We start from the raw sequence: 57,671 nt of genomic DNA, 5'->3' as shown, positions 1-57,671 counted from the left end.
ATATGGAGCTGTTAGTAAAAATCGGCCGCAGAATGTCTTATTTGGTTGATGATTTAATTGATATGAATCAACTGCAGGAAAATCGTTTGCGACTGCAAAAAGAAGAAGTACAGCTGCAAGCAGTAGTGCCCGGTGTTATCCATATGCTGCATTTTTTGACGACAGGCAAGCAGTTGCAAATCAAAATGGATATTTCCACTGTGCTTCCGACTGTTTATGCGGATGAAAAACGTATCGTTCAGGTGCTCTATAACCTCATTCACAATGCGATAAAATATACGGAGCAAGGAACCATTACAGTATATGCAGAGGTAACAAATAAAGAGGTGGTTGTCTCTGTATCGGATACAGGGCCCGGCATGGATGAAGCTACGGTCGAACGAATATTTTCACCTTACGAGCAAGGCGTTACTGAGGTTAGCAAAGGCGGCGGCATCGGCCTTGGCCTAAGCATTTGCAAGCAGCTTATTGAGCTTCATGACAGCCGTATTCTTGTAAAAACCAAGCCCGGCACTGGTTCGACCTTCAGCTTCTCCTTGCCGCAAGCACAGTATGTTTCTGATATTAAATCAATGGCAGCAAGCAGTGGCAGCATCGCTCCGGATTGGCTGGAGCAAACCAAGTCTGCTCTGCACGGCTCAGTCGACACCTGGATCGCACCAGAAACTGCATTGCCTTCGGTTGCGCACGGTCATATTAATATTTTAATTGTGGATGACGATCCTATTAATTTAAAAGTGCTTGTTGATTTGCTTGGCACTGAAAATTATAACGTTACTTCAGCCAGCTCTGCTCAGGAAGCATTAAAGCTGATCGTAGTCGGCCAGTGGGATTTAATTATATTGGACGTTATGATGCCTTATATGTCCGGCTACGAGCTGACTCGTAAAATAAGAGAACAAATTACGATTGCAGAGCTGCCGATATTGCTGCTGACTGCTAGAAACAAACCTGAAGATATTTATGCAGGCTTCGTTGCTGGGGCTAATGATTATATTACAAAACCGGTTGATGCGATTGAGCTCAAATATCGGGTATGGTCGCTGACAACCTTAAAGCAATCTGTCGATGAAAAGCTGAGAATGGAAGCTGCTTATCTGCAAGCCCAAATTCATCCTCATTTTCTATTCAATACGTTAAATTCGATTATGGCACTGAGCACGATTAATACAGAAAAAATGCACCAGTTATGCGACGCATTTACCTCTTATCTAAGAATCAGCTTTGATTTTTTAAATGCGGGCGAGGTTGTATCTTTAGCCCGTGAGCTGAAGCTGGTCCGTGCGTACTTGTACATCGAGAAGGAACGCTTTAATAATCGCATACAGGTTAAATGGGCCGTCAATTCCAATGTAGAGCTGATGATTCCTCCGCTTACAATTCAACCAATTGTAGAAAATGCTGTACGGCACGGTTTACTGAGCAGTCTTAAGGGCGGAACGATTCATATCGCTATTACGCCCGCTTCAAGCGGCACCATGTTTAAAATAAGCGACAATGGCGCCGGTATGGAGCCCGATAAAATAAACCGCTTGCTTGACCCTGCCATGATCGGCAAGGGCGGGATTGGACTATTCAATACAAATCGCAGATTAGTGAAAAGGTACGGTGCGGGACTAACTATCCAGAGCAAAATTAATGAAGGCACCTCGGTTTCCTTCTTTATCCCTCATTCAACGCCATAGCAAACAATCCCCTATGCTCCGGTATTCCGAAGCATAGGGGATTGCTATTTTAACAACCATATGCAAGCGATCAATCAAATAAGTCGCCCAAAACATCAAGCATATTTTTCTTCTTTTTATAAGGTCGGCCATATTTGTCAGTTGCGTATTTTCCTTTGCGGTAATCCTCTCGATACTCTTTTTGCTGATAATAAGTTTGATCATGCTGTACAGGCGGCTCCATATAGTTGGCAGACTGCTGCTCCATACGGTCATAATCTCTTTGCACCTCTTTAACGCCCTGCATCAGCTTCTCCAGCTCTCCGCGATCAAGCCATACTCCCTTGCAGTCTGGACACACATCGATCGCAACTCCGTCTTTAACAACTTCTCGCATTCTGACATCATCACAGATTGGACATTTCATGGCATATGCTCCTCACATTATTTGTTATTGGGTTGTGCGTTCATGTAATGTTTTGCACAGTACTCAAATGCTTCGGTCCTGAGAGGCGTCAATATAGCGGTAGCTTCTGTTCAGCTTAACGACTCGGCGATTGGGTCGGCGCAGGACAACATGGCTGTCATCCCAAGCTACTACGATTCCAATAACATCATTGACTTCCATTTCATCGCGAATCGCGCGCACCGAATTACCGTTTTGGCGAAACACATCTAGTTGTTCATCCGTAATCACGTTGTCAGCCTCCTTCCAAAAGAATAATTAATCGACAGCTTCTATAAACAGCTATACATTGTTGTATTTACAAAAACACCTCAATGAATGCATACGCAAATCATTGAGGCTGGTTTCAAAAAATACAATTATAATTAGCCGACATGTTCTTTAGAATCGTTTGTTTCTGTCTCATACCATTCATCCAGCACTCTTGAAGACATGACTCTGTTGCATATATATGCGCTTTGCTTGATGGTAAAATGATTCTGCCACTCTATTCCAAGCTCATCACACAGCTTCACAATCGTTAAAAGCTCGGACCAGGCTACGTAACGCTTATACCAAAAAAATTGCGGATGCTCAATCATATAAGGATACAAATCGTCAAATTCTGTATGCTTGCAATCGAGAGCGCGCTCAAAATGAATTTTTGCAGCAATAAGCTTTTCGTCCATAAATTCAGCAGACATTGTTCCCATAGTTGTGCCCCCCTTCATTTCTCATGTTTATTATAAGTTATATTTGTAAACGTGGAAAGAGGATTTGATTGGTTGCTAAGTTTTAACTAAGATTAATCTTGTTCAAAGCTGATTACACCATCATGCAGGGAAGCGATTTTAACGAGCGATTCTACACGAATGCCGCTTTCGCGCAATGATTTCCCGCCGGCTTGAAATGACTTTTCCACAACAATGCCAATTCCTACAAGCTCTGCTCCTGAACGCTCAATAATTTTGATCAAGCCTCTAGCGGCGTCGCCATTAGCAATAATATCGTCAATAAATAACACGTTATCATCTTCTGTTAAAAACGGCTTGGAAACCATAATATCGGTTACCATACCTTTAGTAAACGACGGTACACGCTCAGTATATACTTCTGTATCTCCCATCAGCGTTTTTTTGCGTCTGGCAAATACTAATGGAACGCCTAGCGCGACTGCTGTTGCAAAAGCAACGGCAATACCGGAGGATTCAATCGTTATGACCTTTGTAATGTTCTGTTCGCCGAACAATGATGCAAACTGCTGACCCATCTCCAGAGTAAGCTCTGGATCTACTTGATGGTTCAAAAATGCATCCATTCCAAGTACATCATTCGAAATGACAGAGGCTTCTTCCATAATTCTTTGCTTAAGTTTGTTCATTGTTATAACCCCCGCTAAAATCCTTTTTCATAACTTACCATACGTATGCCGGAATGCGCAACTAAAAGTACAAACTTTACTCTAAAAAACGCATCGATGTGTCAGGGCTGCTTTTTCTTACATCAATATATAAATGAATGAGCAACTATGGCTTCATGCGCTAATGTTTTTCAAAATTCACATTTCAACCAAAAGAATCTCCTCTGGACATGGTCCGAGGAGATTCACTCTTTACGAAAAACCTAAATATCGTTATCTGAAATTTACTCCATATTTTTTTCATAAGTCTTCACGGCTAATAAAACCGCCGCATGATTTACGCACCAATAGTTTAGTTTCAAAGTTCTGTACAATAGGTGAATCTTTATGATGATTGATTAAATCGAGCATTATTTCTACACTGGCAGTAGCCATTTCCTCGACAGGCAAATGCATCGTAGTGAGCGGCGGAGTAGTAAATTGTGAAAAGTCGTCGTCATCATGCCCTACAATCTCAATCTCCTCCGGTACGTTAATGCTCTTCTCATTCAAAGCATTAATAACGCCCACAGATATCTGATCGCTCAATATAAACAAGGCTGACGGTTTCTTAGAGGACTCCAATAGTTGCATAGCGGCATTATACCCGCCCTTCTCGCTAAACTCCGAATAAATGATATGCTCATCCGCCACCTTTAAACCAAGCTCCTTAGCCTCTGCCAGAAAACCTTCTTTCCGCAAACGAATTGCTGCTGAAGAAACATCAGGTATAATAATGCCAACGTCCTGATGACCGCGGTTAGCGAATAAACGGGCAACTTCCATTCCGGTATACGAGTTATCGACATTGACGCAGGAATATTTGGTCGAGCTTCGCTGATACAAGACAATGGGAACCATTGGATTTGATTCCTCGAGGTATTGCTCGTCCTCTTCTGTGGGATTGGCAATAATTGCACCGTTGTAGCGCGTACCTGTAATCAAGCTTTTCATACTGCTTAGATCCGATCCGACATACGGTTGAATCAACAGCTCGCATTCTTCACTCGAATAAAAGATTGAATTCTGAATACTTTTCAGAAATCGTCCGATCAAGGAGGTACGGGTATCGATCGTCCAGAACAACGCAATAATAGGTGCAACTGTCTCTCCGCCTGAACGAAGACGCCTCGCAGAAATATTGGGCCTGTAATCAAGAGCCTTGGCAGCGTCCAAAATCCTCTTTTGTGTAGCTGATGAAATTCGATATTGATCGCCTTTTCCATTCAACACAATAGACGCCGTTCCTTGTGCTACTTGAGCAAACTTCGCAATATCTTTAATACTAGTCATTTATTCATACCTCCTTTACTTTTCAAATTTCTTATTAAGATTAGAGTTTAAGCAAAGAGCGAGCCGTAGAACATATTGTTCCGCGGCTCAGCAAAGTTATTATATTAGCTTATCAAGCAGCGTCTGAATTTCAATATACACCGAGTCAGATTAAAAAAGCAATGATTCAGATTGTCTTCATTATAGCTTCAGTAATCGATAGATGATTACTGCCGTTTCTGCCCTAGTGGCGGATTTCAGCGGTTTCAGCGCTTTGCCGTCCCCTACAATAATACCTTCTTTTACAAGCGCAGTAGCACTTTCCCTCGCATATTCGGCTATCATGGAAACATCGCTAAAATGACTGATGTCTTTATACGTACCACTTTCTATTTGCTCTCCAGCCAGAAGGAGCGCTCTATGAACTAATACCATAATATCTTGTCTGGTAATGTTCGCTTTAGGATTGAATCGTGCGCCATCAGTCCCTTTAGCCAAGCCAAGCTCTCTGGCGACCCCTAACGCTTCATAGTAGTAGTCTGTTTTGGCAACATCTTCGAAATTAGAATGGAATTCCGCCTTGAACTCAAAAGCTCTGACAAGCAGAAGGAGGAAATCGGCTCGAGTTATAGACTTCTCCGGACTAAATTTTGTCTCGGACGTGCCAAGGATTACTCCCTGTGCCGTCAACGCTTCAATCGCATCTCGCGCCCATTCATGCTTGCCAAGATCGGTAAATTTCTTTTCAATAGGCGTTTCTGTCTCAGGCTCTGGATCCGTTGTTTTAGGCGGCTCAGTCGGAGGATAAACAACTCCTGCCGCTCTGACAGTTATTTGCGCGTAAGCATTCAGCGACTTTCCGTCCACATTCACAGTTCCTTTTACTTTAAAAGTTCCTGCTGCTTTATATTGCCCCGGATCTATCGCTTCCCAAACAACCGGATATTCGTTTGTCCCTTCTTGAAAAGTCACTTTTACTTTCGCAGGCAGTTTTGGCTCGTACCCCTGAGTCGTAACAACATTTACTTCCTCTATCTCATAAACAAAATCAATAAACTTGGCTATACGAATGTTTTTCATATCGCCTTCATTAATAGCTTGGCTATAGGACACATAAATCGTTCCATCCTTAGCTTGTATGACAGCCGGATAATGAATTTTATCCTCTTTGTCCTCCGTTACCTGAATGGGTCTGGTTGTCCATGTCGCACCCTCATCATCGGAAATCGAGATGCTCAATGAATTTCTGCCGTCCAAGGAATCGGTATGCGGCAAAACCCATTCCCCGGTTTGAAGCTTCACAATATCGAAGCCTGCATTATGTTTTAAATTCGGCTCTACTTGAGTAACTCCCCAAGTGACGCCTCCGTCTGCCGATTCGTTAAACACCATTTCCCCGTTTGGTGAAATATTCCTGAAATAGGATCTTAACGTTCCATCTTTCTTTTGCACCGTTGCCGCTTGAATATTTCCCGCTCCTGCAATAGGATCGCTATAATTCCAAGTCGTCCCGTTGTCGTCAGAATATGCCATGATCGAAGCTCTCAGGCTATCCGAATAGAGCGGCAGCAGCAATCTTGTTTTCCCTCCATACTCAATTTCCATCGCCTTATTTTTTGTTTGCCAGCCTATCACATTATAGATCGGATTCCACTCACGCAGATTATTACCGGCTCCGGTTGCTCTATCGAGGGCCTGCGGAAGCTCTTGGGTCTGCATCCTAGCTACGAAATCATCCGTTTTATCGCCATATGCCCGCGATGCCTGTATGCTATCTGTCGATTCTTTGATGGCATTCCTTAACTTCACAGCAAAGGAATCGATAATATACCTTTTTTCACCCGATGGCTTGCCGATGACTTCGACATAATTGTCTTCGCCTACTTGGCTGATCAGACTGGCATCACTGAAATATCTCATTTCCGATCCTTTAATGCCATGTGTAAAAGAACCATTGCTCCAGGTGCTTTTGCCTGTAAAATCATCACCTGGGTTAACATACATAATTTCTTGCCAATCCCATTTCGGAGCCTCTTTAAAGCCGCTTGCATATTCATAGTTTCCTTTTTCGGCATAAACATATTTAGGCTGGGAGGTTTCAAAGCGATTCGCCAGTATCGGATACCAGAACAGCCACAGTCTTTCATTCTTATCCATGTATAAAGAAGGATTAATATCAGGAAACCCCGGAACATCTACCATTACAAATGGTTCGGTCCATTTGCTTTCACCCTGCGGAAGCCTAGCCCCCATAATTTTAGTGCTGTCCCCATCCTTCTCCCCGCTGCCCTGGAACCAGGCAACCAGTAATTCTCCGTTGCCCAGCTCAACAATTGTCGATCCATGAATATGATTCTCGCCGCAATCGCACATCAGATCAAATACATCGATAAGTTTCGGTTCATTTAACTTACTGGCGGCATTCGCCTTTGGAACAGCTGGAAAAACCAATAAACTGCATGCAACAACCAGGCTTAATGCCACACTCACGATCTTGTTTATATTCACGCCAACACGCTCCCTTCACCTTGATAAGCTCGTTATTTTTGAATATAAATCGTTAATTTAGGCGCTATTTCAGGCAATAAATTCGCAGCAAATCCTTCTGGCAAATTAGCTGTGTCTATTACACCTGGTATATCTTTAATCCAAGAATTCGGCTTGTATTTATTAGCAAGCTCCGTTAAATTCCAGCTGACTCCAAGCTTTACCTCTTGCGTCTTGCCATTCGGAAGCGGATTCAGATAGGTTAAGTATCCATTGACCTCCGTAGGCAAGCTGAGCTTCTCCAGTTCCGTTATGGCGATTTTGCCAGTTGACTGGTCCATATTGGCCTCATCGACGGTAGATCCGTCAATAACCAAATCAAATTTTTCATAGCTGTAAACGACTTGTTCGGAAGCATCTTTCGCATCGCCTTCTTTAATCCAATCTTCATCAATTTTCAAATATTTAATGTTGTTATAGTTGGCTAAAGAATTACCATCCTTATCTACATCGGCGGATGTGTAATCCACTGTATAGGTAATATGGATATTGCCTTCCGCATCGCTGATTACCGCAGGGTAGTGATAATCCCCCCGTTCCGCCCTTCTGTCTGTTTCGATATGGCGTCTATATGACCACGTTTTACCATCATCGTCCGATAACAGCACAGCTAACGAATAGCGGCCATCCTCCACATTGTTATGGACAAACACCCAATTTCCATTTGGAAGAATAGTAAGATCATGACCAACCCCATAGTCGAACAAGTCATTTCGGTCCATGCCTATCGTCCATGTCATTCCATTGTCCTTTGATTCCGAATAAACAACTCGATACGGGGCTTTTCCATTGTCACGAAGATAAGCAACCAATGTACCGTCCTTTTTCTTCACCATCGAAGCTTGAATAATAGCCATGCCTACTATCGGTTCGCTAAAACTCCAAGTTTCTCCGTAGTTATCGGTAATCGCCATAACCGAAAATTCTAAATTATCGGAATATAGCGGCAAGATCATTCTTGTTGCGCCATCAGCCAGCTTAAAGGAATACGGCTTATCCTTCGTTTGGAAGCCCAGTCTTCTTCCTAGCGGATATCCCTCTTTTATCGAATATACTGAACCTTTCGCGAGCCGCATTCTCTCTATGGCAAATTGAGCCCAGTCATTCCTGAATATCTCATTCATCCCTGCACCGCCATCCTGCTGGGGCTTGAATGTATAATTCTCAAATTCCTTCAATTTAGCTTCTAAATTCAGCACAAACGGGTCAGTAGGCTGAACGCCAAATGGATGATCGCCAAGTCTTACATAGATGGCATCTTGCCAGTCCCATTTTGGAGTCTGCTCGTAACCGTTGGCATATTCATAATTTCCTTTTTCGGCATATAAATATTTGGGCTGGGAGGTTTCCCATCTGCCTGCCAGCACGGGATACCAGAACAGCCATAGTCTCTCCCTATCGTCCATATATAGCGCCGGGTTAATATCCGCGATCCGAGGGGTATCAGCAAGTACGAATGGAGTTGTCCATTCTGTCGCTCCCACCGGCAGCCGTGACGCCATAATTCGGGTGGTTGTACCGTCGCGCTCGCCATTGCCTTGGAACCAGGCGGCCATCATTTCGCCATTATGAAGCTTAACGATCGTAGAGCCGTGCGTATGCTCTTTATTAGAGCCGCCATCCAGCACCGGAGCAAAAATATCCTGTGACGGAGCCATTGTAGCAACTGTCTTCTCTGCGTTTGCGACATGACCCTGTCCATCAAGCCCAAAAGTTGATAGTACTAATGCTGTCGCTAAAGTAGTCATCAATACTTTTTTTAACCGCATTTTACATTCTCCTTTTAATATAATGATTAAGCCCACTTCTTAATAAAACGGTCCAGTTTATCATCTGCTGCTGAATCCATAGCGAGACTTGGATGGCTGACCTTTTCCGGACTCAGGCCCATCATGCTAAGCAGTTTTTTGCGTAAAATTAAGGCTCCAAGCCAGCTGTCCCCCACCTTGTTAAACTGATTAATTATACTAAGCTCCTGCTGCAAGTCTTCTGCTCTTTCATGCTCCTTAGCCGCGCAAGCTTCATATAATTGCACCAATAGCTTGGGAAATACATTGCCGAGTGAAGGAACAAGGCCGTCAGCGCCAGCCAATAACGCTCTTGCGGACAAGCTTTCATCCCCAACGAATATTTGAAACACTTGGCTGGACGCTTTTTTAATTCGCAGGCAGGCATGAATATAATCATAATTGCCGCTGCTGTCTTTAATCCCGATAATATTAGGTACATGAGACAGACGTTCAACTACACTTGGGGCAATATTCACGCCTACTGTCGCTGGCATATTGTACATCATGACAGGCAAGTCCGTGCTTGCCGCTATTGCTTCGAAATATTGAAGCTGTTCCCGCTCATCGTTGACTGGATAATAATAGGGCAGCGTACTGACAATAACATCAGCTCCCCAGGAGTGAGCCTTCTTCATATTCCGCAATACCTTGCGCGTCCCCGTATCGCCGACACCTACATATACAGGCACCCTTCCAGCAGCCTGCTCGATCGTAACGCGAGCAACCTGCTCCTTCTGTTCATCATCCATTCGAGCAAATTCTCCTGTCGTGCCCAGCGGGAATAATCCATGTACACCGCCCTTCATCATATGCTCGTTTAACTTTCGCAACGCATCAAGCTGCACCTCTTCGCGCTCATTAAGCGGGGTTACAGTCGGAACAACGATTCCTTGCAGCTTTCTTCCATCGAGTCTCTCCACTCTAAGTCATCCTTTCTATGTGTCATCAGCGGCTAAGCACGACTTCTATATGATTGATCGTTTGACGTTGATTCGTATAAACAATATGAATCTTGCCAGATTGCGCCTGAATCATCGTGGGATATGAAAACTCGCCCTCCGAATCTTCAAGAACAGCAGTCAGCTTCCAATGATTGCCTTCATCGGTGGAATGAGATACAACGAGGCGATGCCGTCCGGTCGCCGTGTCATTATGCACAAGCAGCAAGCCCTCATCGCTGCGAATGAGATCAATCCCCGTATTGTTATTCACTAACGGCAGCGGCTGTGAGGCCGTCCAGCTAAGTCCTTTATTATAAGACCAGGATACGTAAATAAACCCTTTGGAGCTGCGGGAATATGCAAGAACGCGTCCGTCTTCCAGCTCGACAAGCGATGGCTGAATGGTAATGCCGCGTGCCGTAGCATCACCGTACTTCCGCCAGGTTTGCCCGTTGTCCTCTGACCGCAAAATAAGCGAGCACCAGGCGCGTTCATCATAAATCGGCAGCAATATTTCTCCTGTTGTCAACCGTAACGGCGGCGTGCGCAGCATCGTGCCGGCTTCATCCCATAAGAGCTTTTTCGGAGACCAGGTCGCCCCATTATCCATAGAAGATGTGTATGACACTTTCGCCTCGCTCCACCAATCTCCATACAAAATAACAAAATATAAATTCAGCTTTTCCCCGTCATGCCAGAGCACCGGATTGCCCGTTGAAAGCCCCGGCAGTTCCACTAGGACTCTCGGCTTCTCCCATCCACCTTCGGAGCCGGATTTGCTCCAATACAGCACCGTGTCTTTGGAGCCCTCGAACGATCCCGAGTACCAGACACAAGCCAGGCTTCCATCCGGCAGTTCCGCAATCGAGGCTGAATGACAGGCAGGAGGCGTTAAGGTTTCAGTAAATACAGGTTGTTGTTTTTTGATAGTAAAAGTAAGCATGACAGCCCTCCCAAGCTCGCTACCTATCCTTTCACACCGGATGAGGTAATGCCTTGTACGAAATATTTTTGTAAAAACACAAACATAAGCAGTGTAGGCAAGGTCGCCATTACAGAGGCGGCCAAAGTAATGCCGTAAGCAGGAGCAGATCCGCTAGCCCCCGCGGACGCGCTCATAAATTGCGCCATGCCTACCGGCAATGTCTTGCTGGCCTCTGAATTCGTTGCAATGAGCGGCCAAAGAAAGCTATTCCAGCTTGAAACAAAGGTAATGATCGCAACTGCCGCAATGACCGGTTTGGATAACGGCAATATTACCTGCAGCCATATGCGGAAGTCGTTGCAGCCGTCTATTCTTGCCGCATCCTCAATCTCAACCGGTATAGACATAAAGAACTGTCTAAGCAGATAAACACCGGTTACATTGGCCGTCGTTGGCAAGATCAACGCTATAGGATGATCCGCAAGCTTGAATTCCGAGAACATAATGAATAACGGAATAATATCAATTTGCATGGGGATAAGCAGCATGGAAACAATAAGCGCAAACAAAAACTTCTTGCCGCGAAATTCCAAGCGTGCTAGAGCATAGGCCGCCAAAGAGTCAAAAATAACGACAATAATCGTTGAAACTACTGCTACAATTAAACTGTTTCTGAGCCAAATGAAAAACGGAAATCGCTGAAGTACCGATGTATAGTTGTCCGTCGTTGGTGTTTCTGTTACCCAAACAGGCGGATATTGTAAAATATCAAATTCATTCTTGAAGGAAGATGCGATCGTCCATAGAAGCGGTATGCCAAAAAGCGCAACTGCCATCATCATGAAAATAAAAAGGAGCGGTTTGGATAGCTTTCTTTTTTTCAGCATATTAAGCCTCCTTTCTGACTCGCATCGTCTTCATTTGAACGATAGCGAAAAGAACGAGAATCGCAAACAGGGCAAATCCAATCGCAGAACCATAGCCTAGATTAAAGTTGCTGAAGGCTTGGTGATATAAATACTGAACAAGCGTCAGAGTAGCTGTTCCAGGTCCTCCGCCCGTCATTACATACACTTGGTCGAATACCTGGAAGCAGTTAATGACTGTCATCATGACAACAACGAATGTAGTTGGAAGAAGCAATGGCAGGGTTACGCTGGTCAGCCGTCTCCATGCGCCCGCACCGTCAATCTTGGCCGACTCATACAGCTCTTCGGGAATTTCCTGCAACCCTGCCAGAAAAAGCACCATATTATAGCCGACAAGCCACCAAGAGGTCGTAATGGCGATAGATATCATAGCCATGCCGGAGCTGGTCAACCACTCTACTTTTCCAATCCCAACAAAGCTTAACGCATAGTTGAGCAAGCCTATATTGCCGTCATATATCCAGTTCCAAATAATCCCTACAACGGTAGACATGACAACATAAGGAGCGAATATTACCGTGCGCGCAAAAGCCTTTCCTTTAATCGGAGCATTCAATAATATCGCTAGGAAAAGTCCGGCTATGATTAAAGTCGGTGCTGTTATCGCCATAAAATATACAGTATTCAACAGTGCAGTATGGAACATTTTATCCTTCATCAGCATCGTGAAGTTATCAATCCCCACCAGCTCAGGACTGCCAATAATATTCCATTTGGTGAATGAGGTTAACAGCCCCGCAATGCCCGGGCCCAATCGAAACATAATAAACACTAGTAAATAAGGCAGTAAAAATAGTAGCGCTGTATGCCACTGCCTCCTATAAATGCTGTCATATTTCCGTTCAACTTGTAAGGATTCCACTCTGTAGTCTCACTCCTCTCGTTGAGTCAACAATTTAGGGCTGGCTCAAAATAGCATCAATGCCCTTCTTAAGCTCCTTGCTGACTCCGCTCGGCTCTTGGTTATTAAGCAGAATGTCATGACCCGCTGTTAGAATCGGACTAGGAGCTGTAGCAGAAAACACTTGTGCTGTTTTTGGAATATTCGGAAGAACTACCTCATACGGCATCATTTCTGCAAATGCCTCCCGGCCAGGCAAGCTTATAATCTTTCGCTGAACCTCCAATTTAGATGGTATGTTGCCCGACTTTGCCCAATCCTCGGAGTGCTCTGTAATCCACTTCGCCAGCTTCATCGCCGCTTCGCGCTTTTTGGCATCCTTCTCTACCGGGAAAGTCAGAATATGTCCGCTGCCCCATGCAGCCGGCTTATCGAAAACTTGCGGGAATACGCCTGTTGCCCATTTCATAGTCGACTGGCCTTCCAAGCCTGCAAGCTGCCACGGCCCGTCAATGGCCATTGCAGTGAGACCCGCTTTGAAATCATCGAATGGCGCTTTTTGTCCCTTTGGTGCAACCTGATGCTTATAAATCAAATCCTGCAAAAACTGCCACGCTTTGTCTGATTTAGCCATATCGAATACAGTTTCCTTGGCATCCTTGCTTAAAAACGCTTCTCCTTGCTGTGTCATTAGCGCGTACCACAAGTAAAAGGCGTGGTGGTTATTTTGAAGGCCGATGCCCCATTGCTTCACATTGTTTATGTCAAATCCAGCTTCATTCGGATGCTTTCCATTGTTATCGATGGTCAGCTTAGTCGCATATTCGATCAACTCTTCCCCTGTTTTAGGAGATTTAGCGGGATCCAGTCCGGCTGCTTCGAACATCTCTGTGTTCATGTACAAGCCGTGCATATGCATATCGAGCGGAATGCCATACTGCTTGCTATCATAGAACGTATAGTTCCAAGCATTCTCATCGAAATCTTCCTTCTTCACCCCGACCTGATCGGCAACCGGGTCAAGAATCCCCATATTGGCAAACTGCGCCACATCTTGAGGATGCATAGCCATTAAAGAAGGCGGCGCTCCTACTTTAAACTGTGTTACCAACTTCTCAAATAGCGGCGTCCATTGCAGCGTCGTTAGCGTCACTTTTATATCTGGGTTTTCACTGTTGAACCGGTCAACCATCTCCCGCATCACATCGCCGTCAGGCCCAGTCCAGCCTCCCCAATAATCAATGGCGATTACTTCGTTAGATTGTTTTTCCGGGGTGTTCTTCTCATTGTTGGATGGCCCGGACGCAGGCGCCGGTTCATTCTTCGAGCATGCGCTTAAAATTATTGCAAAAGCCAAAATCAAGGTAAGTGAAAACTTGCTCATTGTTTTTAACATTTAAACCCCTCCATCTAATTGGACATAATTTTGTGTCAATTGACCGTCGGGTATTTACACGAAAAAAAAGACATTTGCATAATCAAGCTTTGACGTTTTTAATTAACGCCTAGGCTCTTGGCGAATCACCCCCTTTTTAATAATTTGCTAATACGTTATGCTAATACGTTATGCTAATACGTTTTTTCAACGCGATTTTATTATATTGTAACCGTTCTCATTTTGTCAACAAAAAAAATCCGCTGAAGAAACACTTGGAAAACCAACGTTTCTTTAGCGGACTTATTGTTTGTTTATATGGCATCAAATACTGCTCATTTATCCCAATACGCAAATGATTATGTTCATCTGCAAAAGTAAAGATGATTTTGCGGCTGTCAGAACAAAGGAAAGATGTGGATGGCCAGGATTTCTACAGTAAAATGAACTGGTTATCAACAGGGTTGAATGGAAGCTTTTTGTTACATCTGCTATAATCTAATTAGCAATAAATGTAACCTGCTTCTATGATTCGACCAGTCCTCAGTCATCAATCGCTGTTAATTTATATAAAATGACAAATTTAGAAACTTTCCTGTTCTATAAACGTTAGTATATATATCAGACAATTATAAACGGCTTCGTTGCGATTCTATTTTTAAAGGAGGCTCCATACAGGATGAAAGTTCCAGTTCCATACACGGGTCGGTTTCAAGCACGTACTTCAATCAAGCTCTCCGTCGCAATTGCTGTTATTGCATTATCGCTTACGGCATGCCTGTCGCCGGCACCGCCTGCGCCAACCTATGTGCCTGCTATTGAGCCCGCGGCTACTGCTGGAACAAGCCCTCAAAAAAGCTATTGGGATAAAAAAACAGACCAGTCAGAGCCTCCCCAGACCGAAGACACAGAAAAATCGGCATCCGCTCTTCACGAGCAGCACAATCAAGACGGAGATGCTGTAACCTCAGCGCTATGGCAGCCTGCTTCTCCACTGCTTAAAGGGATTGCTATAGGCGACAGCATAGCAGACATACATCGCATTTACGGCAAAGAAAATAGTACATATCGGCTGACAGAAGATAAAGAAACGATTATCGTGCTGGAATATGACGGATTTTCAATTGGGCTGAATGATAAAAACGCCGTGCACTTTGTAGAAATCTATGGCAAGATGCTGCCCACCGGACTAAGCGGCATTCAAATAGGCGATCATCCTGAAGAAGCCGTACAGGAGCTTGGCAAGCCCGAAAAGCAAACAGACTATTTACTAACGTTTTCAGCCGTCGGGGCGCTGCTCAAGCTGGACATCGACCCGGACCAGAACGAAATTATATCCATTAAATTAATGTCTACCGCTGCCTCTTAGCACATCCTGCGATCCATTGCCGGTTAAATCTGTCATGCTTGTCCCCATTTCATCATAACTATTAGTTATAGGGTAGATGGACAGGGGGACTAGGAGAATGAAAACGCCGCGCTATCAAGCGATCCAAATCGCTTTTACGTATATGGGCACGATTGTAGGAGCCGGTTTTGCAACCGGCCAGGAAATATTGCAGTTTTTTACCAAGTACGGTTATATCGCTACCTACACGATCGCTATTGCTACAATTTTATTTGTATGGCTTGGCTATAAGCTGATGTTGCTTTCCTATTATATTTCTGCCAAATCATACGAAGACTTGAATAAAGCGATTTTGGGAGAACGCTTAGGCAAATGGGTAAGCCATTTCATGCTGATTATATTATTGGGCGTATCGTCGGTTATGCTTGCAGGAGCCGGCACTATCTTTCACGAGCATTGGGACCTGTCCTATCAGCTCGGGCTTATCTTGACAGGAGCCGCCTGTTATTTGCTGCTGCAAAAAGGAATGAATGCTATTCTCGCCGTCAACAGCATCGTTGTTCCTTTTATGCTCCTCTTTACTCTGTTTGTAATTCTAAAAACAAGCCAGCTGCCAACTTCTGCTCAATTTATTAGTTTAGAAACGGGCAAAAGCTTCTGGTCAGCCCTAGCCTCGCCTTTCCTTTATGTTGCCTTTAATCTGGCTCTCGCCCAAGCTGTTCTCGTCCCGCTCGGCTCGCAGGTTGCCGACACGAAAGCAATTCGTCGGGGAGCAATATTAGGCGGTATTGGAATAGGCTTCATGCTCATCGCCGGACACTTCGCCCTATCCGCCAATATGCCTGATATCGCCCAGTATTCCATTCCAATGGGAGGTATCGCCAAGCAATTCGGCTTCATTATCCAAACCGCCTATATCTTCATTATTTTTTCAGAAATTTTCACAACTTTAATTGCAGATATCTATGGGCTTACGCTGCAGCTGCACAGCCGCATTCAATGGAGCAAGCCGTTGCTGCTGTTTGCTGCTCTTGTTGCTTGTTACTTTATCAGTCAAATCGGCTTTCAAATATTGCTTTCGACCTTATACCCGATCTTCGGTTTTATTAGCCTGATTTGGCTTATTCAGCTATTCCGCCAAAAAACAATTTAGGTGCTGAAGTTTTTAGCGATTTGTCGCCCATAAATAACAGAAATCTTCTTCAGGCATGCTTAACCTTGGTGCAAATGATTGTATACCTGCTCAAGCTCCGCTATGACGCGCTGCAAAGAATAAGCTTGCTTCGCCTTTTCCCAAGCAGCATAGCTCAGCTTTGTACGATATTCGCCGTCAAGAATCATTTGCTCAAGGGCACGGGCTAGCTCATCTGGTGAATCTGGCGCTACCAGCAGGCCGTTTACGCCATCTTCAATTTGCTCGGCAATACCGCCCACCTTTGTGCCTACAAGCGCCAGGCGGCATAGCGCAGCCTCTGCAAATACTGAACCGAAAGCTTCCGCGCGCGAAGGCAATACGAAAATATCAAAGAACGGCATAAATTGCTCTGGATGGAGCATATAGCCGTAAAAAATGATATCATCGTATAAGTTAAGCTTGACAGCCAGCTGCTCAAGCTCTTCTCTTATCGGTCCGTCCCCAATTAAATGCAGCACGAAGGAATGACCTTTCTGCTTCAAGCAAGCGCAAGCGTGCAGCAGTACGTCAAGACCTTTCGCTGGCACAAGCCTGCACACCGATATAAGCTGAGCAGTTTCATTATCATGATCGATCGGTCTGAAGCGCTTCTCGTCAAAGCCGTTTGCAATAACTTGAATGGCCTCCGGCTTCTGAATATACGGGGCCAGATATTGCTTGAACGACTGAGAAACCGTCAAGATCAGATCTGCCCTTGCTTCCAGTTCTCCGTACACCGCTGTCAAAAAACGATGCTCTACTCCGCCCTCCTCGATTTTACCGTTAAGAATAAGCTCTCGCTCAAAGCTGGAATGTATGGTGACAACCAGCGGCGTATTCGGAAATAATCGCTTCATGGTAAGTGCTACGATCGGATGATGGGCATGAATAATATCGTAGCTTTTTTGAATGCGCATACGCGACCACCACAAGTAATCGCGATACGTTTGCATATACTTTTCAACTAAAGTATTACCGGTATACTCCGAAACGTCAAATGTATGAAAACGAATATCGTCCTGCCCCTTGCCGCGAACCCGCTTAGGCAAAGAAAACAGCTCCATTTCGGTACCAAGCTCCTTAAAACCTTCCTTAATATACGGAACCATAGAAGATACCCCTCCAGGCTGTTCCGGAGGGAAAAATAATGCTTGTAAAATATTCATCGTTACTCATCTCCCAGACTGCATTGTCAAGCTGCTAAACTTTTCCTATGCCTTTTTTCCTATACATGATACAATAGAACGTATGTTCCGTAAAGCGGAGCGTGATTTCATTGTACAGGTGGTCGTATCGTGTCATTATCTATTTTCAGCTTGCATGCCATGCTATTTGCCAATGGGGCAACAATCGCCGTTATCGTATTAATGCTGTTCATGGCATTTAAGCTATATGAAAGCTATAAGAACAAACAAATTTACCAGCTGTTAATATCTGCTCTGCTCCTGTTCTTCGTTAAGCACAGTTTATTGCTTTCTGATTCCCTTATACCAACAGCATACTCAAGCTGGCTGAATGTGACAGCTATTTTACTGCAAATCATCTCCTTTATCATTATAAACTTTGTTTATTTAAAATTGTATACATACCGTTCCGCACAGCTAAAGGTGGTTCCTTTTGCACTGCTCGCAGCTTTTTCGCTGCTGCTTCCTGTAGCGGAGCACTTTATGCCTCAATGGCCGATGCTTGATTTATACAGCCTGGCAGTCGTGCTTATCGTCATCATTGCCACGAGATCAGCTAATCTGACGCGCAAATATTATGCAAGCCTCATCATATATTTTATATATGAGCTGGCACGCTTGGCAAATCAATACCTATTCGAGACGTATACGCCCTACCTAAAACTAATTATTTACGCTGCACCTATCCTATACTATTGTTTATTGTTTTTATTATTATTTGACTGGGTGATCGACCGGTTGCTCACTACGTATCATGTTTCAATATTAGATGGTCTGACCGGACTGTATAATAGACGTCATTTCCAGTCGAAGGCGGAGCAGATGATACGGCAGTCAACTCCTGTTGCTATTATTTTTTGCGATATTGACAACTTCAAGAAGCTCAATGATACGAAGGGCCATTTGCATGCCGACGTTATTTTAAAGCAAGTAGCCGAAATTATTAAAGAAGAAACAGCCGAAATCGGCATTAGCGGCCGCTACGGCGGCGAAGAACTTCTTGCTTGCATCGCGGTAGCCGCCAACAAAGTGCGCCGCGTTGCTGAATCGATACGCAGCAGAGTGGAGCTAGAGTCCGGTGTAACGGTAAGTGTCGGTTACAGTATAGCCAAGCAGCCTTGCCCGATACACGAGCTCGTCAAGCAAGCGGATGAAGCGATGTACATGTCCAAAACGTCAGGTAAAAATAAGGTATCTGCCTATAAAACTATCCCCGCTGCTCTCAAAAAAAACCAGGCTGTAACCTGAAACTATAAATGAAAAAAAGACTTCCTGTTATCATTAGATGCTCTCTAATAATAATGGGAAGTCTTTTATATCATTTGTATACCGTCTAGCTTTGAAGCGGAATCAGCAGCTCTACCGGCTCTTCCTCAAACAAGGATTCATCAAAGTAAAACAGCTCTAACGATACAGCTTTTTCATCCTTAATCAAGCGCTGCTCCTCAATCCATGAGAATAGCTGTTCATATCCTTCGCCTATTCGTTTATCTGAAACTGCCGCCATCGCATACTGATGCGGCGGAATCGTAAACTGGACCATACCCTGCGGCAAATTGTCCAAATGCCGTTCTACCTCTACACAGGCCCAATAGGTAGCAAACACTTCATTACCGTAGTAAGGACAATATAACACGGATGACTTCTCCGCTCCGTTCAATTCATGCTTGCGTGCCAGAAATTCTGTTTGCAGTCTTATCGCCTCATCTCCAATTGTGGAGAAAGGCCCGCTGTAGCTCATTCCGACTAGATGTAGAGCAGATTTTGAAATGATTGAGCAGTTTTCCATGCTATTCTCTCCTTTTCATCGGTTAGAAATAATAAGCTTGGATCATCATACTACGGTAAGTGTAACATATTTTGCCATTCAAGGTACAGTTTTTTACATGCGCACAACGGTACATGCTTATTCTGCTCCGCTAATTAAAATTCCAATCGCTTCATGAATTCCTCAGCTGCGCTATAGCCCTGCTGCTTCAAATACCAGTTATTCGCTGCTGCTTCAATTAACCCGGCTACATCGCGGCCTGGCTGCAGCTGAATTTCGATATGTGGAATAGATACACCCATATAATCGACAAATTTGGGCTCAAGCTCCAGATCATTGTTCAGCTCGTTATCCTTCCATTTGGTCAGCTCTATATCAAGCACAATTCTTGTTTCATCCTGAAAGGCTTTACGCCCATATAAGCGCACTACATTAACGAGCCCAACGCTGCGAAGCGCAAGGAACTCCTTCGTTGTCTCATTATGGCTGCCGAGCAGTGTCTGATCGCTCAGCTTTCTAAGCACAACAATATCATCGGCAACCAATCTATGGCCTCTGCGAATTAACGTATGCGCTGTTTCGCTCTTGCCCACTCCCGATTTGCCGCGCAGCAATATGCCAATGCCGGATACATTGAGGCATACACCGTGAATCGATATTTCAGGAGCTAGCGACTTAAGCAAATAAGCGTCGAGCGCGCCAATGAAAGGAGTCGTGCGCAGCTTTGTACGCAGCAGCGGAATGCCTTCCTCATCGCAATATTTTTTCAAATATTTGAGGCCCTCTTGTTCAGAGGTTACGATAAAGCAGGGCGGATGGTATTTTACTATATTGCCTATATGGTGATTTCGTTCATCCTCTGTTAAGGCGTGCAAGTAATTAATTTCTTTTTTTCCTAAAATCTGAACATGCTCTTGCGGGAAAAAATCGAAATAACCGACAAACTCCAAGCCAGGACGATGCGCTCTGGCTTTTGTTATAAGACGGTCAAGACAGCTCTCGCCGGCAAGCACCTCCAACGAGAATCGTTCGGCCAATTTTCTCACTGCTACTGATTTCATCAAGGTTCACTCCCTTTCAGCGCCAAAAATCGCTCTTGCATGGTTTGTAAGCCAATTGCGCGAGCGATTTTGTGTAATCTATAGTAGTACTGTTGATTTTAGTCCAAGGTAAGCCATTTGCTCTTAAAACTCAAACACAAAATCTTCATCTGTAAGTGGTTCAACATTAAGCGTACGAATATAGCCGTTTCCTTTTTTGGAGAAAAAGTCATGCTGCTTCGTGTGCGTGCTAATGCCGTTAAATACGATCGGGTTGATTGGCTCCTCTGGAAACACAGGATCATAGCCAAGATTCATCAATGCTTTATTCGCATTATAGCGCACATAAGTCATTACTTCTTCCGCCAGCCCGATATCGCTGTACAGCTGCTCTGTATAAACCTCTTCATTCGCGTGCAGCTCCTCCAGCAGCGCTAAAATCTCGGCGCGCAGCTGCTCCTGTTCTTCTGGCTCAAAGGTTTGCATAAGCTCTTGTGCAAGCACGCCTACATAAAGGCCGTGAATGCTCTCGTCACGCAAAATGAGATTGATAATCTCGCCGCTGTTTGTCATTTTGCCCTGACCAGCCAAATATAGCGGGTAGAAAAAGCCGCTGTAGAACAAGTAGCTTTCGAGGAATACAGATGCTGCCATCGCTTTGTATAGCTCTTTTGGACCTGTAATGCTATTATAGCATGCTGTAATCATTTTTGCCTTCTTTTGCAGCTGCTCATTTGTTTCAATCCATTTAAATATATTATCGATTTCCTCAACCGATGCCAGTGTTGTAAATATGCTGCTGTATGATTTGGCGTGAATTTGCTCCATCATGGACATAAAGCCAAGCACCGCCTTGCGCTGCAGGCCATCTACAAATTCAAGAATTTTGGGCATGCCGACGCCGCCCTGAATCGTATCTAAAAGGGTAAGCCCGCCAAGCACATGCTTATACGTGTGGCGTTCTACCTCTGACATTGCAAGCCAGTCCATCTTGTCATCAGACAGTGGGATTTCTTCATCTGTCCAAAATTGCATAACATTCTGCTGCCAGAATGTGAGCGTAAAGTCATCATCCGGACGGTTCCAGTTTACTGCTTTCATAATTGGCAAGCTCCTTTTTTGCTGCATATGCAACTATATTGATAGATTACACTGCGCAGCTCGTACATTCTTCAACAGATAGAATTCTAGTTCTCGTATAGTAAAGGGATTTCAAGCCTTTTTTGGCTGCATAAACATAGAAACGCGCCAATTCACGAGTAGTAACATTACTATTAACATGCAGTACAGTCGAAATGCCTTGGTCCACATGCTGTCCAATCTCTGCAATCATATCAATCAGCTTGAACTGATCAATATTGTAAGCAGACTTGTAATAGAAGAAGTTATCTTGGGACAAATATGGCATTGGATAGTAGGTCGTTGAGTTCGCATATGTTCTTGTTTCAATATGCTCAACGATCGGCATGACGCTTGACGTAGCATTTTGAATATACGAAATGCTTTGTGTAGGCGCGATAGCAAGACGATACGCATGATAAAGGCCATGCTTTTGCACTTGCTCCTTCAGTGCTGCCCAATCCTCAGGCCCCGGAATGTACATGCCTTCAAACAGTTCCTTCACACGGTCGGATACAGGACGGTAGTCCGTTTCAATATAGCGTGTAAAGTAGGTGCCCTTCGCATATTCAGAGCGGTCAAAATCTTTGAACGTCGCGTTGCGCTCCTTGGCGATCAGCATGCTTTGCTCCAAGGAATAATAGTTCATCATCATAAAGAATACGCCTGCAAATTCTCTGGCTTCCTTGCTCTCATAAGCAATTTTATTTTTGGCTAGATAACCGTTAAGGTTCATCGCGCCCAAGCCGACGGAATGCAGCTCCTCATTAGCTTTGCGCACGCCTGGTGCATTATCGATTTTGGACAAATCGCTGACCGTCGTAAGGGCCTCGATGCCGACGTGAACGGATTCCTTCAGCTTCTTATGCTCCATTACATTAACGATATTAAGAGATGCGAGATTGCAGCTTATGTCGCGGCGGATAATGTCATCTGTGCCGTAGTCATTAATGTCAGAAGTCTCTTGCAGCTGGAATATTTCTGTGCAAAGATTGGACATTTTGATAGAGCCGACATCCTTAAGCGCATGCATGCTGTTGGCGTTTGATTTGTTCATAATATACGGATAACCGGATTCAAGCTGAATGGAAGCGATTTTTGTAAGCATATCGCGAGCGCTCATGACCGTTTTTCTCTTTACTTTGTCATTAGCCAGCAGTTCCTCATACATTTCATCCATATCCATATCATCTAGATGCTTGCCGTATGCACGATATACAGAATGCGGTCCGAATACGACTAATGGTTGATTGCGTTCCGCAAGCTCGTAAAATTTATTAGGAATAATTAAGCCGATAGACAATGTTTTAATGCGCAGCTTCTCATCGGCATTGATTTTTTTACAATCAAGAAACTCGATAATATCCCAGCCAAAAATATTGTAGTATCCAGCGCCTGAGCCTTTGCGCTGTCCCATTTGGTCTGCGTAGGAGAACGCATCCTCCATCAGCTTCAGAACCGGCATAATGCCCTTTGCAGCGCCTTCTACGCCTTTAATCGGTTCGCCGCGGCCGCGAAGCTTGGATAAGTTTACCGCTACGCCCCCGCCGATTTTGGAAAGCTGCATGCAGGTGCCAAGCACATAGTTAATAGAGTTGAGAGAGTCATCCATCTCAAGCAGGAAGCAGGATACCATCTCGCCGCGGCGGCTTTTGCCCGCGTTAAGGAAGGTTGGCGTTGCAGGCTGCAAGCGCTGCTCGATCATCGCTTCTGCTATGCGCATGGCGCGCTCGAAATTGCCTTCGCCCAAATGCAGCGCTACGATTGCGACACGGTCTGAATACTGCTCCAAGTACTGCGTCTTGTCATTCGTTTTCATAGCATAGTCTTTATAAAACTTGGAGGCTGCCATATAAGACTGGAACTGGAAATCATGGCTTGTTGTAAGGTTAAATACGGCCTCTACCTGCTCATATGTATAAGAGTCGAAAACATTATCGTAGTAGTCATTATCAATTAAATAGTCCAGCTTGTGGCGCAATGACTCGAACTTAACGCTTTTTTCATCTACTTCTGCCATAAATGCGACAACAGCTTCCTTATCTTTCTCCAATTGGTAGAAGCCGTCGTCTCCGCGCTGCATCAATTCATTATTCAGCTCAATATGCTTCAATGGTTTGCACCCTTTCGACAAAATGTTTCGTATCCTGTGTCGTGCCGCTAAGCTCAAACTTTAAAATAACAGGTACGTGGTACTTCTCAGAAATCCGGTCAGCGCTTTTTGCAAAGCCTGTCCCCCAATTTCGGTTACCGCTGGCGGATACACCGCGCAAATTTTTGGAATTGCGCTCCAAAAATTGATTCACCTTTTCTGGAACTTGTCCAAAGCCTGTCGTATAGGTTACGAGAACAAAAGGCTCGTTGATTTCACTCTGTTCATCGACCGATACTGCCCTCATATTCAGCTTGTTAATGAAACGCTTGACATTGCCTGTTTTCGATTCATAGACAATTAGCATCACATACTCGCTCCTCTAGTAAATTTCAGCAATCAAAAAGCGCTTCCGACTTAAATTCGCGCCGAATGCGCCTGTACTGACTTACCAGTAATAGACTGCTAAAAAGGTTGTATTCGTCAATATGTAGTTGACGAATAGAATTGTACCTCAATATATAGATATAGTCAATCCATATTTGACGATAAAAATGGTTACTTTACCAGAGTTGAAATATTCATTTGTCAAGCTATTTTTTAAGAGAAGCGAGCTGCAATTTCATATATTTGACAGCAGAAATGTCTCAAATTGCGCACCGGACAAGCGATTATAAAGTGTCAATAGGCTAAAAAATTTTGTTATACAGACGGTAAAAACGAGTCTATTTTACTCCTTTTAAAGTCGGCATTTCAATTTCCTGTAAAACCGGTGACAAATAAAAGTCATAATTTCATAGACGGTGAACGAACGCATTTTTTCAAAAAAAGACGTACTCGACTATTCTATCAGATACAGCTATGATGGGGTAGTGTCATTTTAATGATCATTTTAAATATTTTTGGAGGAAGTTATATGAATAATGATTCTGCAGCACAGTTGCGCGAAAAGATTGCCAAATTATTTTCTGATGCCGGTTATACACTTACTGAACTAATTGACTATATAGAACAGCTAGAGCAAAAAGTTGCAGCGCTAGAAGAAGAGCAAAAAAAATTAAAGGCTGCGGCAAAACGCCAGCAACCTTTAAGTAATATGAATACCCGATTAAAAGACGCGCTAAGAGAATAAAGAGGTTGCAGCCTAATAGCTTGGATAACAAATCTAGAACGGAGCTCGAGAAGCTTTCATTTTGTAACGAATCCTAAAGGCGTTATTTCGCATAAATGCACTTTTTGAAATTCTAACGCATCACAGAGACGCTATCTGTGAACAAATGCTCGTTTAGGCAGTTGTTTATAGCTGATAAGCATGCTACGATTCGTTACAAATTTATAACAAGCTTTTTCGGCATAATAGCGGTGTCAGCATTCGTTAGAGTTTCCAAACGAGTTTCTACTAAAACTCTCTACTTGACAGCAACAAAAAACAAGCGCTCCGATTGTGCGCTGGCTGGCTCGAGCTCGAAATCCGCATAGCTGTCCACTTTAGAAAAGCCGGCGCGCTGAAGCGCCGCCCTCAGCCACTCGGGATCGTAGGCGCGCTGTATATGCATCTCCTCAAATCGCGAGAAGCGCGTGCCCTCATCCTTGGCAAAGATCGTCAAATGATGCTCGATCAAATGCTTGCTTTCTTCAAAATCGCAAGTCCAAATATAAGCGACGTCCCGCTCGTCCAATACGAAAGGCTGCTCTTCTGCATAGCGAACAAACTGCTTGGGCGGATGCACGTCAAATAAAAACGTGCCCCCATCCTTAAGCCCGCGGAAGGTCGCTCTAAAGGCTGCCTCGACATCTGCTTCCTCCGTCAAATAATTCAAGCAATCACAGAACGATATAACGGTGTCCACAGGCTCTTGAAGATGCCACTCCCTCATATCCTGCTGCAGCCACCTGATCGAGCCTGCACGGGGCCTTACAGCCTGCGCAGGGGTTTCGTCCCATTTGCTGCGGGCAACCGTAAGCATGTCCGATGACAAATCGATCCCGTACACATGAAAGCCCGAGCGGGACAATGGAATAGAAAGACTGCCCGTTCCGCAGCCTAAGTCGACAATCGTCTCCGGCATGCCGTACTTGTTCCAGGCGGACCGTGCAAAGCCAAGCCATTCCGCATACGGCATATCCTCCATCAACCGATCATAGACCGCTGCAAAATGGCCGTAATATTGTGTCATTGCTCATCCTGGCCTCCATCTTTGCCGGTATCCTCTGCAGGCTGCACAAGATGAGTCCAGCTTCCTTTTTGCGTCACAACGCCTTCGCGCATCAGCTTTCCTAACGCACGCTTAAATGCACCCTTGCTAATCCCGAAGCGGCTTTTTATAATTTCGGCTTCTGTCTGATCCGAATAAGGCATGCTGCCGCCAGGACGTTCCTTAAGAAATTGCAGCAGGCGATCAGCATCCTGTACTCTTCCTACTTCTTTACGCTCCGTCATCGAAAGATTGACTCTGCCATCCTCGCGAATAAATGTAATTCGCGCACGCACGCGCTCACCCAGTCTAAGCGGCCGCGTACGCTCCGGGCTAGGTATAAGTCCATATACGCCGAAGCCGACTACTCCGCCGTCTAGAATGACGAACGAGCCCATTTGCAGCGTTTTTGTTACCCAGCCTTCCACCCATTGACTTTTCCAGCTGTCAGGAGCCGGAAAAACAAGCTGTGACAATTCTTCCTCAAAGGCAAGCTTCGCTACCAGCCGTCCCATTTTGTCATGCTTCATGATGACGAAAACCTCATCGCCTGGAAGCGGCCGAAAATCGATTTTCTCAGGCAGCTCCGACAACGGAAGAAGCAGCTGCCTGCCCAATCCCATTTCTAGGAAACAGCCCAGGCGCGGATGCACGTCAGCCACCTTCAGCCGGGCCAATTCGCCAAGCTGAAGAAGCGGCTTATGCATCGTTGCCGCAATACGGTCCTCGGAATCATAAAAAATAAATACTTCTACAGCATCATTAACCTTCGGCTTGGAGCCAACCAATTCCGTATACGGCAGCAGCACATCCGAAATTCCGTCCGTGACGAAATAGCCGTAAGGCGACACCTCTCTGGATACGGTAAGCACAATTGTAGTGCCCGCTGTTAAGCTCATGAGAATTCCACAACCTTCGCATCTGACCACAGGCGCTCAATGCTGTAAAATTCGCGTTCCTCGCGATGGAAAATATGAGCAACGACATCACCCATATCTATAAGCACCCAGCGCGCTGTGTCCATGCCTTCAATACCGCGAATGCGAACTCCCTTTTGCTCGGCCTGCTTGCGTATCTCCGAAGCTATAGCTTGAACCTGGGTGTCCGAATTACCGCTGCATATAACAAAGTAATCCGCGACAAGCGAGATTTCTTTTAAATTCAACGCAATCACATCATGAGCTTTCTTATCCTCAGCCGCATTCACAACCAAGGAAAGCAATGCTTCCGCTTTAATTGTCAAATTGTTTCCTCCTTATGCCCTATCTCTCTAAAATTTCTTGCTGTAAGCTATCTCTCGCTTCCAATGTGAGCGGATAAATGTGCTTACCCTTTTCCTTCAAAAAATCAATCGTCCTCATCAAGCCGGACAGAAGCGCCCCATCCAAATCCGTTTCACTGATCGCACGTACCTGCTCGACACCCGGGAAGCTGCGCCCCGGTTCAATATAATCTGCAACCCATACGATCTTCTCCAGCAAAGACATGCCTGCCCTGCCGGAGGTATGATAACGAACAGCATTGAGAACCTCCGAATCAGTGATCCCATAAACATGCTCGGCTACCCATGCTCCAACTGGCGCATGCCACAGCTCCTTCTCATACTGCAAAACTTGTATATCTAAATTATTTTCGCGAATCATTCGTTCCATACGGTCAACTGCCCAGTACTTTGCAGTATCATGCACAATTGCCGCCAGCTCGGCCTTTTCGGGGTCGCCGCCAAAGCGCCGCGCAAGCTCGATCGCCGTTTGCATAACGCCTTCCGTATGCAGCCATCTGCGCTCGGGCATTTCTTGCTTCACCGTATTAATAAGCTGCAACCGATCCATACAAATCGTGCCTCCTTATATAAGCCTCAACCTCAGCAGGAATCTCGTACCTAACGGATCGGCCTGCAGAAAGCTTATCTCGCAGCGCTGTTGAAGACAAGCCGATAGCAGGCATCTGCACCATCTGCAGCCTTTCTTTCAACCGGGGAGACAGCTGCTCAAGACGAGGCGCGTCGGACGGACGCTCTAATCCAATAAAGGAAACGATAGCTGCAAGCTCCTCTACCCGATGCCATTGGGGCAAATCATTAATCCGATCCGAGCCGATAATATAAGAGAAGCTATAGGCGGGATACTGGCGCAACAGCTCCGCTGCCGTATCAATCGAGTAGCTGGTCCCCCCTCTGGCAAGCTCCATATCAATCGCTCTGAAGGCGGAGTTGCCGGATATGGCCGCTTCAACCATCGCTAATCGATGTTGCCCTTCTGCTCCAGGACGATTCGCCTTAAGCGGAGAGCCGAACGTCGGAATGAACCAAACCTCATCCAGCTTGCAAGCCTCGCGAGCACTTTCTGCTGCGATCAAATGGCCAATATGGATTGGGTCAAACGCGCCCCCCATAATGCCGATTGCTTTCATAGCGAGCGCTCCTTACCTTGGCAGTTCGATTTTTTTATGATCAGTCGATTCCTTATACAGAACGATTGTTTTCCCAATTACCTGCACAAGCTCAGCGCCTGCGGCATCCGCTACCTCAACTGCAATTTCCTTCGGATCGTCCATGCAATTGTTGAGCACCGATATCTTTATTAACTCCCTAACCTCAAGCGCCTCTGAAATATGCCGCACAAGATGATCATTCGTGCCTCCTTTTCCTACTTGGAAAATGGGCTGCAGATGATGAGCCATCGAGCGCAAATATCGCTTTTGTTTACCTGTTAGCATGCTGCTATTCCTTCTTTCATCACAGTTATCTCTATATTATTGCGTTTCTATACTACGCGTTAGGCTTCAAGTGAGGCCAGCACGATCTCGCGCATAGCAGCTACAGGGGCCGGCTTGCCTGTCCAATATTCAAATGCGTAAGCGCCTTGGTTAATAAACATGCCTAATCCGCCGTGTGTGATGCAGCCGCGCTGCTTCGCATCGAGCAAAAACTTCGTTTGCAGCGGATTATAAATAAGATCGCTCGCCACTGCCCCCGGCTGCAGCCAGGAAGCATCGAGCGGGGAAGCATCAACATTCGGAAACATGCCTACAGAGGTTGTATTAATAACAAGCTCCGCTTCGCCGCACAGCGCCTGCAGCGAATCTGTCGAGCGAGCGTCAAGCACGGCAGCCCCGTTCTTGGCGTAGACTCCAAGTGCAGCAGCGAGCTGCTCAGCCTTGTCGACAGTGCGATTGACAACCGTTATTTGAGCAGGCTGCTCTTGCAGCAGCGCGTAGATAATGCCGCGGGCAGCGCCGCCCGCTCCAATAACGACGATCCGCTTGCCGGTCAGACTCGCAATCGCTTCTTCCTTAAGCGAACGCACATAGCCTATCCCATCTGTGTTATAACCCGTTAAAATTCCGTTGTCATTCACAATCGTGTTGACAGCTCCTATTGCTGCGGCTCCTTCATCGATATGATCCAGCAGCCCCATAACCTGCAGCTTGTGCGGAATCGTCACATTGACGCCGCGAATATTCATCGCTCTGACTCCAGCGATAAACGCGGGGAGCGTCTGATCAGTAATATGAAACGCAGTATATACACCATTAACGCCTGTTTCGCAAAAAGCGCGATTCATCATAACAGGCGATTTGGAATGGCGTATAGGATCGCCAATAACACCAAATAAAGTGGTGTGACTATCAATGACATGCTGAAAACTCTCTCTTGCCACAATTTTTCCCCCTTCATGCAAGCAGCAAGCTGAGATTGTCGATTCATGGTATATACGAATTTTTACCGCAATAAAACGCCAGTCTCGAGCTGTCGCTTAAATCATAGCATTTCGAAGCATGACCTTTATTCCTTTTGGCGCATAAACATCCAGCAATGCCCCTTCGGTGCTGTTAATATGAATCCAGCCAAGCCCTGCAATAAATACGTCCTGCTTGGCTCCGCGCGCAACGCGCAATGAATGCCTTGTCCATGGCGGTATTTCTGCAAGCTCCTCTAATGAAGGAGTGCCGAGCAGTTCTCCGCGATGCTCCTCATACAGCTGATCCGCGCGTTCCAGCTTTGTACGGTGAACATTCAAGCTGTTGGAAATATAAAGGGTAAAGGATTGGCGTTCTCCTTCTACAAAATCAAAACGAACGATGCTGCCGATAAATAACGTTTGTTTTTCATTCAGCTGATAGACGAGCGGCTTGATCGGCTTATCCGGCAGCAATGAGCCAAGGAAGCTGCGCGGCACAGCCTCTGTCAGCCGGCTGGAATAAACAATACCAGGCGTATCGATAATAAATCTTCCATCATCCAGCGGAATTTTAATGGCATCAAGCGTTGTGCCCGGATAACGCGAGGTCGTAAGCTCATTATCCAAATCGCTGTAATCGCGGATAATGCGATTAATTAATGTAGATTTGCCCACATTTGTCGCACCGACGATATATACATCCCGTCCCTCGCGATGCTTCTCAAGAGCAGTGAGCACATGCTCCATGCCCATATTGCGCTTAGCGCTGCACAGCACAACGTCAACCGTACGAATTCCTTGCAGCTTGGCCTGCTGCTGCACCCAATTGCGAATCCGGTTGGCATTGATTGATTTGGGCAGCAAATCGATCTTGTTGACGACAAGCAAAACAGGATTGTTGCCGACAAAGCGCTGCAATCCCGAAATAAGACTTCCTTCAAAATCGTATAAGTCTACGATATGTACGACAAGGCTGTCCGTTTCGCCGATTTTTCCTAACAGGCGCAAAAAATCATCCTGGTCTATGGCAACGGTTGATGCTTCATTATAATGTTTAATTCTAAAGCAGCGCTGGCATATAACCGGCTCCCGCTGCATTGCATTTTGCGGCAAATAGCCTGGCAGCTCGCTGCGCTCTGTTTGCAGCTTGACGCCGCATCCAGAGCAGGACAGAGCCTCCATATTTGCTTGATCCTTACTCACTTTTGTTCCTCCTCATGCCATAGGCCCCGCTTGCGCAGCCTAACGAGCGCAATCCGTTCAATTTTTCGGTTAACACGGGTCATTACTCCTTCATCTGCAGGCGAAATAGGAGCAACCAGAACGGTGTACAATCCCATACGATTGCCGCCAAGCACGTCAGTGAGCATCTGGTCGCCTATCATAACCGTCTGCTCAGGCTTTAAGCGGAGCAGATCAAGCGCCTGCTTGAACGCACGCCTAGACGGCTTGCGCGCGGAATAGACAAACGGCAGGCTGAGCGGGGTTGAGAAGCCGCCTACCCGATCCGCATTGTTATTGGAAACAATAACGACTCGAATGCCTTTCTCCTCAACCGTCTTCAGCCAAGCTGCAAGCTCTGGCGTTGCAAGAGCAACCTTGGCGCCTACAAGTGTATTATCTAAATCGGTAATGATCCCCCTAATTCCTTGCGCATACAACTTTTCCAAATCGATATCATATACCGAATTGACACGCAGCTTCGGTACTAATCTTTCGAGCATAGCCGTAATCCCTCTTCTTTCTCCCTGCTATCTTACGAAACTATACCACACAAACCAAATTCGTTGCAAACAAGGATAAACGGCTTCGCCGACCTTTGAAAAGGCATGTTTACTGACGAATTATAAGAACAAGTTTGTAGAAAAAACTTATAGCTTCTTATAATGACAAATAACCTTTATCCTTTATCTTTTTTGGCCTCGGCAATGATATGCTTTACTTCCTCCGCGCAGCGCTGCACAACCTGCAGCTGCTCAGCGCTAGCCTGCTTGCCGCTGTATCTCGCTTGTTCAAATAAATCCAGCAATTGCAGGAGCGGCTGTTTGGCGGAATTATACTTCCCTTCATCCAGCCAGCGCAGCACAGCCTCGCGCATCGTCTCATGCTCTGACCTTAGCAGTCCTTGTCTCGCGCATTGGCGAAGCAGCTTATTGGCTTCCATTATAATTCTTTCATTATTACCGATGGACTTATAACGATAAGCCGTCCACCAGCCTATTAGCTTTTTGCGATAAAGCAGAGCGAACAGCAGCCCTATAACCGGCACTATAATTAATAGAAGCAACGGGATGAGAGAAGCTGTTTTTTCAGTCGTATTCTCACTCATTTCTGGAGCAGCAGGCTCATCCTTCTCCTCCGGCACTTCAGGCTGTTGTATGTCCGTCTCCTCTTGAAGCGGCATGGCGTAAGGAAAAGAGAAACCGGCGGTCGGCTCAAATGCAATCCAGCCATAGCCGTCAAAATAGATTTCCAGCCAGGAATGCGCATCACTGTTGCGAACGGTATAGGCGCCGGCTCCTGCCGGATCTGTGACTACAGCTTCAGAATCCATCCAGCCATTGGCTGACGCAGAGGCTGGCAAATAGCCTGGTGCAAATCCTTTTACCCATCTGGCAGGCATGTCAAGCGTGCGGGCCATGACTACCATTGCTGTCGAAAAGTAATCGCAATAGCCTTCATACAGCTCAAATAAAAATTGATCGACGAAATCTGTGGATTGACCGGTCAGCTTGCTGCTGTCAGGTGTACTGGAGTACGTGTAATGAAGCCGTAAATATTGCTCCAGCATCCGGGCTTTATCATAGTCATTAGCCGCTTCTGCCGTAATTTCCTCGGCCAACTGCTTTACTCTTTCCGGCAAATCATCCGGAAGCTGCAAATAAATATCGTTTAGATCTTCCTCTTGAATGTGCGCGTCCACCGTTCTCAAAGCTTCCTCGTCCAATACGATCTCTTCGGAAACTACGGTATAAGTCGAAGGAAAGGATTGCGGCGTCTGATCATTCCAGCGCAGCTCCCAAAGACCTGGCGACCAACTTAAATGTTCATACAGCTCCGCATCATCCGCTCCAATCGAAATAACCTTTGTAACTGGCGCAGCTGCAAACAATACAGGATAATCTACATCTCTGGCCATCGATACAGTTTGCACAATTTCATTCGTTTGCGCATGGGGGCGCGGACGCTGCTCGTCTATTTCGCCATTGCTGCCGACAGCTTTCGTCCGGCTCAGCAAACGTTTGTAATCAGCAGAATCCTCAATCATCCAGCCTTTGCCGTCATAGAAGCTTTTCGTTTCTCCCCTCCAATAGCTTTTCCTATTAGTAGTAACCGTCATGACAGGAGAATAATCATACTGAAAGCCGCCGCCAAGACTGCTATCATCCCGGCTATAGCCTGAGCTCGCTGACAAATTTGACTTCAATCCGTTATTTGCAGCATTATTTTTTTCTCCCAGATTAATATTTACTCGCTCGCCCTTGGCATGCTTCCACATTGTATATGGGTCCTTCAAGAGAGGCGCCGTTGCCGGCATGCTGATACCTGTCAGCATAATAATACTCAATACAAGCAGCATGGGCAGCACGACATAAAGCGGATATTCCAGCAGCACCTTCCAGCTGTGAGGATGCTCCTTCTGCAAGGTATGAAGATGATAGGCAGCCAGCCAAATCAGGCTAAGCAGCACAACAACCGCTACATTATCCCATAACCAGTAAGGAGTAAAGGAATCTACGATTGTTAAAATAATTAGGCTGGTGCCGATTGTTCCAAAAATTCGAATTCTAGTCGTCGACCAATACAAAAGCATTTGATAAATAACTAGAACAGCAAGGCTTATCCAAATAAAAGGATAGAGCTTAACAAGCTCGTTCATCAGCATTTCGAACGTAACCGCCCAGCTTTCCTGCTTGCTCCAGTGAAGCACTTCCGGCACTTTAACGACAGTTACAGCTGCTGCGGCAAGCCACTGCAAAAAAAGCTTCGTCTTCAGCCAACGCCATGGCAGCACCAACTGGATTACAAGTGCGGTACCGACAGTAAAATAGGCAATCGAGAACGTTTCTTCCCACCAATAGGCTTCAAATATTGATAAAGTGCTCATTATTATACAAGCTATCAAGACAGAGACCAGCTTTTCATACCACGCATTTCGTTTGCTATTCATCGCCTGCCTCCCCCTTCCAGCACCGCGGGCAGCTCATGAAGCTCATGAATCGAATAGATCGGCCACTTAATAGATTGCTCGCGGCGGAATTCGATTCCAGGCTCTGCAGCGCCAGTCCGTATCAAATGCGGATGCAGCTCGCGACGCTGCAGCCAGTCAAGCACGGGCAACAGCTTCACTAACGGGCTTGCCGAAACAACAATGACAACTCCGCCCTTGTCAAGCAAAGCCTCGGAATGCTTAACTGCTTCCAGCAACGTCTGCAAACCGCTCGGTTCAGCAAAAGTCAAATGCTTCAGCACCGCAGCCTTCTGCCAGGCGTCGGCACGCGGATTAAACCAAGCGGTCTCATGCCCGGTCGTAAGCAAACCCATGGCCGTATTGGAACGCAGGCCGCTTTCGAGCAAAGAGGCTGCGGCAGATACGGCAAGCTCAAAGTCGTCGCCGCTGCTCGAGTAGCTTTCCTTGCTGCAATCCAATATGACGATCATGCGGGGCAGCGATTCCTTTTCAAAAGCTTTGGATTTCCATTCGCCTGTTTTGGCAGTCGCATTCCAATGCACGCGTGATAAGCGGTCGCCCGGCAAATACTCACGGATGCCGTTAAGCTGCGTCGTCTCCTTCGCGGAGCGCGAGGCGGCTGCGTGTGCATACAGCCCTTGCTGCGACTTAAACAAGCTGTCCCAGCTTCTTAAATATACCGTTTGCGGTTGTACCGCTATCTCAGTTCCGCTTTCAAACGATCCTTTATGCTCAAACAATCCAAACACATCGTAAGTCAGACATTCTGTCTTTTGGAAAGTATAGCCGCCTCTTTTTAGCTGCGGGCTTTTGTAGGCAATCCGTCCCCCTTTTCGCCAGGTTGGCAAAAAGGAATCCTCGAACATAAGCAGCTGCCCATCGTGCCTCTTCAAGTAATCGCGTACGATAACATAAGTAAGCGGGTAATAGCCCGGAATTGTAATGTGCAGCTCAAGCTCCAGCTGGGTGCCTGCACGAATATACGGCTCCCTGACCTCGTCCCCTTCCACTTTAACCGTTCGCTTGCCATGCACTCTATAAATACCGCTAAAGTGGCCGAGCAATAAGTATAAAAGCAGCAAATTCAATATAATAAATAGCATAAACGCTGTTTTCCCGCCTTGAAACATTACATACAGCAGGCTGATTCCATAAATAGCCGCCATATACATCCATCTCAGCTTCGCATTGATTGATTTAACCATCATTTAATTCTCCAGTCTTACTGGAACTTTTGTCGATTGCAAAATATCGTCCACAACGCGCTGCGCATTGATCCCCCTCATCTTCGCTTCCATCTGAAGCAGCAGGCGGTGCGCAATAACGTACGGCGCCAATTCCTTTACATCATCAGGCGTTACATAGTCGCGCTCATGCAGAAACGCTCTCGCTCTGGCAGCTTTAGCAAGTGCAATCGTCGCTCTAGGGCTTGCCCCGAGCACCACATTTTCATGCTCTCTCGTAGCACTTATAATAGAAAGAATATAAGTGGCAACAGCGCTATCGATATGAATCTGTTGAGCCTGCTCCTGAATATACAGCATATCCTCGATATCGATAACCGCTTGAATATGCTCGGATGGAGCCTTGCTCGAGGCTACAATCATCTGATGCTCATCCTCCTTGCTTGGATAACCGAGCGTCAGCCGCATCATAAATCGGTCAAGCTGAGCTTCAGGCAAAGAATAGGTGCCTTCAAACTCAATCGGATTTTGCGTTGCCAGCAGCACGAAAGGCTGCGGCAAATGATAGGTTTCGCCGTCAACAGTAACATGCGCCTCCTCCATCGCCTCCAGCAAGGCTGACTGCGTCTTCGTTGTAGCTCTATTAATTTCATCCGCTAATAATATATTCGTCATAATCGGACCCGGGCGAAATTGAAACTGTTCATGACGAGGATGATAGATGGACACACCTGTTATATCTGTCGGCAGCAAATCGGGATTGCACTGAACCCTGCGGAATTGCCCGCCGATTGTTTTGGCCAACGCTTTGACAAGCTGTGTTTTTCCCGTTCCCGGGACATCCTCTATCAGAACATGTCCGCCTGCAATAACAGCGATTAATAATCTTTCTATTTGCTCTCGTTTTCCGAGAATACAAGCTTCCAAATTATGAAGCATCATCGAGCATACATGGCGATCAACAGTACGAATTTCCATTCCATTCCCTCCCGAAAAATACTAGAGTTTGCTAGATTATAGCATCATTATAACAGCAATATTAACATTTCTGCTCATTCCAAAAAAAATTGGAGAATCCCACAGGATTCTCCAGCTTTTTTAAAAATATTTGATTAAACGTTTTTAGCCTTTCGGTCTTACAAATAATGCTGCAAGAAAAGCAAATATTACAGCTGCCGATATGCCTGAGCTCGTTATTTTAAATATGCCGGACAAAACGCCAATCCAGCCAACGCTCTCAAGCTCTGATAATGCGCCGTGTACAAGCGCGTTGCCGAAGCTTGTAATCGGCACCGTAGCTCCGGCTCCGGCAAACTCGACTAGCGGCTCATACAAATACAGTCCGTCGACTATGGCGCCAAGCACGACCAGCGTTGCCATCGTATGCGCCGGCGTAAGCTTCAGCACATCGAACATGAGCTGTCCAAGCACACAAATACCACCACCGACAACAAATGCCCAAAAATAAATCATAGCTTATTCTCCTCCTGCTGAAATAGCGACCGCATGCGCAATACATGGGATCGTTTCACCTTGCTGAAAAGATAAAGGCGACAGCAAGGCTCCTGTAGCAACAACTAAAATGCGCTTGTACTGCCCTTTGGCCATTTTTTTAAGCAAATGGCCAAAGGTAACGACCGCGGAGCAAGCGCAGCCGCTTCCTCCTGCTTGCACCTTCTGCTTTTCAACATCATACACAATTAAGCCGCAGTCATTGAATTCCGTCTCATTCATCGGCACATTAGACTTAAGCAGCAAATCTCTTGCAATCGGCAATCCTACGCCCGCCAAATCGCCTGTTACTATCAAATCATAATTTTTGGGCGATCTTCCTGTATCGTTGAAATGCGCTTTAATCGTATCGACCGCTGCAGGTGCCATCGCTGCTCCCATATTGAACGGGTCGGTGATGCCTAAATCCACGATTTTACCGATTGTCGCGCATTCAATGACAGGCCCTTTCCCTTCCGCGGCCAAGACAGCTGCGCCTGCTCCGGTTACCGTGTACTGTGCTGTCGGCGGCTTTTGTGAGCCATACTCAGTCGGATAACGGAATTGCTTCTCGGCGGTGCAATTATGGCTGCACGTTCCTGCCATTACATACTGCGCTGCGCCGCTGTCGATAAGTAGTGATGCCAGGGCGAGCGATTCCATCGATGTGGAGCAGGCGCCAAAAACACCTAAATAAGGCGTTCCCAGCGATCTAGTGGCAAAAGTAGTGCTCGTGATCTGATTCATCAAATCTCCGCCGACATAATACTCAAGCTGCTCGGCTTGAATATTGGCATTTTGAATTGCAAATTGGGATGCCTGCTCCATAAGCATACGCTCAGCCTTTTCCCAGCTTTTTTGACCCATATCCAAATCCGGATGAACCAAATCAAAATCTTCTGCGATCGGGCCTTCTCCCTCATCGGGTCCAACGACCGTCGCTACGCCGATAATGACCGGTTTTTTTTTGAAAAACCAGGTTTGATTTCCCTTGTTCATTTAATGGTGACCTCCTAAGCCGAATATCATGTACACAATACCGACGAAGAAAGCTGCTACTGTACCAAAAACAATAACTGAGCCCGCTAATTTAAACATATTCGCGCCTACGCCAAGCACAAGCCCTTCACTGCGGTGCTCCAGCGCCGCAGAACACATCGAATTGGCAAAGCCGGTTACGGGGACGGCCGAGCCAGCACCGGCAAATTGGGCCAGCTTGTCATAAACGCCTAAGCTTGTCAATATAACGGATATCAGTATTAACACTGCAACTGTTGGATTGCTTGCCGTTTCGCGGTCCATGCCGAAAAAATACATAAACATTTCCTGAATCGCCTGACCCACCATACATATAGCTCCGCCGATTAGAAATGCCTTTAAGCAATTGGCAAAGATTGATCTTGGCGGCTCTTTTGTTTTTGCAAACTGCTTATATTCCTTTGGCGACATCGACATATCTTTAAATCTGTTGCCGTTGCTTGATTTTACACTCACACTTATTACTCCTTTCGTACAGTCCAAAATTATGCTTGCTTTGCTCCCTTCATTATTTGTTAAAATGAGATGCATTATGCCAATAAAAGAAAGAAGCTGAAAGAAAATCACATGGAATGATTTTCTTTCAGCTTCTTCATTTATTATTAAATCCCAGCTTTGGCAAAAACGCGGTCAAAGGCTGCTTTGGAACGCTGCGCAAGCTGTTCCGGACTGTCCTTAGGCTGCTCTGCGGTTAGTACTTCCTGTGTAATGAAGCCATCATAACCAATTTTCACAAGCGCCTGCAAAAAGCATGCCAAATCGATTACCCCTTCACCAGGATACAACCTCCCATTATCAAGCACCTCGTCAATGGGAAGAGCAGGAGCATCATTGATATGCACATGAACGATTTGATCAGCACGCAGCGCCTCGATATCAGCAGCTGACAACTCATTCGTATACCAATGATAAGCATCGAGCAGCAGCCCTACATTCGGCTCGCCAATGGCACCAATCCAATCCAGAGTCTCCTCCATCGTCCAAATAAACGGGTTCGCCCATAAACTACGCAAATGATGCGGTCCGACAAATTCCAACCCTAAACGAATGCCATATGCCCCTAGCAGCTGCGCGCACAGCTTCAGTCTTCTTGTGGCAAGCGCCATGAAATGAGCCGCCTTGTAATCAGTAGCTGGCAATATATACGTGCAGCATCTCGTGCAGCCTAGAGCCGCTGCTGCAGCCGCATGCTCCGCCAGCTTCGTCAACCCTTGCTGAAACTTTTCCTCCGTTTGGCGCCACTCCACAGGAAGCCCGATGGAGCCAATAACAAGCTTATGCTCCGTCAACAGCTTTCTCGCTTCTTCCACGCCCAGCTCTTGTACAAATGCAAAGGCATCCAAATCTACGGATTGAAATCCGTTTGCAGCTGCCAGCTCAACAAGCTGCCGGCTGTTTTTCAATGCGCCCAGTCCAGCGCTCGATAGCCCTCTTAACATGTTTCCCTCTCCTCCCTTCATTAAATATCTAAATTAAGTTTCACTTCATGCCCCGTGCGTGATGACTCATAAATCGCATCTAGCACAAGATTATTTATATAGCCTGACAATGCCGAAGTAATCGGCTGCTTTCCTTCCCGGATACAGGTTAGGAAATGACGGCTTAGACGGGCCCGCTCGCCTTCATCCTGCTCAGGCGCCTGCAGCAGCGTCTCAATCGGCCGGTCGAATTTCTCAGTGAGCAGCTTGCCGGATGAGCCGCTATAGCTTGCCCCTCCGTCCGTTCCCATCAAGTGAATAAAAGGCTTGTTATCTGTATCCATATGAACAGCCCAGCTTACCTCCAGCGTCAAGCTGCTGCCATCCTCCATTTTAATAAGCGCAGTTGCCAAATCTTCAACATCATACTTGCCGTTCCAATCCGGCTTGCCCCAAGTGCCGATTCCTTTGCGCTTAGGACCAAATTGTGCGTAAGTGGAGCCGAAAACAGTAACAGGCTTCGGATTGCCCATCAAATATAACGCAAGATCGAGCATATGTACGCCGATATCGATAAGCGGGCCGCCTCCAGACTGATCCGAGCGCGTAAACCATGTTCCCCAGCCCGGAATGCCCTTTCTGCGGAACCAGCCAGCCTTTGCTGTATATATTTGTCCAAGCTCGCCTCGCTCTGCTTGTTCCTTAATTTGCATCGGCACCGCTTCCCAGCGCATCTGGTGTCCGACCATAACGACCCGGTCTGACTGATTGCTCGCTCTCAAAATATCTCGCGCTGCCTCGCTGTTGATCCCCATCGGCTTTTCAAGCAATACATGCTTGCCGGCTTGAAGCGCCTTTATCGCAAGCGGAGCATGAAATTGATTGGGAACGCCAATGATGACTGCATCAACATCGCTTCGCTCAATTAATTGCTCTGGAGACTCGGCTACGCCCGCAATGCCATACTGTACAGCTCTTTGCTGGGCCAGAGGAAGAAACGCATCTGTTATAGCCGTTATTTCACACAAATCAGAAAGCTTCGAAAATTCATTCGCGTGAACGCTGCCAATATTGCCAGCGCCAATAATGCCGATTTTCACCTTAGATTCGTTAGCCACGAACATTCCTCCATTCAAATGTTTATTGTTTGTCGCATTGCTAGTGCCGCTGCTCTTTATGGTAAAATAAAAGTAAAATAAATACGCTTTCTATTTTCGAAAAATATCTCAAAATTTCGGAGGAGCCAAATGACTTATTTTCCGGACTATCTAAAATCCTATCCCAATATGGACAGCACTTGTCCGCTTCATATTAGCCTCAATCAGCTTGAACACGGATACAGAGCTCATCGGCATGATTTTCTGGAATTTTCGTATGTAATCGAAGGCGAGGGCGTGGAAACGATCAATGGTGTGCCGCACAAAATGACTGCCGGTACATTTACCTTTGTGCTGCCCTATCAAATACATGAAATTTTTACGGAACCCGGGAGCAAGCTTGTCCTGTATAATTGCAATTTCAGCATGAATTTGCTGATGAATCCTCATAAAGACGGAGGGTTAATGGCGCTCATGGACATGTCGCCTCTCCCTTCTCACCTTCAGCTGGAAGAGAATCAACACTACAAAATGCTGCAGCTAGTTCAAGAATTGCATGAGGAATATATTAGCGAAAAGCCATGGAAGCTTAGTCTGATGCAAGCGCAACTAACCGGAATATTAATCAGCTTTGACCGTATAAGGCAAAAAAAAGAAACCCGCGCAGTCGCCGCACCTTCCGCGCAGCTGCACAAAGCTTCTGTATGGCCAATTATTTATTACATCCATCAGCATTATCAGGAACCGCTTGCTTTATCTGATCTTGCTGTAAAATTTGCAATGAGCCTATCGAGAATTAGCGAGGTCATCAAGGAAACTACCGGGCAAAGCTTTGTCCATTTTTTACATGACCTTAGAATGAGACATGCCTGCAGCTTGCTTGCTTCCACAGAAATGAGCGTAGCTGAAATTGCGCTTGAAGTCGGCTACGGCTCCTATCCAACCTTCGCTCGCGTCTTCAAAGCAACAAAAGGCATCGTTCCAAAAGAATACCGTAAGCTTATGCAAAAAAATGTCATATAAGGCGGCTCCATAGCTGCAAGTACCGCTTCAGATCCATACATAAGCTTATGCAAGCAATGACCAATTAATATGGCACCATACTTTAAGCTCATGCAAGCAAATTCTTATAATTACGGCTCCATAGCTGCTCGTGCCGCTCTAGCTTCAAGCGTTATCGGTTGTAAATAATGCTGGCAATCATCACGATTATAAACAACACATAACATACATATGAAATAATTAACATCCTTCGTCTATTCATATGCTTCCCCTCCCATACAGCTATTGCTACATCCTATGCAGCAACAGCCAAAAGAGTCATAGACAAGCTCCTCATTTATTGATGCATGAGTATATACGTCGAGAGAGGAGCCCGGAGAAGCGCTGCGTGTTCTTGGTGCCAGTTTTAGAATACTGGGACGGTTGTGAGGGGCTTTATTTAGCAAAAAACGGGAGTTTCGAATATATAGCGGTTGTGAGAAGCGTTTATGTATGAACTTTGGTGTATTTATGCTGGGATTTTGACTAATAAGGCTTACTACAACCTGCTTAGTTGCGAATAGTAGCGAATAGTTGCTCACAATGAATTTCATGGTCACTCGTTCCGTTATTTGCCCTAAAACCGTCATTTTTTTTATTTCTCGGACACACATTCCGCTATTCAGCTCTAAACGGGGGCTTTATCCACGATTTATGCATCAATAGCGGAACGTCTGTCACTTTACCACCTCAAAACTACGATTTTAGACGAAATAGCGGAACGACTGACCGGCTAGAGAGTCTGTCGATTCTTGCGAAAAAAATATCTTAACTCGATCAAATTCTAACGGAGTAGAGAAGCGCTATTTCTCTGAATACAGCCAAATTGAATTTTTAAGGAATCTGACAAACGTTATCTGTGAACAAACGATCATTCGAAGCACCTTTTCCCCTAAATAAAGCCGCTCAGCTTCGTTAGATTTTCAAATTTGGCTTTTTTGGCATAATCAGGCCGTCAAGCTTCGTTAGATTTTATATAGTTGTTTTCTCACCGTTCCGTATCGTTTGTTTTTAGCTTAATTGGCAAACACGGCCTCATGCATCACATCGGCTATGCTGTCACGAATGGTATAGCGCGCCAAATGATCATATGAGGTAGCGGTTTTATTAATAAGCAAAAGCTTATCTCCGCGATAATATTGCACGAGGCCTGCAGCCGGCTGAACTGTCAGCGACGTACCTGCAACGATGAGCACATCCGCTTGTTCAATCGTAGCAATCGCGCCATTGACGATGTCCATGTCAAGCCCTTCCTCGTAAAGCACGACGTCTGGCCTGACGATACCTCCGCATACGCAATAAGGAATGAGGGAAGCTGACTGCATAACCTCCGCAAGACTGTGCGATTGTCCGCACTTCATGCAATAGTTGCGATGAACAGTGCCATGCAGCTCATAAACCTTGCTGCTGCCCGCCATTTGATGCAAGCCGTCAATATTTTGCGTCACAATCGCGTGCAGTACACCGCGCTTTTCAAGCTCGGCAAGCGCCAAATGCGCTCGATTCGGCTTAGCTGCTGCATGAATCATTTTCTGCTTATAAAAAGTGTAAAACTCTTGCGGATGATCCATAAAAAAAGAATGGCTGAGCAGCTGCTCTGGCGAATACTTTTGCTTTTGCTCTGCGTATAGCCCGGTGCTGGAACGAAAATCGGGAATACCGCTCTCCGTCGAGGTACCTGCTCCTCCAAAAAATACAATGCGTTTGCCTTCTCTAATGATTTCAGCAGCCTTTTCTCTATTCATTCCACTGCCTCCCTTAAACTTTCTCTTCATTATAAATGAGCATAATACATTAGAGTAGCGACTACAAGCTGTAACGCTATCGTCTTAATTCCCTTGTGAGCGCCTTGATTAACTGTAGGTGGAGAAAAATAGAAACGGATATCACTGCGATCAGATTTGGACTATTTGTTATCAAAAACAGCAGCCCCCGACCATTAACGTCAGGCAGCTGCTGTTTTTTACGATTTGTAGCTATGCAAAAATGAATTAGAAGATACGATTCTTCCAACCATTAAGCTTCGCAATGGCTTCGACAAAGAAGTAATCGCCATAAATAAGTGATACGTCTACGTTCTGATCTGCCGGCTTATGCCCTGTGGCATGCAGCAATATCGCTTCATGCTCCGGCATGTTCCAGGTCGCATAATTGCGATGAAGCGACAAAAGAATTCGCTCAGCTGTTCTTCTATATATAGCACCCTCTACCTCTGGCAGCAAATCAGCTAAATCCAGCATGCCCGAAGCGGCGCAAGCGCCTGCTGATGTGTCGCGCGGCTCCTCGCTAAGATCCGCTGCTGCGCGGAAATCCCAATGCGGAACGGAATCCTCAGGCAAATTTGCTATAAAATAGTGCGCAACCCGCTGTGCGGCTCGTAAGTATTTGATTTCGTTCGTAATCCGGTATGCGCTGGCCATGCCATATAGCGCCCATGCAGCGCCTCTGCTCCAGCCGGAATCCGGACCCGCTCCTTGGCCTCCCAGCGAGCCGATATGCTCGCCAGTTTGCGGATCAAAGCTGACGATATGATTAACTGACCCATCCTCGCGAATAAAACGTTCCACTACAGTATCGGCATGCGCCTTGGCGATATGAGTAAACCTTGGATCGCCTGTCTGCTCCGCGGCCCAGAACAAAATCGATAAATTCATAGATGAATCCACAATTGACCAGCCAAGCTTCTCCTGATTCCAGGCTCTTAGGAAGCGTCCGGCTATATTATATCTGCCTGCCAAAAAATTAGCTGCAAATAAACCGCGGCGCAGCGCATCCTCATCTCCTGTCAGCTTATGCTTTATAACCGCAGTCGGCATGAACTGGAATCCAACATCATGATGGAAGTTATTTGGCTGCATCATCTTTTGCTCTAGCAGCTCGTCCCAGCGCCATGCCGCTGTCTTATAGGCCTCATTGCCCGTCATTTCATGCATAATCCATAAAATTCCCGGCCAAAAGCCTGATGTCCACCAATCGAGCCGCATATCGTCATACTTTCCATCCGCTCCAGCTACATGCGGCGATTTGTCGCCTATTAGCTGCATCATTTGCTGAACCTTCTGATCCAGCATACGGAACGGCTCTTTAAAATCAGCTTTTAAATTCGTCATATGCATTCCCTCCAACTAAGGCATCTAATGGTTGACCACAAAGAATCGACACTCTCCTGATAATGGTAATCTACTACTACTATACAATGAAACTGGTTACAGCTGCTCTTTTATCGTTACAAAAGCCGTTTCCATACCTTCACATGCGGCGCTCACGATTGTAGTCAGATGCTGTTTTCTCGTATTCTGCTCTCTAGCAGTTAAAGCAGGTCCGCCTGCAGTAAAAAAGTGCTCGACCGGAATGTACGCGCCGGGCGCACCCCCGGGCTCGACTGCGATGCTTGCGCGGCCGCTTGCCAGCTGCACTAGACGCGAGCCGCCGACAGTGCCCAGATTATCAATCAGCTTGCCGTCACCCGCTGCGCTAAATCGGATAAAGTTGGCTGCATCCGGGCAGAATACGCCATGCTCATCATAAGCCTTCACATAAACGACATGGCGATCCGCTGATACCCGCTCGATTTCCAGCTGCAGCTGTACCGGCTTGCCCCAGCTCTCCGTCTGATATTCAAACGAGAGCTCATCGCTAACTATTTCGCCATCCCGTTCTGCAACGGCCTTCAATACGTTCTCTCCCGGCTGGAATTTAACTTCCCAGCGCAAGCCGGCAGCAGGGAAATTTTCGCTATTGCGATTTCTTTTGCCTAAGCTTACACCATTGCAAAACAGCTCAACAGCAGCTGCATTGGAATATACTTTAACCGTCCTCGCCTGCCCTTCCTGACCGTAACGAACGGGCATGGAATGACCATAAATTCGGGCCATCAAGCGCTTAGACCAATACGATTGGAAAACATAATAGGCTTCCTTTTTGGTCAAATCGCGCTCCACTACGCCTTTCATATTTAAATATGGAATAGGAGAATCCGGCCTTACTGGCGTCGCAAAATCTTTGAAAGCCCACTGCGCCGCACCTGTCATCCAGTCCATACGCTGCTGTGCGCTCAAATACCAGTCAATCATGTCGCAGAAGTATGTTTCCGACCAGTCGCCATCACGCGATACGCGCGGCTCTCCGCCAGTCAGCAAATAATCGCCATCTCTTTCGTCGGTCGAGCCGCCGCCACTGTCAATCATTTGAAAACCCGTATACGGCTCCTCGACATGGCGTCTTGCTACATTATCTGCGCCCCATTCCGCATGGAAGAAGGAGTCGACCTCGTCTGCTGCCTGCTTGCAGCTGTTCTCGTAATCAGTGTATATCCCTCTATACCAGCCCGCCCATATAGAAGGCGAGTATACATCTACAATATCTTTGCAGAAATCACAGCGCCGTATTGCCGTTTTTCTTGTCGGATCGATTTCATGAGACAGATCATGCAGCCTCTTCATAAATCGGCGAATGTCTTCCTGGTCGAAGTAATCAAAGTCGCATTCCCAATCGTTCTCGTTGCCAAGGCCCCATAAAATTACGGACGGGTGATTGCGATGCTGCGTAATCATGGCGCGCAGCATATCTATGCATTGCTGGCGATAGCCTTCTCCGCCTAGTCCTCCTCGGCTCCAGGGAATTTCCTCCCACACAAGAATGCCAAGCTCATCACATAATTCAAGCACAATACGCGACTGCTGGTAGTGCCCAAGCCGAATAAAATTAACGCCCATCTCTTTTATGACGCGCATTTCTTCTGTAATCATAACTTCCGTCATGGCCGGGCCAACACCTGCAAAGTCTTCATGGCGATGCGTGCCCTGAAGCAGAAGACGTTCTCCGTTTAGTAGAAATGGTCCTTTTTTCACAAATTCAAACGTTCTAAAACCGGTCCGCACAGTTCTTGCTGTCTCGCCGTATTGGCTAGCCAGTCTAACCTCTACTTCGTATAAACGAGGCTGCTCGGTGGACCATCTCATAATCTCATCGAGCTCAATTTGAGCGATCGATTTCATCCCTTCCCACTGCTTACCTTCCCAGTGGACAGAAGCGGCAATGTTCTGATCAGGCGCTTTTACTACAATATCTATTGCTATGTTTACATTTGCAAATTGCGGAGCATACAACGATAGCTGAACATCAAGGCTGCCTTTTTCGCCTCCTTCGGCCAATCCATAGCATTTTGCTGCAATATGCATATCTTCGATAGAAACAGCCGGCACATATACGAGATTCAAATAACGATAAACGCCGCCATAGGCATGAAAATCGTTCGCATCTGACGGAATAGTTTCAAGATCGCGGCTATTATTGCAGCATATTGCTAAAGGCACCTGTCCTTCGTAGCGTTCCAATTGATTGCCAGCTGCAGCTTCTGTTATATCTACCGTAAACTCATCATAACCGCCCAAGTGGGACGCTATTTTTTCTGTGTAAACGTAAACGTCCGTTTTTTGCCCCGCTCCTTCAAAATGAAGCAGCGTTCTGCCTTCTGGATAAGGGTTTTGCAGCGACAGCCTCGTGCGGTACCAGCCTTCACCTTGATAATACGTACTGTCGGGGTCCATCACATCAAGCCCGTTATAGCTGTGCGGCAGCTGCACCTGATGCCATGGCACATTGTAATGATTGTTCAGCTTATCCGCTCTCCATACTTCCCATACTCCGCCAAGTCCGCCGGTATAATGCTGCCAGCCGTCTAACAATCTCTTTTTATGCATACATACGTTCTCCTTTATGCCAAGAAGAGCACCCGAACAGGTGCCCTTCTTTTGATATGTTATTACTCTACTTTAGCATCCGGTCCGATATAAATGCCTTGCTTATTATTGTAGCGGGCAGTCGCTTCTTTAATAATTTCGTTGCCGCCGCTCTTTCTCCACTCTTCAATCACTTTCGGCCAATCCGAAATCGGTTCCTTGCCATAAATCATTTTGACCATATGATCAAGAATAAACTTGGACGGCTCATCAAATTTTGGAGCCAGGTCCGGGAATTGCGTGTAGCTGTCAAGCTCTGGATCAAAGGAAATACCGCCGCGCCCTTCGTTAGGAAGCAATGTTTCGAACGCTGTCAGCATTTCGGGTCCGCGATTTTCGAGCGGCAGCTTCTCGCTGTTGAAGCCGCCATCTTTAATGACGCGCAGCCAGTCACGGCGAATCTCAGAATCTCTTGCTGCTTCCTCAGTCGGCACTTCATAATTGATTTTGCCATCTGCTTTTGTGTAGTCTTCGCCTTCAATGCCATAGTTGAAAAATTCTGCTGCTTCTTCTGTTACCATGTAATCAAAATATTTTACAATCGCTTCTGCTTTTGCTTGATCAAGCTTCGCATTCAGGTAAGCCTGCTCGAGCGTAGTTTGGTACAACATTTGGCCGCCTCTGCCATCTGGACCTACCGGCGATGGAATCATCTCCAGCTTGGCATCCGGTACAGAGTTGTTCAGCGTCGTTTCGTAGGAGCCCCAAGTGTTGGCGTTAGCATTGTAGAAGCCTACATTGCCTGCTTCACGACTCTTTGTCCACATTGCGCCTGTAATTGTAGCAAAGTCTTTTGCCATTAGTCCTTCATCATACATCGTTTTGTAAATTTCCAAAGCCTTCATCATGTTTTCACTGTTGAAAAACTTAGGCACGATTTCGTCGCCTTGTTTTTCATACATCGTGCTGTAAGGAAGAACATCATAAGCGCCTAAAATAAAATCTGCATATTTGAAGTTCTCACGGAAAGCGAATGGCTGTTCAACGCCAATCTTTTTAAGCTCTCTTAAAACCGGCAGCAACTCATCAATTGTTTTTGGAGCAGTAACGTTTGCCTTTTCAAGCAAATCAGAACGTACAAACGTTGCACGGCGGGATTGAACCGTCAAGTATTGCGGGATCGAGTAAATTTTTCCGTTGTAGGTTACTTCATCCCATGCTGCTTGAGGAATGACTTTCAGCAGGTTCTGGCCGTGCGATTTGAGCAAATCGTCAAGCGGCATAAAAATGCCTGCATCAACTGCGCCTCTCATATCCTTGCTTGCAGGAGTCATCGATTGATAAGCAACCAGCACATCAGGAAGCTCTCCTCCAGCAAACATCAACGATACTTTTTGTTTGAAATCCTTGTGCGGAAGCAGCTGGATATCCATATCGGTGTTTGTACGCTTCTCAAGCTCCAGCACCCATTTGTCTTTGTTAATATCTGTTACGGATTCGACTGCTTTAAGCGCAAGAGTACCTCTTGCAATAGAAAACTTGGTTGGCGCTGCTGGCGCCTCAGATGGATTGCTTGAGCTGGAATTATTGCCTGTGTTCGTAGCAGGCGGCGTGTTTTCATTCTTTGAGCCGCAAGCTGCCAGCATGCTGGTAAGCAAAACGATGCATACCAGGCTCATAATCGACTTTTTCATTCGACGTTCCCCTCTCTTTTTTATATAACAACGTTTTCATTAGTTGCAATGATGAGCTCCCTCACTGCTTGTATCCCACTTTAGCATGCTGCTGTTTTAAATGGATATGGGCTTATCTATGGTGCAATGGTTTTTTTTACGGTTCGTTGTGTTAAGATTTTACGGATCCGATAAGCATGCCTTTCATAAAATGCTTTTGCAAAAATGGATAGATAAGCATAATCGGAATCGTCGCCACCATAACTACAGCCATTTTGATGCCTTCAGGCGAGCTGATCAGCAGGTCCTCGGCAGGGGCAGATATGGATGAGCTGTCGGTAATAATAAATTCGCGAAGGCGAACCTGAAGCGGATATTGCAAGCGGTCGTTAATATAGTAAAGTGCGCTGGCATAGCTGTTCCAATGCGCTACCGCATAAAAAATACCTAATGTTGCCATAACCGGCTTAGACAGCGGCAATATAATGCTCCACAGTATTCTCATCTCACCGCAGCCGTCGATTCTGGACGCATCGATAAGCTCTGTCGGCAAGCCCATAAAGAAGGAACGCATAACGAACAAATTAAACGCGCTGATCGCGCCTGGAATCATAAGCGACCATAAGGTGTCAAGCATTCCGAGCTCTTTAATAAGCAAATAATTCGGGATGAGCGGCGCTGAAAATATTAATGTAATAAGCACCATAAGCAGGACAGGCTTGCGATAAATGTATTCCGCTCTGGAAAGCGGGTAGGCTAGCGATGCCGTCATAGCTAGGTTAATTAATGTGCCCACTGCCGTAATGTATACGCTGATGCCGAAGGAGCGCCACATAAGCGTCTCGCCCATAACTGCCTTATAATTCGTGAAGGTCATTTCCACCGGCCAGAAGAAGACTCTGCCGCCGCTGATCGCTTCATTGCTGCTCAACGATTGTGCCAGTACGTGCAAAATCGGCAGCAGCATGCTTAGACCGAGTATCGTAAGGAACAAATAATTGAAAACGCTGAATACGCGCTGGCCTTTACTTATTCTAATCATGTCGTCTCCTCCTTAATATAACCCGTCGCCGGTTAATTTTTTACTTACCGTATTACCGATGACAATAAGGACAAGCCCTACCACTGACTTGAACAAGCCGATGGCCGTTGTATAGCTGTACTGGCGATCTAGCAAGCCGACCGTATAAATATACGTATCGAGTATTTCACCCTTGCCAGAGTTGAGCGTATTGAGAAATACGGATACCCGTTCAAAGCCAAAATCAAGGAAATTACCAATGTTGAGCAAAAATAAAATCGTAATCGTCGGCATAATGGCCGGAATCGTAATCGCAAGCGTCTGCTTCCAGCGATTAGCGCCATCCATCTCGGCTGCCTCATACAGATCGGGATTAATACCAGAAAGCGCGGCCAAATAAATAATCGTTCCCCAGCCTGCATCGCGCCAAATGCCAGAAGATACGAGAATCGTCCGTATATAGGACTCCTCACCCATAAAATAAATAGGTTCAAAGCCGAATAATTCAATAATATTGTTGACAAAACCGTTGCGCGGCGACAAAATTTCAATCGCAATACCGCCGATTACTACCCAGGATAAAAAATGCGGCATATAAATAACAGTTTGCAATGTTCTCTTGAATAGCGCCTTGCGGATTTCGTTCAGCAACAAGGCGAGCATAATCGGTATCGGGAAAGAAAAACCAAGGCTATATAATCCGATTAAAAGTGTATTTTTTAAAATTCTTAAAAAATCAGGGTAGGTGAACATGCGGCGGAACTGATCCAGCCCGACAAAATCACTGCCAAAATAGCCTTTGAAAATGTTGTAATCCTGAAATGCCATAAAGGATCCCGCTAAAGGAACGTATTTGAACAGAACAAAGTAAATAATGCCCGGAATCGACAGGAAGTAGAGCGCTTTATATTTTTTTAAAAAAGCCCATCGCTCCTGCCTGTTCCGAAATTGAATGCGGCCGGCTTCTGACTGACTTGATTTGGCCATAGGGTTCATCTCCTTACGTCTTTTTGTACTGTAATCGTACACGCAGAAGCTGCATTCAGCGATGGGCTCATATTTGTTGCTATGGTTTCTTTTACGATTTTGGCATATGCATGCTGATCGTCGTGCCTTTATGAAGCTCGCTATCTATTTGCAGGCCGTAGGCTTCACCGAATACAAGCTGAATGCGCCGATGCACATTCAGCACGCCGATGCCGCCTTTGCCCTCCTTCACTTCGGTCAGCTTTTTCGTCTCCAGCCTACTGCGCAGCTTCACAAGCTGCTCCTCGCTCATGCCGCAGCCATTATCCTGCACAGAAACGATAAACTCATTCTCAGTTACGCGAGCCGCAATCATAATGCGGTGCTGCTCTTCAATTCCTTCAAAAAACGCATGCTGAAACACATTTTCGATCAGCGGCTGCATCGTAAGCCGCACCATCTTCTCCAGCAAATAATCAGGCGGTATTTCCACCTCGATTTCAAATTCCTTGCCGTGCCGATGCTTCAAAATCGTCATATAGCTCAGCACATGCTTAAGCTCATTGGCTACTGTAATCTCTTCAAGACTCGTTTGGACAGCATAGCGCAGCATATAGGCCATATTTTTTACGATTTCCGATACTTCGTCTGAATCCTGGACAGCCGGGAAGCAGACAATCGTCTCAAGTGTGTTATATAAAAAATGAGGATTGATTTGCAGCTGCAGTGCTTGCAGCTCCGCTTTCTGCCGCTCCAGCTCCGCTTCCCGCTTCGTGTTTTCGGCCTCATAAATTTGCTCCAGCAAATCGGACAACTTGTGCACCATCGAGTTATAGCTCAGTACAAGCTCGTCAATTTCATCCTTGCGGCCTTGCTGCGGAATAGTAGTCCAATCTCCCTTCTCCGTCTGCTTCATCCCTTTGCGCAGCTTTTGAATCGGCCTTGTAATCGACTGGCTGAAGCGATAGGCAAGCAATAGCGCTATAATAAGCGCCGCTGCCCCGATCCAGATCATATCCGAACGAATGCCGATAATCGGCGCACGCAGCTCATCCATCGGAATCGAAAGCTGCAAATTCCAATTGGTGTACGAGGAATGGCGCCCGATCATAAAGCGCTCCTCTCCTTCTACCTCGCTAATGTAAGACATGACGCGATTAACGGGCAGCTCCTTTTGATGCAGCTCAGGCAGCTGGGTGCCTATTTTTGAAGCATCTGTATGATAGACGATTTTGGCATCGCGATCCTCAATAACGAAATAGCCTCTTGGTCCCAGCTCAATGCCTTCCCACAGCGTAGAAAGATCCTCGCTGCGCACCTCCATCGCCAAAATCCCTTTATAATCCATGGAGCGCAAGCCTCTGATTTTTCTGGCAAGCGTTATCGTTTGTCCCTGCTTGGAGGAAACAATGCTGTTGTTCAGCAGCACGAGCTGGCCGTTATCAGGCATCGTCTCAAATAATTTCACAATGTATTGCTCAACATAATCATTGGTGAAGTCAATGGAAGCGCCTGCATTTGCGGCTACAACGCGGCCGTCTTGACCGACAACATACAGCGCGCTTACTTCCGGATGCCTGATCATAATCGGATCCAAAGCAAACTCTTTAATTCGCGAGGAGTAGTAATAATATTCATAATTCAGCTCGCGGCTCACATCCAAATATTCTTTTATGTCCAAATTCGTAAGCAGCGACAGGGTAGAATTCTCATAACTTCGAATATACTGCTCCAAGTGGGTGGTCGCCACATTGACAACCTGAGCCATATTTGTCTCAGCTTGATGGCGAAGCTTCTCTGATACGCCGTTATACGTAAATAAGCCCAGTACTAATAAGGGAATGACAATAATGACGGTAAAAAATAAATAAAGACGTTTAAAAAGCGTTTTCCGTCTGCTTTTTCTTGCCATCTATTTGATCCCCAATCTCGCGCGATATTCGGTAGGCGACAAGCCTTTTACTTTTCGGAAGGTTTTGGCAAAATGTGAATAATCCTCATAACCGACCTCATGCGCAATATCGACAATGCGGTAATGCGGCTGGGCAAGCAGCTGCTCAGCAAGCTCCATCCGCTTGTTCATCCGGTAATGAATGAACGTTACCCCCATCGTTTTCTTAAAATACATGCTGAAATAATTAGGCGTAAGCCCGACATGCTGGGCCACCTCCTCCAGCGTCACTTCACGGGACAAATGCTGCTCAATATATTCTCTCGCCTCATCCATCACGTCTTTATAGCCGCCTCTGCGCTGCATAATTTCTTTGGCCAGCTCCAGCAAGCTGCGCTGAAAGCTGCCTCTAAGCTGATCAAAGCTGCCGCCTGTAAGCGCTGCCTCAATTAGCGACGATTGATGTCCTTTTATTTGCAGCTGCTCGATAACGCCAGCATAAAAATCCGAAAGCAGTATTTTCAACTGTCCTGGTGTCCCCGTTTTTACCGTACAGTAATCCAGCCAGCCGTCAATGCTGCCAGTTGCCGTATCCAGCTGCAGCTGCCAAATCTGCTCCACAATTTCATCCATCCACCGCTTGACCTGCGTCGGCTCTACGACTCCCTTTTCCAGCTCAACTAACAGCTTGTAAAGCAGCTCATGCATATCCTGCTTAATGACAGGCTTAAGCAAATAGTTTTTCACGCCATAGCTCATGCATTTTTGCGCATATTCGAATTCCGCAAAGCCAGAAATAACAACGATCGTTATATACGGGTATTTCTCATACAGCTGTTTGCAAAGCTCGAGCCCATCCATTTTGGGCATCCGAATATCGGTAATAACGAGCTGCGGTGCCGCATCTGCAATAAATTGAAGCGCTTGCTCACCGTTCTCAGCCAGCCTAATGCTGCTGAAAGGCTTCCTGTAGGTTGATATCATATGTTTAATCCCGTTACGAATGATGACCTCATCGTCAACAACGAGTACATGCATGTCCATTCTCCTTATCCATAATTGTTTTCTCATTCAAAATAAACAATAGGTAGTGCCTATTTTGAGAGTGTCAATTAATTGTGAACAAGCAATAGAAAGGGGTGCCACTGCGATCAAGTTTGGGATTCCGACCGCTGTTGTAGTCCAATTTACTTGAGTAATTAACGCCTGTTTAGGGTAAAATTGGCCTGCAAAGGCGGACGCTGACGCTTCTCCATTCCCAATCTTGCTCTCCGTGTCCTTTTCTTATTGCTTATCCATTGTTGCCCACAATTAATCGACAGGCTCATTTTGCAGGCTAGACATAATTTTGTCAAACAAAGATTGCTTTTTTACCATTGTTTACAAATCCTTGTTGGAATACAATTCGCAATCCCTTATAGTTTATTTTAGATAACAAGCATAAGTTGTTTAAGAAAGGGCGTGCATGGCTATCGTTAATAAAATAAGCAAACCAAATCGAGCGGTCACCTTTAGCCTTATTGCCGTAATATTATTAATAGCTCTCTTTGATCAATGGGTCGTGCAATCCTCACTGTTTCAAGAAAACGAGCAAGCTTTAACGATAGGCATCGCGCTGGATTTCACAGTAGCGCTTCCGCTGCTGCTTTACTTTGCGATTTATCGCAGGATTAGCAAAAAAATTGTCGCAGTCATTCCGTTTATGCTGCTTGGGCTCGCCGCTTTGCATTTCTACCTTCCAGCAAGCAGCCATGATTTGCTGACTATACTTAAATTTGTCATTATTCCACTGGAATTGCTGCTGCTCAGCTACAGCTTTTATAAGCTCACCGCAGCTTATCGAGCTGCCAGGCGAAACCTTCCAAACGGCGTTCATCCGCTGGAAGCTTTAAAGAAAAGTATTCGTACAAGTATTTCGAATCAAAAGATAGCCGCTTTCCTGCAGCATGAGTGCAGTATGATCTATTACGCTTTTCTGTCTTGGGGCAAAAAGCCATACCAAGAGCCCGGCACCTCGGCATACAGCTACCATAAAGAATCCGGCTGGTTCATTGCCGTGCTTGCGTTTTCAAAAATACTTCTATTTGAAGGAATCATTATTCATATATTAGTTATGAATTGGTCGCATCCAGCAGCCTGGCTGTTATCTGTAGGCAACCTCTACTTCATCATACTGCTGATTAGCGATTATCGCGCGATGAAATTAAATCCAGCGATTGTATCTGAACGCGGCCTTGTTTTACGCTACGGTGTTCAGCTCGCAGCAGAACTGGCTTGGAGCAATATCGCTTCAATTGAAGCTGTTCCTTACAAAGCTCCAGACAAACAGCAAATGAAAGCCTCTTTTATCCCTATCGGCTTTGAGGGCAATGTGCTTATTCGGCTTAAGCAAAAAACTAGAGTAGTTAAAATTTTTGGCGTGACGCAAGAGGTAGAGCAACTATATCTTTTTATTGATCAGCCGCATCCGTTTGTGAAGCAATGCTCTGAGCATGTAAAGCCAGCATCTCAACAAGGATAAACAGCTCCGCCGTCCTTTAGAAAGTTACCGATGAAATATAGGAACAGGTATTTAGTGAAAACCTGTTCCTATATTTTAAACAATGAAGAGCGAGCCTCGGGATTGCATCCCAAGCTCGCTCTTCTTCTTCATCAAGCTATAGTCGAATCTCTTTGCCGCGATCGGCAGATTCATAAATCGCGCTTAAAATTTTAATCATATCCACACCTTGCTCAGGCGTAATAATTGGCTGTTCTTTGCCTAGCACACAAGCGATAAAATGCTGGATATTAGCAGTATGCTGCGGGATTTTCGCAGCTGCGAAGGATGGCTGCTCATCGATAAGGGCGCCTTCCTTCTCTGTAAAAATATTCAGCTTATCATTAATAAGAGAAAAGCCGCCTTTTGTGCCTCTCCACTCCAAAAACTTCTGCTCGACAGCTATATTGGAAGCCCAGCTAAATTCAATTTGCAAGGAAGCACCATTGTCAAAACGGATAAAGCCAGCCGCCAAATCCTCTACATCGTAGGTGCCGCTCGGTATCTGGCCTGATGCATCTGGCTGATCGGCAAACTTGCGATACGTAGAGCCCGACACCGTAACTGGCTTTAGACTGCCGCCAAGATACATCGCCATATCGATCATATGGACGCCGAGATCGATCAGCGGCCCGCCTCCTGACAGCTCTTTTGTTGTAAACCAGCCTCCGCGTCCAGGAATGCCGCGCCGGCGAATCCAGCCGCAGCGCCCCATATACATTTCGCCCAGCTCGCCTTTATCCATAAGCCGCTTCATAAACTGTGCTTCTGCACTGAAGCGGTTATTGCGCATCGTCATAAGCAGCTTGCCCGATTCGGCAGCAGCATCAGCCATTTTCTGAGCTTCAAGCGGATTGATCGCATCCGGCTTCTCGCAAAATACATGCTTTCCTTTACGAAGCGCAGCAATCGCAATTTCGGAGTGGAATATATTCGGCGTACTAATCCCGACAATATCGATTGCCGGATTGTCCAGAAGCTCATTGTAATGATCATACACTTTAGCATCTGGAAAATCCTTTGCCGCTGCTACAGCTGAATCACGGAAAGCGTCGCAGAAGGCAATAATTTCGACATCTTTACTGCTAAGCCAGCCTGGCAAATGGGCTTGCTTGAATATGTTCCCTGTCCCAACTACTCCGACTTTAAGCATCGCCGGAAACTCCTTTTATCGATTCCAAAGGCTTCGCATTGCCATAGCGCGGATATTCGCGATCAACAGGAGCTGCCCATTTAACAGCATTATCGATAACCTTGCGAATTTGCGGATTATAATAAGTCGGATAAGTTTCATGTCCAGGGCGGAAATAGAACACCTTGCCATTTCCTCTCGTATAGCAGCAGCCGCTGCGGAATACTTCTCCGCCTTCGAACCAGCTTACCATCACCAGATCATCCGGCTGAGGAATATCGAAGTGCTCACCATACATCTCTTCATGCGGCAGCTCAATATATTCACCAATGCCATCAGCGATTGGATGCCCAGGATTTACAATCCAAATGCGCTCCTTCTCATTAGCCTCGCGCCATTTCAGATCGCAGGAAGTACCCATTAATTTTTTGAAAATTTTCGAAAAATGGCCGGAATGTAGTACGATTAAGCCCATACCTTGCCATACACGCTTCTGAACGCGCTCTACGATTTCATCAGAAACCTCGTTATGAGCAACATGTCCCCACCAAATCAATACATCTGTATCGTTCAACACTTCCTCGGTCAGGCCATGCTCCGGTTCTTCCAGCGTAGCTGTGCGAATTTTAGTCGCACTTTCCAAGCCTTCAGCAATAGCAGCATGAATCCCTTTAGGGTAGACGGAAGCAACCTTTTCATTGTGACGCTCATGATGATATTCATTCCAAATCGTAACATGCAATCGTTTTGACATATTAGCCACATCCTTTTGTTGTAGTTCTTTTTCCTTCATTGTAATAGAAGCGTTTGCATTATGCGATTACTTATTTCGCTCTTTTATTACGGTATTCTGTTATTATAGTAGTAATACTTAATCTACCCTTGGCGAAGGAGCCCATCCATGCTTGATAAAATGCGCTACGAAAATGTTATTTATCAGAACCCGTTTCTCGCACTTCGCGTCTGGCAAATCGATTCACCTGCCAAGCCGGACTTTATAAATCAGGCACTTCAAAAAAGCGATCAAAAAATCAAGCACCAATTCACATGGCACTATCATCCTGAGATCGAATTTCTGCTCATACAAAATGGCGCGCAGCTGGCCTTTTACAAAGACGATGAGCTGCTGCTCGAACCGGGGGATATCGTTCTATTTGGTTCATCAGAGCCGCATATGACGATCCAGGCGAAGGATAATTTAAGTCAGATCGTCCTGCAAATTCAGCTTAATCAATATTGGGATTCCAGCACAGTTAACCTGATGCATCATTTTACGGAAGTTATTCGTCCGCTCAGCTCATTAAATTATATTTTTCAACAAAACGAAAACGTGCGAAAAAATGCTGCTGAGCTCATTCGTTCTATTTATGCAGAAATGAACCAAGCCCAGTTAGGCTATGAGCTGGCTGTATCCGCTATGGTTAAAAATTTGCTGCTCCTGCTGCTGCGCAATGACGTTCGGAAGGAGCTTAATTATGATCATAACCAGCTCATTGGGAGGTTGCAGCCTGCGCTTGCGTACATTGATGAAAATCTGGCAAGCAAGCTGTCCGTCAATATAGCCGCACAAGCCGTC

The 57,671-nt window shown here is 45.9% G+C and carries 53 protein-coding genes (2 of these 53 cut by a window edge); 8 read left to right on the top strand and 45 right to left on the bottom strand.

Annotated features, from left to right (window positions below):
- Window positions 1-1,685 carry the 3' portion of an ATP-binding protein gene (locus V1L65_RS11330; RefSeq protein WP_331699258.1) on the top strand. 1,435 nt of this gene lie to the left of the window's left edge, so only the last 1,685 of its 3,120 coding nucleotides appear in the window; the start codon falls outside the window, past its left edge; its stop codon occupies window positions 1,683-1,685.
- A 70-nt stretch (window positions 1,686-1,755) separates the two neighbouring features.
- On the opposite strand, the gene V1L65_RS11325 is transcribed toward V1L65_RS11330, so the two are convergent.
- The 12 genes from V1L65_RS11325 to V1L65_RS11270 form a co-directional block, all read right to left on the bottom strand.
- Entirely contained in the window at window positions 1,756-2,091 is a 336-nt protein-coding gene (locus V1L65_RS11325) for a TFIIB-type zinc ribbon-containing protein (protein WP_331699257.1), read from the bottom strand.
- Window positions 2,092-2,154: 63 nt separating this feature from the next.
- Window positions 2,155-2,361, bottom strand: coding sequence for a hypothetical protein (locus V1L65_RS11320; protein WP_331699256.1), 207 nt, complete (start codon window positions 2,359-2,361; stop codon window positions 2,155-2,157).
- 134 nt (window positions 2,362-2,495) lie between these two features.
- A complete protein-coding gene (locus V1L65_RS11315; protein WP_331699255.1) occupies window positions 2,496-2,822 on the bottom strand; it encodes a hypothetical protein in 327 nt (108 codons plus the stop codon).
- Window positions 2,823-2,914: 92 nt separating this feature from the next.
- Window positions 2,915-3,490, bottom strand: coding sequence for a xanthine phosphoribosyltransferase (locus V1L65_RS11310; RefSeq protein WP_331699254.1), 576 nt, complete (start codon window positions 3,488-3,490; stop codon window positions 2,915-2,917).
- A gap of 279 nt (window positions 3,491-3,769) precedes the next feature.
- A complete protein-coding gene (locus tag V1L65_RS11305) occupies window positions 3,770-4,801 on the bottom strand; it encodes a LacI family DNA-binding transcriptional regulator (RefSeq protein ID WP_331699253.1) in 1,032 nt (343 codons plus the stop codon).
- A gap of 180 nt (window positions 4,802-4,981) precedes the next feature.
- Entirely contained in the window at window positions 4,982-7,288 is a 2,307-nt protein-coding gene (locus V1L65_RS11300) for an exo-alpha-sialidase (protein ID WP_331699252.1), read from the bottom strand.
- Between the two features lie 32 nt (window positions 7,289-7,320).
- Window positions 7,321-9,096, bottom strand: coding sequence for an exo-alpha-sialidase (locus V1L65_RS11295; protein WP_331699251.1), 1,776 nt, complete (start codon window positions 9,094-9,096; stop codon window positions 7,321-7,323).
- Between the two features lie 26 nt (window positions 9,097-9,122).
- On the bottom strand, window positions 9,123-10,037 hold the full coding sequence (locus tag V1L65_RS11290; RefSeq protein ID WP_331699250.1) for a dihydrodipicolinate synthase family protein: 915 nt from the start codon (window positions 10,035-10,037) through the stop codon (window positions 9,123-9,125).
- 25 nt (window positions 10,038-10,062) lie between these two features.
- Window positions 10,063-11,001 carry a sialidase family protein gene (locus V1L65_RS11285; protein WP_331699249.1) on the bottom strand — a complete coding sequence of 313 codons (939 nt, stop codon included), beginning with the start codon at window positions 10,999-11,001 and terminating at the stop codon, window positions 10,063-10,065.
- 23 nt (window positions 11,002-11,024) lie between these two features.
- Complete coding sequence (locus tag V1L65_RS11280; protein ID WP_331699248.1) at window positions 11,025-11,870, bottom strand: carbohydrate ABC transporter permease; 846 nt, start codon at window positions 11,868-11,870, stop codon at window positions 11,025-11,027.
- 1 nt (window position 11,871) lies between these two features.
- Window positions 11,872-12,774 carry a carbohydrate ABC transporter permease gene (locus V1L65_RS11275; RefSeq protein ID WP_331699247.1) on the bottom strand — a complete coding sequence of 301 codons (903 nt, stop codon included), beginning with the start codon at window positions 12,772-12,774 and terminating at the stop codon, window positions 11,872-11,874.
- Window positions 12,775-12,808: 34 nt separating this feature from the next.
- Window positions 12,809-14,149, bottom strand: a complete 1,341-nt coding sequence (locus V1L65_RS11270) for an ABC transporter substrate-binding protein (protein WP_331699246.1) — start codon at window positions 14,147-14,149, stop codon at window positions 12,809-12,811.
- Window positions 14,150-14,807: 658 nt separating this feature from the next.
- Between V1L65_RS11270 and V1L65_RS11265 the strand changes: the two genes are divergently transcribed.
- Window positions 14,808-15,497, top strand: coding sequence for a hypothetical protein (locus tag V1L65_RS11265; RefSeq protein ID WP_331699245.1), 690 nt, complete (start codon window positions 14,808-14,810; stop codon window positions 15,495-15,497).
- Between the two features lie 97 nt (window positions 15,498-15,594).
- Window positions 15,595-16,629, top strand: coding sequence for a YkvI family membrane protein (locus tag V1L65_RS11260; RefSeq protein WP_331699244.1), 1,035 nt, complete (start codon window positions 15,595-15,597; stop codon window positions 16,627-16,629).
- 59 nt (window positions 16,630-16,688) lie between these two features.
- Here the strand turns inward: V1L65_RS11260 and V1L65_RS11255 are convergent, their stop codons facing one another.
- Complete coding sequence (locus V1L65_RS11255; RefSeq protein ID WP_331699243.1) at window positions 16,689-17,816, bottom strand: glycosyltransferase family 4 protein; 1,128 nt, start codon at window positions 17,814-17,816, stop codon at window positions 16,689-16,691.
- 129 nt (window positions 17,817-17,945) lie between these two features.
- On the opposite strand from V1L65_RS11255, the gene V1L65_RS11250 reads away from it, so the two are divergent.
- On the top strand, window positions 17,946-19,082 hold the full coding sequence (locus tag V1L65_RS11250; protein ID WP_331699242.1) for a GGDEF domain-containing protein: 1,137 nt from the start codon (window positions 17,946-17,948) through the stop codon (window positions 19,080-19,082).
- An 85-nt stretch (window positions 19,083-19,167) separates the two neighbouring features.
- On the opposite strand, the gene V1L65_RS11245 is transcribed toward V1L65_RS11250, so the two are convergent.
- The 5 genes from V1L65_RS11245 to nrdI form a co-directional block, all read right to left on the bottom strand.
- Window positions 19,168-19,623, bottom strand: coding sequence for an effector binding domain-containing protein (locus V1L65_RS11245; protein ID WP_331699241.1), 456 nt, complete (start codon window positions 19,621-19,623; stop codon window positions 19,168-19,170).
- A 134-nt stretch (window positions 19,624-19,757) separates the two neighbouring features.
- Window positions 19,758-20,663, bottom strand: coding sequence for an HPr(Ser) kinase/phosphatase (gene hprK, locus V1L65_RS11240; RefSeq protein ID WP_331699240.1), 906 nt, complete (start codon window positions 20,661-20,663; stop codon window positions 19,758-19,760).
- A 123-nt stretch (window positions 20,664-20,786) separates the two neighbouring features.
- Window positions 20,787-21,743, bottom strand: coding sequence for a class 1b ribonucleoside-diphosphate reductase subunit beta (gene nrdF / locus V1L65_RS11235; RefSeq protein WP_331699239.1), 957 nt, complete (start codon window positions 21,741-21,743; stop codon window positions 20,787-20,789).
- Between the two features lie 46 nt (window positions 21,744-21,789).
- The gene (nrdE, locus tag V1L65_RS11230) at window positions 21,790-23,874 is read right to left on the bottom strand and encodes a class 1b ribonucleoside-diphosphate reductase subunit alpha (protein WP_331699238.1); all 2,085 of its coding nucleotides are present in this window, start codon (window positions 23,872-23,874) and stop codon (window positions 21,790-21,792) included.
- Window positions 23,861-24,220, bottom strand: a complete 360-nt coding sequence (gene nrdI, locus V1L65_RS11225) for a class Ib ribonucleoside-diphosphate reductase assembly flavoprotein NrdI (RefSeq protein WP_331699333.1) — start codon at window positions 24,218-24,220, stop codon at window positions 23,861-23,863. Before nrdI ends, nrdE begins: the two co-directional genes overlap by 14 nt.
- A gap of 549 nt (window positions 24,221-24,769) precedes the next feature.
- Between nrdI and V1L65_RS11220 the strand changes: the two genes are divergently transcribed.
- On the top strand, window positions 24,770-24,985 hold the full coding sequence (locus V1L65_RS11220) for a hypothetical protein (RefSeq protein WP_331699237.1): 216 nt from the start codon (window positions 24,770-24,772) through the stop codon (window positions 24,983-24,985).
- Between the two features lie 277 nt (window positions 24,986-25,262).
- Here the strand turns inward: V1L65_RS11220 and V1L65_RS11215 are convergent, their stop codons facing one another.
- The 17 genes from V1L65_RS11215 to V1L65_RS11135 form a co-directional block, all read right to left on the bottom strand.
- Window positions 25,263-26,030, bottom strand: coding sequence for a class I SAM-dependent DNA methyltransferase (locus V1L65_RS11215; protein WP_331699236.1), 768 nt, complete (start codon window positions 26,028-26,030; stop codon window positions 25,263-25,265).
- The gene (locus V1L65_RS11210) at window positions 26,027-26,947 is read right to left on the bottom strand and encodes a CvfB family protein (RefSeq protein WP_331699235.1); all 921 of its coding nucleotides are present in this window, start codon (window positions 26,945-26,947) and stop codon (window positions 26,027-26,029) included. Before V1L65_RS11210 ends, V1L65_RS11215 begins: the two co-directional genes overlap by 4 nt.
- The gene (gene rsfS, locus V1L65_RS11205; protein WP_331699234.1) at window positions 26,944-27,291 is read right to left on the bottom strand and encodes a ribosome silencing factor; all 348 of its coding nucleotides are present in this window, start codon (window positions 27,289-27,291) and stop codon (window positions 26,944-26,946) included. Before rsfS ends, V1L65_RS11210 begins: the two co-directional genes overlap by 4 nt.
- Before the next feature lie 19 nt (window positions 27,292-27,310).
- Window positions 27,311-27,880, bottom strand: a complete 570-nt coding sequence (gene yqeK / locus V1L65_RS11200; protein ID WP_331699233.1) for a bis(5'-nucleosyl)-tetraphosphatase (symmetrical) YqeK — start codon at window positions 27,878-27,880, stop codon at window positions 27,311-27,313.
- The gene (gene nadD, locus V1L65_RS11195) at window positions 27,858-28,460 is read right to left on the bottom strand and encodes a nicotinate-nucleotide adenylyltransferase (protein WP_331699232.1); all 603 of its coding nucleotides are present in this window, start codon (window positions 28,458-28,460) and stop codon (window positions 27,858-27,860) included. Before nadD ends, yqeK begins: the two co-directional genes overlap by 23 nt.
- A 12-nt stretch (window positions 28,461-28,472) precedes the next feature.
- The gene (yhbY, locus tag V1L65_RS11190) at window positions 28,473-28,766 is read right to left on the bottom strand and encodes a ribosome assembly RNA-binding protein YhbY (RefSeq protein WP_331699231.1); all 294 of its coding nucleotides are present in this window, start codon (window positions 28,764-28,766) and stop codon (window positions 28,473-28,475) included.
- A 59-nt stretch (window positions 28,767-28,825) separates the two neighbouring features.
- Window positions 28,826-29,710 carry a shikimate dehydrogenase gene (gene aroE / locus V1L65_RS11185; RefSeq protein WP_331699230.1) on the bottom strand — a complete coding sequence of 295 codons (885 nt, stop codon included), beginning with the start codon at window positions 29,708-29,710 and terminating at the stop codon, window positions 28,826-28,828.
- Window positions 29,711-29,806: 96 nt separating this feature from the next.
- Window positions 29,807-30,913: a ribosome biogenesis GTPase YqeH gene (gene yqeH, locus V1L65_RS11180; RefSeq protein WP_331699332.1), complete on the bottom strand. Its 1,107-nt coding sequence runs from the start codon at window positions 30,911-30,913 to the stop codon at window positions 29,807-29,809.
- Window positions 30,914-30,930: 17 nt separating this feature from the next.
- A complete protein-coding gene (locus tag V1L65_RS11175) occupies window positions 30,931-31,455 on the bottom strand; it encodes a YqeG family HAD IIIA-type phosphatase (RefSeq protein WP_331699229.1) in 525 nt (174 codons plus the stop codon).
- Between the two features lie 176 nt (window positions 31,456-31,631).
- Window positions 31,632-33,902 carry a transglutaminase TgpA family protein gene (locus V1L65_RS11170; RefSeq protein WP_331699228.1) on the bottom strand — a complete coding sequence of 757 codons (2,271 nt, stop codon included), beginning with the start codon at window positions 33,900-33,902 and terminating at the stop codon, window positions 31,632-31,634.
- Window positions 33,899-35,131, bottom strand: a complete 1,233-nt coding sequence (locus V1L65_RS11165) for a DUF58 domain-containing protein (RefSeq protein ID WP_331699227.1) — start codon at window positions 35,129-35,131, stop codon at window positions 33,899-33,901. Before V1L65_RS11165 ends, V1L65_RS11170 begins: the two co-directional genes overlap by 4 nt.
- Entirely contained in the window at window positions 35,132-36,085 is a 954-nt protein-coding gene (locus V1L65_RS11160; protein ID WP_331699226.1) for an AAA family ATPase, read from the bottom strand.
- Window positions 36,086-36,229: 144 nt separating this feature from the next.
- Window positions 36,230-36,580, bottom strand: coding sequence for a stage V sporulation protein AE (gene spoVAE, locus V1L65_RS11155; RefSeq protein WP_331699225.1), 351 nt, complete (start codon window positions 36,578-36,580; stop codon window positions 36,230-36,232).
- Between the two features lie 3 nt (window positions 36,581-36,583).
- The gene (gene spoVAD, locus V1L65_RS11150) at window positions 36,584-37,597 is read right to left on the bottom strand and encodes a stage V sporulation protein AD (protein ID WP_331699224.1); all 1,014 of its coding nucleotides are present in this window, start codon (window positions 37,595-37,597) and stop codon (window positions 36,584-36,586) included.
- Entirely contained in the window at window positions 37,598-38,053 is a 456-nt protein-coding gene (gene spoVAC / locus V1L65_RS11145; RefSeq protein WP_432499843.1) for a stage V sporulation protein AC, read from the bottom strand.
- A 185-nt stretch (window positions 38,054-38,238) separates the two neighbouring features.
- The gene (locus tag V1L65_RS11140) at window positions 38,239-39,075 is read right to left on the bottom strand and encodes a sugar phosphate isomerase/epimerase family protein (RefSeq protein WP_331699222.1); all 837 of its coding nucleotides are present in this window, start codon (window positions 39,073-39,075) and stop codon (window positions 38,239-38,241) included.
- Window positions 39,076-39,095: 20 nt separating this feature from the next.
- Window positions 39,096-40,172, bottom strand: coding sequence for a Gfo/Idh/MocA family protein (locus V1L65_RS11135; RefSeq protein WP_331699221.1), 1,077 nt, complete (start codon window positions 40,170-40,172; stop codon window positions 39,096-39,098).
- Between the two features lie 129 nt (window positions 40,173-40,301).
- Between V1L65_RS11135 and V1L65_RS11130 the strand changes: the two genes are divergently transcribed.
- Window positions 40,302-41,174 carry an AraC family transcriptional regulator gene (locus V1L65_RS11130; RefSeq protein WP_331699220.1) on the top strand — a complete coding sequence of 291 codons (873 nt, stop codon included), beginning with the start codon at window positions 40,302-40,304 and terminating at the stop codon, window positions 41,172-41,174.
- A gap of 1,034 nt (window positions 41,175-42,208) precedes the next feature.
- Here the strand turns inward: V1L65_RS11130 and V1L65_RS11125 are convergent.
- The 8 genes from V1L65_RS11125 to V1L65_RS11090 form a co-directional block, all read right to left on the bottom strand.
- Window positions 42,209-42,937: an NAD-dependent protein deacylase gene (locus V1L65_RS11125; RefSeq protein ID WP_331699219.1), complete on the bottom strand. Its 729-nt coding sequence runs from the start codon at window positions 42,935-42,937 to the stop codon at window positions 42,209-42,211.
- Window positions 42,938-43,183: 246 nt separating this feature from the next.
- Entirely contained in the window at window positions 43,184-44,302 is a 1,119-nt protein-coding gene (locus V1L65_RS11120; protein WP_331699218.1) for a glycoside hydrolase family 88 protein, read from the bottom strand.
- A gap of 96 nt (window positions 44,303-44,398) precedes the next feature.
- Window positions 44,399-46,894, bottom strand: a complete 2,496-nt coding sequence (locus V1L65_RS11115) for a glycoside hydrolase family 2 protein (RefSeq protein ID WP_331699217.1) — start codon at window positions 46,892-46,894, stop codon at window positions 44,399-44,401.
- Between the two features lie 62 nt (window positions 46,895-46,956).
- Window positions 46,957-48,567: an ABC transporter substrate-binding protein gene (locus V1L65_RS11110; protein WP_331699215.1), complete on the bottom strand. Its 1,611-nt coding sequence runs from the start codon at window positions 48,565-48,567 to the stop codon at window positions 46,957-46,959.
- A 151-nt stretch (window positions 48,568-48,718) separates the two neighbouring features.
- Window positions 48,719-49,588 (bottom strand): carbohydrate ABC transporter permease, encoded by an 870-nt coding sequence (locus tag V1L65_RS11105; RefSeq protein WP_331699214.1) that lies wholly within the window; start codon window positions 49,586-49,588, stop codon window positions 48,719-48,721.
- A gap of 12 nt (window positions 49,589-49,600) precedes the next feature.
- Window positions 49,601-50,554: an ABC transporter permease gene (locus tag V1L65_RS11100; protein WP_331699212.1), complete on the bottom strand. Its 954-nt coding sequence runs from the start codon at window positions 50,552-50,554 to the stop codon at window positions 49,601-49,603.
- Between the two features lie 91 nt (window positions 50,555-50,645).
- Window positions 50,646-52,445, bottom strand: a complete 1,800-nt coding sequence (locus tag V1L65_RS11095) for a cache domain-containing sensor histidine kinase (RefSeq protein WP_331699210.1) — start codon at window positions 52,443-52,445, stop codon at window positions 50,646-50,648.
- Window positions 52,446-53,462: a response regulator transcription factor gene (locus V1L65_RS11090; protein WP_331699209.1), complete on the bottom strand. Its 1,017-nt coding sequence runs from the start codon at window positions 53,460-53,462 to the stop codon at window positions 52,446-52,448. It lies immediately after the preceding gene.
- A 427-nt stretch (window positions 53,463-53,889) separates the two neighbouring features.
- Between V1L65_RS11090 and V1L65_RS11085 the strand changes: the two genes are divergently transcribed.
- Window positions 53,890-54,945 carry a hypothetical protein gene (locus V1L65_RS11085; RefSeq protein ID WP_331699208.1) on the top strand — a complete coding sequence of 352 codons (1,056 nt, stop codon included), beginning with the start codon at window positions 53,890-53,892 and terminating at the stop codon, window positions 54,943-54,945.
- Between the two features lie 136 nt (window positions 54,946-55,081).
- Here V1L65_RS11085 and V1L65_RS11080 read toward each other — a convergent pair whose 3' ends face one another.
- On the bottom strand, window positions 55,082-56,116 hold the full coding sequence (locus V1L65_RS11080; protein WP_331699207.1) for a Gfo/Idh/MocA family protein: 1,035 nt from the start codon (window positions 56,114-56,116) through the stop codon (window positions 55,082-55,084).
- The gene (locus V1L65_RS11075) at window positions 56,109-56,849 is read right to left on the bottom strand and encodes a ThuA domain-containing protein (RefSeq protein WP_331699206.1); all 741 of its coding nucleotides are present in this window, start codon (window positions 56,847-56,849) and stop codon (window positions 56,109-56,111) included. Before V1L65_RS11075 ends, V1L65_RS11080 begins: the two co-directional genes overlap by 8 nt.
- A 147-nt stretch (window positions 56,850-56,996) precedes the next feature.
- Here V1L65_RS11075 and V1L65_RS11070 point away from each other — a divergent pair, with 147 nt between their 5' ends.
- A protein-coding gene (locus V1L65_RS11070) for an AraC family transcriptional regulator (protein WP_331699205.1) crosses the window boundary here: on the top strand, window positions 56,997-57,671 show its 5' portion. 255 nt of this gene lie beyond the right edge of the window; only the first 675 of its 930 coding nucleotides appear in the window; it begins with the start codon at window positions 56,997-56,999; its stop codon lies beyond the right edge, outside the window.

This window comes from Paenibacillus sp. IITD108 (genome assembly GCF_036541265.1).
Lineage (GTDB): Bacteria > Bacillota > Bacilli > Paenibacillales > Paenibacillaceae > Pristimantibacillus.
Note: the sequence above shows the minus strand (reverse complement) of the source record. Positions and strands in the feature narration are given on the sequence as shown.

Bases quoted from the DNA above. Each gene is read 5' to 3' on its own strand.
- V1L65_RS11120 (WP_331699218.1), bottom strand. From the start codon at position 44,302: ATGACGAATTTAAAAGCTGATTTTAAAGAGCCGTTCCGTATGCTGGAT.
- V1L65_RS11210 (WP_331699235.1), bottom strand. From the start codon at position 26,947: ATGAGCTTAACAGCGGGCACTACAATTGTGCTTACCGTATCCAGAGAG.
- V1L65_RS11160 (WP_331699226.1), bottom strand. From the start codon at position 36,085: ATGGAAATTCGTACTGTTGATCGCCATGTATGCTCGATGATGCTTCAT.
- V1L65_RS11130 (WP_331699220.1), top strand. From the start codon at position 40,302: ATGACTTATTTTCCGGACTATCTAAAATCCTATCCCAATATGGACAGC.
- yqeH (WP_331699332.1), bottom strand. From the start codon at position 30,913: ATGGAGGCTCTGTCCTGCTCTGGATGCGGCGTCAAGCTGCAAACAGAG.
- V1L65_RS11140 (WP_331699222.1), bottom strand. From the start codon at position 39,075: ATGTTAAGAGGGCTATCGAGCGCTGGACTGGGCGCATTGAAAAACAGC.
- V1L65_RS11245 (WP_331699241.1), bottom strand. From the start codon at position 19,623: ATGGAAAACTGCTCAATCATTTCAAAATCTGCTCTACATCTAGTCGGA.
- V1L65_RS11080 (WP_331699207.1), bottom strand. From the start codon at position 56,116: ATGCTTAAAGTCGGAGTAGTTGGGACAGGGAACATATTCAAGCAAGCC.
- spoVAE (WP_331699225.1), bottom strand. From the start codon at position 36,580: ATGATTTATTTTTGGGCATTTGTTGTCGGTGGTGGTATTTGTGTGCTT.
- V1L65_RS11260 (WP_331699244.1), top strand. From the start codon at position 15,595: ATGAAAACGCCGCGCTATCAAGCGATCCAAATCGCTTTTACGTATATG.
- V1L65_RS11280 (WP_331699248.1), bottom strand. From the start codon at position 11,870: ATGCTGAAAAAAAGAAAGCTATCCAAACCGCTCCTTTTTATTTTCATG.
- hprK (WP_331699240.1), bottom strand. From the start codon at position 20,663: ATGAAATCAGTAGCAGTGAGAAAATTGGCCGAACGATTCTCGTTGGAG.
- V1L65_RS11285 (WP_331699249.1), bottom strand. From the start codon at position 11,001: ATGCTTACTTTTACTATCAAAAAACAACAACCTGTATTTACTGAAACC.
- nrdI (WP_331699333.1), bottom strand. From the start codon at position 24,220: ATGCTAATTGTCTATGAATCGAAAACAGGCAATGTCAAGCGTTTCATT.
- yqeK (WP_331699233.1), bottom strand. From the start codon at position 27,880: ATGGATCGGTTGCAGCTTATTAATACGGTGAAGCAAGAAATGCCCGAG.
- V1L65_RS11100 (WP_331699212.1), bottom strand. From the start codon at position 50,554: ATGGCCAAATCAAGTCAGTCAGAAGCCGGCCGCATTCAATTTCGGAAC.
- V1L65_RS11295 (WP_331699251.1), bottom strand. From the start codon at position 9,096: ATGCGGTTAAAAAAAGTATTGATGACTACTTTAGCGACAGCATTAGTA.
- nadD (WP_331699232.1), bottom strand. From the start codon at position 28,460: ATGAAAGCAATCGGCATTATGGGGGGCGCGTTTGACCCAATCCATATT.
- yhbY (WP_331699231.1), bottom strand. From the start codon at position 28,766: ATGCTAACAGGTAAACAAAAGCGATATTTGCGCTCGATGGCTCATCAT.
- V1L65_RS11075 (WP_331699206.1), bottom strand. From the start codon at position 56,849: ATGTCAAAACGATTGCATGTTACGATTTGGAATGAATATCATCATGAG.
- V1L65_RS11095 (WP_331699210.1), bottom strand. From the start codon at position 52,445: ATGGCAAGAAAAAGCAGACGGAAAACGCTTTTTAAACGTCTTTATTTA.
- V1L65_RS11220 (WP_331699237.1), top strand. From the start codon at position 24,770: ATGAATAATGATTCTGCAGCACAGTTGCGCGAAAAGATTGCCAAATTA.
- V1L65_RS11270 (WP_331699246.1), bottom strand. From the start codon at position 14,149: ATGTTAAAAACAATGAGCAAGTTTTCACTTACCTTGATTTTGGCTTTT.
- V1L65_RS11090 (WP_331699209.1), bottom strand. From the start codon at position 53,462: ATGCATGTACTCGTTGTTGACGATGAGGTCATCATTCGTAACGGGATT.
- V1L65_RS11085 (WP_331699208.1), top strand. From the start codon at position 53,890: ATGGCTATCGTTAATAAAATAAGCAAACCAAATCGAGCGGTCACCTTT.
- V1L65_RS11170 (WP_331699228.1), bottom strand. From the start codon at position 33,902: ATGAATAGCAAACGAAATGCGTGGTATGAAAAGCTGGTCTCTGTCTTG.
- spoVAC (WP_432499843.1), bottom strand. From the start codon at position 38,053: ATGTCGATGTCGCCAAAGGAATATAAGCAGTTTGCAAAAACAAAAGAG.
- V1L65_RS11305 (WP_331699253.1), bottom strand. From the start codon at position 4,801: ATGACTAGTATTAAAGATATTGCGAAGTTTGCTCAAGTAGCACAAGGA.
- V1L65_RS11325 (WP_331699257.1), bottom strand. From the start codon at position 2,091: ATGAAATGTCCAATCTGTGATGATGTCAGAATGCGAGAAGTTGTTAAA.
- V1L65_RS11115 (WP_331699217.1), bottom strand. From the start codon at position 46,894: ATGCATAAAAAGAGATTGTTAGACGGCTGGCAGCATTATACCGGCGGA.
- V1L65_RS11255 (WP_331699243.1), bottom strand. From the start codon at position 17,816: ATGAATATTTTACAAGCATTATTTTTCCCTCCGGAACAGCCTGGAGGG.
- V1L65_RS11105 (WP_331699214.1), bottom strand. From the start codon at position 49,588: ATGATTAGAATAAGTAAAGGCCAGCGCGTATTCAGCGTTTTCAATTAT.
- V1L65_RS11165 (WP_331699227.1), bottom strand. From the start codon at position 35,131: ATGATGGTTAAATCAATCAATGCGAAGCTGAGATGGATGTATATGGCG.
- V1L65_RS11125 (WP_331699219.1), bottom strand. From the start codon at position 42,937: ATGAATAGAGAAAAGGCTGCTGAAATCATTAGAGAAGGCAAACGCATT.
- V1L65_RS11265 (WP_331699245.1), top strand. From the start codon at position 14,808: ATGAAAGTTCCAGTTCCATACACGGGTCGGTTTCAAGCACGTACTTCA.
- V1L65_RS11110 (WP_331699215.1), bottom strand. From the start codon at position 48,567: ATGAAAAAGTCGATTATGAGCCTGGTATGCATCGTTTTGCTTACCAGC.
- V1L65_RS11215 (WP_331699236.1), bottom strand. From the start codon at position 26,030: ATGACACAATATTACGGCCATTTTGCAGCGGTCTATGATCGGTTGATG.
- V1L65_RS11310 (WP_331699254.1), bottom strand. From the start codon at position 3,490: ATGAACAAACTTAAGCAAAGAATTATGGAAGAAGCCTCTGTCATTTCG.
- V1L65_RS11315 (WP_331699255.1), bottom strand. From the start codon at position 2,822: ATGGGAACAATGTCTGCTGAATTTATGGACGAAAAGCTTATTGCTGCA.
- nrdF (WP_331699239.1), bottom strand. From the start codon at position 21,743: ATGAAAGCAGTAAACTGGAACCGTCCGGATGATGACTTTACGCTCACA.
- V1L65_RS11175 (WP_331699229.1), bottom strand. From the start codon at position 31,455: ATGCTCGAAAGATTAGTACCGAAGCTGCGTGTCAATTCGGTATATGAT.
- spoVAD (WP_331699224.1), bottom strand. From the start codon at position 37,597: ATGAACAAGGGAAATCAAACCTGGTTTTTCAAAAAAAAACCGGTCATT.